The organism is Acetobacteroides hydrogenigenes (assembly GCF_004340205.1).
In the GTDB taxonomy this organism is placed as follows: Bacteria; Bacteroidota; Bacteroidia; order Bacteroidales; family ZOR0009; genus Acetobacteroides; species Acetobacteroides hydrogenigenes.
Genome location: NZ_SLWB01000001.1, coordinates 346,030 through 403,112, shown reverse-complemented (window position 1 = coordinate 403,112; position 57,083 = coordinate 346,030). Strand labels below are relative to the sequence as shown.

Annotated in this window: 61 protein-coding genes and 1 pseudogene (2 of these 62 only partly in view); 44 read left to right on the top strand and 18 right to left on the bottom strand. The window is 45.3% G+C overall.

The genetic code is table 11. The annotated features are described in order from the left end of the window. From fusA to eno, 32 genes are all read left to right on the top strand, one after another. Positions 1-415 carry the final stretch of an elongation factor G gene (gene fusA / locus CLV25_RS01550; protein ID WP_394345233.1) on the top strand. Its footprint begins 1,655 nt before the window's first position, so 415 of the gene's 2,070 nt are visible here — the last part of the coding sequence; the start codon falls outside the window, past its left edge; the stop codon is at positions 413-415. Positions 416-431: 16 nt separating this feature from the next. Further along, positions 432-737, top strand: coding sequence for a 30S ribosomal protein S10 (gene rpsJ, locus CLV25_RS01545; RefSeq protein ID WP_131837875.1), 306 nt, complete (start codon positions 432-434; stop codon positions 735-737). Between the two features lie 51 nt (positions 738-788). Then, on the top strand, positions 789-1,412 hold the full coding sequence (rplC, locus tag CLV25_RS01540) for a 50S ribosomal protein L3 (RefSeq protein WP_131837874.1): 624 nt from the start codon (positions 789-791) through the stop codon (positions 1,410-1,412). After that, a complete protein-coding gene (rplD, locus tag CLV25_RS01535; protein WP_131837873.1) occupies positions 1,412-2,044 on the top strand; it encodes a 50S ribosomal protein L4 in 633 nt (210 codons plus the stop codon). Before rplC ends, rplD begins: the two co-directional genes overlap by 1 nt. Before the next feature lie 11 nt (positions 2,045-2,055). After that, on the top strand, positions 2,056-2,346 hold the full coding sequence (gene rplW, locus CLV25_RS01530; protein WP_131837872.1) for a 50S ribosomal protein L23: 291 nt from the start codon (positions 2,056-2,058) through the stop codon (positions 2,344-2,346). 5 nt (positions 2,347-2,351) lie between these two features. Further along, positions 2,352-3,176, top strand: coding sequence for a 50S ribosomal protein L2 (gene rplB, locus CLV25_RS01525; RefSeq protein WP_131837871.1), 825 nt, complete (start codon positions 2,352-2,354; stop codon positions 3,174-3,176). 19 nt (positions 3,177-3,195) lie between these two features. Further along, positions 3,196-3,465 carry a 30S ribosomal protein S19 gene (rpsS, locus tag CLV25_RS01520; RefSeq protein WP_131837870.1) on the top strand — a complete coding sequence of 90 codons (270 nt, stop codon included), beginning with the start codon at positions 3,196-3,198 and terminating at the stop codon, positions 3,463-3,465. Between the two features lie 31 nt (positions 3,466-3,496). Continuing rightward, on the top strand, positions 3,497-3,910 hold the full coding sequence (gene rplV, locus CLV25_RS01515; protein WP_131837869.1) for a 50S ribosomal protein L22: 414 nt from the start codon (positions 3,497-3,499) through the stop codon (positions 3,908-3,910). Positions 3,911-3,915: 5 nt separating this feature from the next. Next, positions 3,916-4,644: a 30S ribosomal protein S3 gene (gene rpsC, locus CLV25_RS01510; protein ID WP_131837868.1), complete on the top strand. Its 729-nt coding sequence runs from the start codon at positions 3,916-3,918 to the stop codon at positions 4,642-4,644. Positions 4,645-4,671: 27 nt separating this feature from the next. Continuing rightward, positions 4,672-5,091: a 50S ribosomal protein L16 gene (gene rplP / locus CLV25_RS01505; RefSeq protein ID WP_131837867.1), complete on the top strand. Its 420-nt coding sequence runs from the start codon at positions 4,672-4,674 to the stop codon at positions 5,089-5,091. A 15-nt stretch (positions 5,092-5,106) separates the two neighbouring features. Next, the gene (rpmC, locus tag CLV25_RS01500; protein WP_131837866.1) at positions 5,107-5,301 is read left to right on the top strand and encodes a 50S ribosomal protein L29; all 195 of its coding nucleotides are present in this window, start codon (positions 5,107-5,109) and stop codon (positions 5,299-5,301) included. A gap of 12 nt (positions 5,302-5,313) precedes the next feature. After that, positions 5,314-5,568 (top strand): 30S ribosomal protein S17, encoded by a 255-nt coding sequence (gene rpsQ / locus CLV25_RS01495; RefSeq protein WP_131837865.1) that lies wholly within the window; start codon positions 5,314-5,316, stop codon positions 5,566-5,568. Between the two features lie 2 nt (positions 5,569-5,570). After that, the gene (rplN, locus tag CLV25_RS01490) at positions 5,571-5,936 is read left to right on the top strand and encodes a 50S ribosomal protein L14 (protein WP_131837864.1); all 366 of its coding nucleotides are present in this window, start codon (positions 5,571-5,573) and stop codon (positions 5,934-5,936) included. A 20-nt stretch (positions 5,937-5,956) separates the two neighbouring features. Next, entirely contained in the window at positions 5,957-6,277 is a 321-nt protein-coding gene (gene rplX / locus CLV25_RS01485) for a 50S ribosomal protein L24 (protein ID WP_131837863.1), read from the top strand. Next, a complete protein-coding gene (gene rplE, locus CLV25_RS01480; protein ID WP_131837862.1) occupies positions 6,277-6,834 on the top strand; it encodes a 50S ribosomal protein L5 in 558 nt (185 codons plus the stop codon). The genes rplX and rplE overlap by 1 nt, the downstream gene beginning before the upstream one ends. A 5-nt stretch (positions 6,835-6,839) precedes the next feature. Then, a complete protein-coding gene (gene rpsN / locus CLV25_RS01475) occupies positions 6,840-7,109 on the top strand; it encodes a 30S ribosomal protein S14 (protein ID WP_131837861.1) in 270 nt (89 codons plus the stop codon). Positions 7,110-7,125: 16 nt separating this feature from the next. Then, a complete protein-coding gene (rpsH, locus tag CLV25_RS01470; protein WP_131837860.1) occupies positions 7,126-7,521 on the top strand; it encodes a 30S ribosomal protein S8 in 396 nt (131 codons plus the stop codon). A 15-nt stretch (positions 7,522-7,536) separates the two neighbouring features. Beyond that, positions 7,537-8,094 carry a 50S ribosomal protein L6 gene (rplF, locus tag CLV25_RS01465; protein WP_131837859.1) on the top strand — a complete coding sequence of 186 codons (558 nt, stop codon included), beginning with the start codon at positions 7,537-7,539 and terminating at the stop codon, positions 8,092-8,094. Positions 8,095-8,112: 18 nt separating this feature from the next. After that, complete coding sequence (gene rplR, locus CLV25_RS01460) at positions 8,113-8,475, top strand: 50S ribosomal protein L18 (RefSeq protein ID WP_131837858.1); 363 nt, start codon at positions 8,113-8,115, stop codon at positions 8,473-8,475. Positions 8,476-8,483: 8 nt separating this feature from the next. Next, on the top strand, positions 8,484-9,005 hold the full coding sequence (rpsE, locus tag CLV25_RS01455; RefSeq protein ID WP_131837857.1) for a 30S ribosomal protein S5: 522 nt from the start codon (positions 8,484-8,486) through the stop codon (positions 9,003-9,005). Positions 9,006-9,018: 13 nt separating this feature from the next. Then, positions 9,019-9,201 (top strand): 50S ribosomal protein L30, encoded by a 183-nt coding sequence (gene rpmD / locus CLV25_RS01450; RefSeq protein ID WP_131837856.1) that lies wholly within the window; start codon positions 9,019-9,021, stop codon positions 9,199-9,201. A gap of 26 nt (positions 9,202-9,227) precedes the next feature. Next, complete coding sequence (gene rplO, locus CLV25_RS01445; RefSeq protein ID WP_131837855.1) at positions 9,228-9,674, top strand: 50S ribosomal protein L15; 447 nt, start codon at positions 9,228-9,230, stop codon at positions 9,672-9,674. 4 nt (positions 9,675-9,678) lie between these two features. Beyond that, positions 9,679-11,007: a preprotein translocase subunit SecY gene (gene secY, locus CLV25_RS01440; RefSeq protein WP_131837854.1), complete on the top strand. Its 1,329-nt coding sequence runs from the start codon at positions 9,679-9,681 to the stop codon at positions 11,005-11,007. Between the two features lie 31 nt (positions 11,008-11,038). Continuing rightward, a complete protein-coding gene (map, locus tag CLV25_RS01435) occupies positions 11,039-11,821 on the top strand; it encodes a type I methionyl aminopeptidase (RefSeq protein WP_131837853.1) in 783 nt (260 codons plus the stop codon). A 7-nt stretch (positions 11,822-11,828) separates the two neighbouring features. Continuing rightward, positions 11,829-12,047, top strand: a complete 219-nt coding sequence (infA, locus tag CLV25_RS01430; RefSeq protein ID WP_047448221.1) for a translation initiation factor IF-1 — start codon at positions 11,829-11,831, stop codon at positions 12,045-12,047. Positions 12,048-12,059: 12 nt separating this feature from the next. Beyond that, on the top strand, positions 12,060-12,176 hold the full coding sequence (gene rpmJ, locus CLV25_RS01425; RefSeq protein WP_081981664.1) for a 50S ribosomal protein L36: 117 nt from the start codon (positions 12,060-12,062) through the stop codon (positions 12,174-12,176). A 26-nt stretch (positions 12,177-12,202) separates the two neighbouring features. Next, the gene (rpsM, locus tag CLV25_RS01420) at positions 12,203-12,583 is read left to right on the top strand and encodes a 30S ribosomal protein S13 (protein WP_131837852.1); all 381 of its coding nucleotides are present in this window, start codon (positions 12,203-12,205) and stop codon (positions 12,581-12,583) included. A 12-nt stretch (positions 12,584-12,595) separates the two neighbouring features. After that, a complete protein-coding gene (gene rpsK, locus CLV25_RS01415) occupies positions 12,596-12,988 on the top strand; it encodes a 30S ribosomal protein S11 (protein WP_131837851.1) in 393 nt (130 codons plus the stop codon). Positions 12,989-13,040: 52 nt separating this feature from the next. Further along, entirely contained in the window at positions 13,041-13,646 is a 606-nt protein-coding gene (rpsD, locus tag CLV25_RS01410; RefSeq protein ID WP_131837850.1) for a 30S ribosomal protein S4, read from the top strand. A gap of 17 nt (positions 13,647-13,663) precedes the next feature. Next, the gene (locus CLV25_RS01405) at positions 13,664-14,656 is read left to right on the top strand and encodes a DNA-directed RNA polymerase subunit alpha (protein ID WP_131837849.1); all 993 of its coding nucleotides are present in this window, start codon (positions 13,664-13,666) and stop codon (positions 14,654-14,656) included. Between the two features lie 7 nt (positions 14,657-14,663). Then, positions 14,664-15,158 carry a 50S ribosomal protein L17 gene (rplQ, locus tag CLV25_RS01400; protein WP_131837848.1) on the top strand — a complete coding sequence of 165 codons (495 nt, stop codon included), beginning with the start codon at positions 14,664-14,666 and terminating at the stop codon, positions 15,156-15,158. A gap of 103 nt (positions 15,159-15,261) precedes the next feature. Further along, positions 15,262-16,566, top strand: a complete 1,305-nt coding sequence (gene eno / locus CLV25_RS01395) for a phosphopyruvate hydratase (protein WP_131837847.1) — start codon at positions 15,262-15,264, stop codon at positions 16,564-16,566. Between the two features lie 264 nt (positions 16,567-16,830). On the opposite strand, the gene CLV25_RS16035 is transcribed toward eno, so the two are convergent. Further along, a complete protein-coding gene (locus CLV25_RS16035) occupies positions 16,831-17,442 on the bottom strand; it encodes an NUDIX hydrolase N-terminal domain-containing protein (protein WP_243649585.1) in 612 nt (203 codons plus the stop codon). Between the two features lie 126 nt (positions 17,443-17,568). After that, positions 17,569-18,087 (bottom strand): annotated as a pseudogene (locus tag CLV25_RS16030) (HAD family hydrolase); the annotation flags it as partial. 134 nt (positions 18,088-18,221) lie between these two features. Here CLV25_RS16030 and CLV25_RS01385 point away from each other — a divergent pair. Continuing rightward, positions 18,222-20,561 carry an ATP-dependent helicase gene (locus CLV25_RS01385; RefSeq protein WP_131838106.1) on the top strand — a complete coding sequence of 780 codons (2,340 nt, stop codon included), beginning with the start codon at positions 18,222-18,224 and terminating at the stop codon, positions 20,559-20,561. Positions 20,562-20,829: 268 nt separating this feature from the next. On the opposite strand, the gene CLV25_RS01380 is transcribed toward CLV25_RS01385, so the two are convergent. Beyond that, the gene (locus CLV25_RS01380) at positions 20,830-21,567 is read right to left on the bottom strand and encodes a DUF6261 family protein (protein ID WP_131837845.1); all 738 of its coding nucleotides are present in this window, start codon (positions 21,565-21,567) and stop codon (positions 20,830-20,832) included. A gap of 655 nt (positions 21,568-22,222) precedes the next feature. On the opposite strand from CLV25_RS01380, the gene CLV25_RS01375 reads away from it, so the two are divergent. Then, a complete protein-coding gene (locus CLV25_RS01375; RefSeq protein ID WP_131837844.1) occupies positions 22,223-25,324 on the top strand; it encodes an AAA domain-containing protein in 3,102 nt (1,033 codons plus the stop codon). A gap of 294 nt (positions 25,325-25,618) precedes the next feature. Here the strand turns inward: CLV25_RS01375 and CLV25_RS01370 are convergent, their stop codons facing one another. The 6 genes from CLV25_RS01370 to CLV25_RS01345 form a co-directional block, all read right to left on the bottom strand. Then, on the bottom strand, positions 25,619-28,888 hold the full coding sequence (locus CLV25_RS01370; protein ID WP_131837843.1) for a S41 family peptidase: 3,270 nt from the start codon (positions 28,886-28,888) through the stop codon (positions 25,619-25,621). 275 nt (positions 28,889-29,163) lie between these two features. Next, the gene (locus CLV25_RS01365; RefSeq protein ID WP_165876955.1) at positions 29,164-29,925 is read right to left on the bottom strand and encodes a creatininase family protein; all 762 of its coding nucleotides are present in this window, start codon (positions 29,923-29,925) and stop codon (positions 29,164-29,166) included. Between the two features lie 48 nt (positions 29,926-29,973). Beyond that, entirely contained in the window at positions 29,974-30,621 is a 648-nt protein-coding gene (locus CLV25_RS01360; RefSeq protein ID WP_131837841.1) for a CPBP family glutamic-type intramembrane protease, read from the bottom strand. 277 nt (positions 30,622-30,898) lie between these two features. Then, a complete protein-coding gene (gene trxA, locus CLV25_RS01355) occupies positions 30,899-31,372 on the bottom strand; it encodes a thioredoxin (protein WP_131837840.1) in 474 nt (157 codons plus the stop codon). Positions 31,373-31,393: 21 nt separating this feature from the next. Next, complete coding sequence (locus CLV25_RS01350) at positions 31,394-31,606, bottom strand: hypothetical protein (protein WP_131837839.1); 213 nt, start codon at positions 31,604-31,606, stop codon at positions 31,394-31,396. Between the two features lie 79 nt (positions 31,607-31,685). Beyond that, positions 31,686-32,336: a Crp/Fnr family transcriptional regulator gene (locus CLV25_RS01345; protein WP_165876954.1), complete on the bottom strand. Its 651-nt coding sequence runs from the start codon at positions 32,334-32,336 to the stop codon at positions 31,686-31,688. Between the two features lie 329 nt (positions 32,337-32,665). Here CLV25_RS01345 and CLV25_RS01340 point away from each other — a divergent pair, with 329 nt between their 5' ends. Together CLV25_RS01340 and CLV25_RS01335 are read left to right on the top strand one after the other, a co-directional pair. Further along, positions 32,666-35,788, top strand: a complete 3,123-nt coding sequence (locus CLV25_RS01340; RefSeq protein WP_131837837.1) for a glycoside hydrolase family 2 TIM barrel-domain containing protein — start codon at positions 32,666-32,668, stop codon at positions 35,786-35,788. 107 nt (positions 35,789-35,895) lie between these two features. Next, entirely contained in the window at positions 35,896-36,111 is a 216-nt protein-coding gene (locus CLV25_RS01335; protein ID WP_131837836.1) for a VF530 family protein, read from the top strand. 104 nt (positions 36,112-36,215) lie between these two features. Here the strand turns inward: CLV25_RS01335 and CLV25_RS01330 are convergent, their stop codons facing one another. Beyond that, positions 36,216-37,334 carry a DEAD/DEAH box helicase gene (locus CLV25_RS01330; protein ID WP_131837835.1) on the bottom strand — a complete coding sequence of 373 codons (1,119 nt, stop codon included), beginning with the start codon at positions 37,332-37,334 and terminating at the stop codon, positions 36,216-36,218. A gap of 184 nt (positions 37,335-37,518) precedes the next feature. Further along, positions 37,519-39,246, bottom strand: coding sequence for a dipeptidase (locus CLV25_RS01325; protein WP_131837834.1), 1,728 nt, complete (start codon positions 39,244-39,246; stop codon positions 37,519-37,521). A gap of 212 nt (positions 39,247-39,458) precedes the next feature. Here CLV25_RS01325 and CLV25_RS01320 point away from each other — a divergent pair, with 212 nt between their 5' ends. Next, on the top strand, positions 39,459-40,310 hold the full coding sequence (locus CLV25_RS01320; protein WP_131837833.1) for a C1 family peptidase: 852 nt from the start codon (positions 39,459-39,461) through the stop codon (positions 40,308-40,310). Positions 40,311-40,534: 224 nt separating this feature from the next. After that, entirely contained in the window at positions 40,535-41,386 is an 852-nt protein-coding gene (locus CLV25_RS01315; RefSeq protein WP_131837832.1) for a C1 family peptidase, read from the top strand. A gap of 61 nt (positions 41,387-41,447) precedes the next feature. On the opposite strand, the gene CLV25_RS01310 is transcribed toward CLV25_RS01315, so the two are convergent. The 5 genes from CLV25_RS01310 to CLV25_RS01290 all read right to left on the bottom strand — a co-directional run bounded on the left by CLV25_RS01310 (position 41,448) and on the right by CLV25_RS01290 (position 46,519). Beyond that, complete coding sequence (locus CLV25_RS01310) at positions 41,448-42,188, bottom strand: DUF6261 family protein (protein WP_131837831.1); 741 nt, start codon at positions 42,186-42,188, stop codon at positions 41,448-41,450. Positions 42,189-42,755: 567 nt separating this feature from the next. After that, positions 42,756-43,148: a protease inhibitor I42 family protein gene (locus CLV25_RS01305; protein WP_131837830.1), complete on the bottom strand. Its 393-nt coding sequence runs from the start codon at positions 43,146-43,148 to the stop codon at positions 42,756-42,758. 188 nt (positions 43,149-43,336) lie between these two features. Then, complete coding sequence (locus CLV25_RS01300; RefSeq protein ID WP_131837829.1) at positions 43,337-44,740, bottom strand: NAD(P)/FAD-dependent oxidoreductase; 1,404 nt, start codon at positions 44,738-44,740, stop codon at positions 43,337-43,339. 475 nt (positions 44,741-45,215) lie between these two features. After that, positions 45,216-45,680: an IS200/IS605 family transposase gene (tnpA, locus tag CLV25_RS16150; protein ID WP_131837828.1), complete on the bottom strand. Its 465-nt coding sequence runs from the start codon at positions 45,678-45,680 to the stop codon at positions 45,216-45,218. A gap of 254 nt (positions 45,681-45,934) precedes the next feature. Beyond that, complete coding sequence (locus tag CLV25_RS01290; RefSeq protein ID WP_131837827.1) at positions 45,935-46,519, bottom strand: Yip1 family protein; 585 nt, start codon at positions 46,517-46,519, stop codon at positions 45,935-45,937. A gap of 198 nt (positions 46,520-46,717) precedes the next feature. On the opposite strand from CLV25_RS01290, the gene purL reads away from it, so the two are divergent. From purL to CLV25_RS01275, 3 genes are all read left to right on the top strand, one after another. Beyond that, positions 46,718-50,407: a phosphoribosylformylglycinamidine synthase gene (gene purL / locus CLV25_RS01285; RefSeq protein WP_131838105.1), complete on the top strand. Its 3,690-nt coding sequence runs from the start codon at positions 46,718-46,720 to the stop codon at positions 50,405-50,407. Between the two features lie 147 nt (positions 50,408-50,554). Then, positions 50,555-50,992: a MoaF-related domain-containing protein gene (locus CLV25_RS01280; protein WP_131837826.1), complete on the top strand. Its 438-nt coding sequence runs from the start codon at positions 50,555-50,557 to the stop codon at positions 50,990-50,992. 232 nt (positions 50,993-51,224) lie between these two features. Then, positions 51,225-51,851, top strand: a complete 627-nt coding sequence (locus CLV25_RS01275; protein ID WP_131837825.1) for a LysE family translocator — start codon at positions 51,225-51,227, stop codon at positions 51,849-51,851. A 78-nt stretch (positions 51,852-51,929) separates the two neighbouring features. Here the strand turns inward: CLV25_RS01275 and CLV25_RS01270 are convergent, their stop codons facing one another. Both CLV25_RS01270 and CLV25_RS01265 read right to left on the bottom strand, forming a co-directional pair. Next, on the bottom strand, positions 51,930-53,519 hold the full coding sequence (locus tag CLV25_RS01270; RefSeq protein WP_131837824.1) for an Rne/Rng family ribonuclease: 1,590 nt from the start codon (positions 53,517-53,519) through the stop codon (positions 51,930-51,932). A 211-nt stretch (positions 53,520-53,730) separates the two neighbouring features. Next, a complete protein-coding gene (locus CLV25_RS01265; protein WP_131837823.1) occupies positions 53,731-54,024 on the bottom strand; it encodes an HU family DNA-binding protein in 294 nt (97 codons plus the stop codon). Between the two features lie 136 nt (positions 54,025-54,160). Here CLV25_RS01265 and mutY point away from each other — a divergent pair, with 136 nt between their 5' ends. From mutY to gldE, 3 genes are all read left to right on the top strand, one after another. Then, the gene (gene mutY, locus CLV25_RS01260; protein ID WP_131837822.1) at positions 54,161-55,243 is read left to right on the top strand and encodes an A/G-specific adenine glycosylase; all 1,083 of its coding nucleotides are present in this window, start codon (positions 54,161-54,163) and stop codon (positions 55,241-55,243) included. A gap of 40 nt (positions 55,244-55,283) precedes the next feature. Then, entirely contained in the window at positions 55,284-55,718 is a 435-nt protein-coding gene (locus CLV25_RS01255; protein WP_131837821.1) for a single-stranded DNA-binding protein, read from the top strand. 267 nt (positions 55,719-55,985) lie between these two features. After that, on the top strand, positions 55,986-57,083 hold the 5' portion of the coding sequence (gldE, locus tag CLV25_RS01250; protein WP_243649576.1) for a gliding motility-associated protein GldE. It continues 162 nt past the right edge of the window; 1,098 of the gene's 1,260 nt are visible here — the first part of the coding sequence; the start codon lies at positions 55,986-55,988; its stop codon lies off the right edge, out of view.

Genomic DNA, 57,083 nt, shown 5'->3' with positions numbered 1-57,083 from the left:
CTTGAAGGTAACCCTTAAGGACGGTTCGTTCCACCCAGTTGACTCCGATGCCCTTTCGTTCGAAATCTGTGCACGTAACGCCTTCCGTCAGGCATCTCCAAAGGCACGTCCAGTGCTTCTAGAGCCTATCATGTCGGTTGAAGTTGTTACTCCAGAAGAGAGCATGGGTGATGTAATCGGTGACTTCAACAAGCGTCGTGGCCAAATCGTTAACATGGACTCAAGAGGTGGTGCACGTGTTGTTAAGGCTAAGGTGCCACTATCAGAGATGTTCGGTTACGTAACCGTACTTCGTACTCTAACCTCTGGTCGTGCAACTTCTACTATGGAGTTCTCGCACTACGATGAGGTTTCGCAAAACCTTGCTAAGGACATCATCGAGAAGTCTCAAGGCCGCATTAAGAGTGTAGAATAATCAACAAAAAAGTAAAATGAGCCAAAAGATAAGAATCAAATTGAAATCTTACGATCATACCTTGGTTGACAAGTCTGCTGAGAAGATCGTTAAGACCGTGAAGTCTACCGGCGCAGTTGTAAGTGGCCCAATTCCACTTCCAACTCACAAGAAGATCTTCACCGTAAACCGCTCGACCTTCGTTAACAAGAAGAGCCGCGAGCAGTTCGAATTAAGCACCTTTAAGCGTCTGCTTGACATCTACAGTTCAACTCCTAAGACCATTGATGCTCTTATGAAGTTAGAACTTCCAAGCGGTGTTGAAGTTGAGATCAAGGTGTGATAGAAACTAGAACTTTAGTTACTAAAGCTGTTATATTTTAATTTTTAAACAATGCCAGGTCTAATTGGAAAAAAAATCGGAATGACTTCCGTTTTCAGTGCCGAGGGAAAAAACATTCCATGCACTGTTATTGAGGCTGGTCCATGCGTAGTTACGCAGGTTAAGAATGCGGAAGTAGATGGCTACTCTGCTCTCCAACTTGCCTATGACGAAAAGAAGGAAAAGCAAACCAGCAACAGCCTCTTAGGACACTTCAAGAAAGCTAACACCACTCCAAAGCGCAAGCTTGCTGAGTTTGGCAACGACTTTGTGAAGGAGTACCTTCTTGGTGATGTAGTAACCGTAGGCGAACTCTTCGAAGAGGGCGACTGGGTTGACGTTACCGGAATCTCTAAAGGTAAAGGTTTTCAGGGTGTGGTAAAGCGTCACGGCTTCGGTGGTGTAGGTGGCCAAACTCACGGTCAGCACAACCGCCAGCGTCACCCCGGTTCTATGGGTGCATCATCTTACCCATCTCGCGTATTCAAGGGCAAGCGTCTTGCTGGCCGTATGGGTGGCGATCAGGTAAAGGTGCTTAACCTTAAAGTTCTTAAGGTTATCCCAGAGAACAACCTACTACTAGTAAAAGGATCTATTCCTGGAGCAAAGGGTTCATACTTAATCATTGAGGAGTAATGGAATTAGCAGTTTACAACATCGCCGGTCAGGATACCGGAAGAAAGGTAACCCTGCAAGACAGCATCTTTGGCGTTGAGCCAAACGATCACTGTATCTACCTCGACGTAAAACAGTACCTGGCTAACCAACGCCAAGGAACTGCTAAGTCGAAGCAGCGTAACGAAGTATCAGGTTCAACCCGTAAGCTTAAGCGCCAAAAGGGTACCGGTACCGCTCGTGCAGGTAGCATCAAGTCGCCAGTTTTTGTTGGTGGGGGACGTATTTTTGGTCCAGTACCACGCGACTACAGCTTTAAGTTGAATAAGAAAACGAAGCTTGTTGCTCGTCGTAGCGCCCTTGCCTACAAGGCTAAGAACGCTGCCATCAACGTAGTTGAAGGCTTCAACTTCGAAGCTCCAAAGACAAAGGAATTTGTTAGCATCATCAACAACCTAAAGGTTGCCGATCACAAGCTGCTTTTCGTAGTTTCTGACGTTAACCCAGTAGTTGCGCTATCAGCTCGTAACCTACCAAACGTAAAGGTAGTTCGCGCAGCCGATCTTAACACCTACGATGTGATGAACGCGCAAAGCCTACTCGTGACCGAAGGGTCGTTCGAGGTTATAAACAGAATGTTTGGTATTTCGTAATTCAACTAGAAATGGAGATTATTTTTAAGCCAATACTAACCGAAAAAATGACGATTCTGGGCGAGAAATTGAATCGTTACGGTTTCATAGTTGATAACAAGGCTAACAAGATCGAAATCAAAAAGGCCGTTGAGGAACTTTATGGTGTGACTGTTGCCGATGTGAACACTATGCGTTACGCAGGTAAGAGAAAATCACGCTACACCAAGGCCGGTTTGCTAGTTGGTAAAACCAACTCGTTTAAGAAGGCAATCGTGACCTTGAAGAGTGGAGATAAGATTGATTTTTATAGCAATATCTAGGAGAAATGGCGTTAAGGAAGTTTAAGCCCGTAACACCGGGTACCAGACATAAGATTATAGGTGCATTCGACGATATCACTTGCTCGACACCTGAGAAATCGTTGCTAAAGCCTCTTAAGAGAAGCGGTGGACGTAATAACAGCGGTAAGATGACCATGCGCTATATTGGTGGTGGTCATAAGAAGATGTACCGTATCATCGACTTCAAGAGAGACAAGGATGGAATGGCTGCAACCGTGAAGACGATTGAGTACGATCCAAACCGTAGTGCTCGTATTGCATTGGTAACCTACCCTGATGGGGAAAAGCGTTACATCATTGCACCAACTGGCCTTAAGGTTGGACAAAAGATCGTTTCAGGAACAGGCGTTGCTCCAGAAATTGGCAACACGCTTCCATTGGGCGAAATGCCACTCGGTACTGTAGTACACAACATCGAGTTGCATCCTGGACAAGGTGCTGTGATGGCACGTAGCGCCGGAACCTACGCCCAGCTACTAGCCCGTGAGGGTAAATATGCCGTACTTAAGTTGCCATCAGGCGAAACTCGTATGGTACTTACTACTTGCCGTGCTACTGTAGGCACAGTATCTAACCCCGACCACGCTCTTGAAGTAAGCGGTAAAGCTGGTAGAGAGAGATGGCTTGGACGTAGACCTAGGAATAGAGGTGTGTCAATGAACCCAGTAGATCACCCAATGGGTGGTGGTGAAGGACGTCAGTCGGGAGGTCACCCAAGATCGCGTAAGGGTATGCCTGCTAAGGGCTACAAGACCCGTAACAAGAAGAAGGGTTCCTCTAAGTTCATTATTGATAGAAGAAAGAAGTAATTGATTAATTGAATTCGCCATGAGTCGTTCACTGAAGAAAGGACCATACATTGAGCCTAAACTGGAGAAGCGCATCATCGAGATGAATGATAGCAACAAGAAGGTTGTTATTAAGACTTGGTCTAGAGCCAGCGTTATATCTCCAGACTTCGTAGGTCATACTGTAGCCGTACACAACGGAAACAAGTTTATTCCTGTTTACGTTACCGAGAACATGGTAGGGCATAAGCTTGGAGAGTTTGCTCCAACTCGTACCTATCGTGGACACGGCGGAAATAAGAAAAAATAGTAGCTAACACCGAAATCGATCGTAGATTACAATGGGTGCAAGAAAAAGAATAATGGCCGATAGACTAAAGGCCGAAAAGAAGCAGAAGGCAATTGCAATCCTTCGCAACTGTCCCAGCTCGCCACGAAAGATGAGGCTGGTAGCAGACCTTATCCGTGGTGTAGAAGTAAACAAAGCTTTGGGTATTCTTAAGTTTACCAAGAAGGAAGCTTCGATTAAGCTCGAAAAACTGTTGCTCTCGGCTATTGCCAACTGGCAAGCAAAGAACGAAGGTGCTCGTCTTGACGAGACCAACCTCGTTGTTGCCGAGATTTTCGTAGATGAAGGCAAAATGTTGAAGCGCGTACAACCCGCTCCACAAGGCCGTGCACATCGTATCCGTAAGAGATCTAACCATGTAACCATCGTGGTTGGCGAAAAAAAAGAAACAGAAGTTAAAAGCTAAATCGAATGGGACAAAAAGTTAATCCAATAGCAAATCGTCTAGGTATCGTCCGTGGATGGGATTCGAACTGGTTCGGTGGAGATAGCTTCGCTCAGAAACTGGTAGAAGATACCAAGATCCGCGAATACCTTAATGCACGTCTGGCAAAGGCTAGCCTTGCTAAGATCGTCATTGAAAGAACGCTTAAGCTCATCACGGTTACTATCCACACTGCTCGTCCAGGTATCATCATTGGAAAAGGTGGCCAAGAGGTAGACAAACTGAAAGAAGAGCTCAAGAAGATTACCAGCAAGGAAGTTCAAATCAACATCTTTGAGGTAAAACGCCCCGAGCTCGATGCTGCCATCGTAGCCAACAATATCGCCCGTCAAGTAGAAGGACGTATTTCGTACCGTCGTGCCATTAAAATGGCAATTGCGTCTACTATTCGTATGGGCGCCGAAGGTATCAAGATCCAAATTTCTGGCCGCGTTGGTGGTGCAGAAATGGCTCGTACTGAAACCTACAAAGAGGGTCGTATTCCATTGCACACCTTCCGTGCCGATATCGATTATGCACTCGCCGAAGCCGTTACCAAGGTTGGTGTACTAGGTATTAAGGTATGGATTTGCAAGGGCCTCGTTTACGGTAAGCGCGATCTATCTCCTAATGCAGGATACCAAGGTCAAGGCGCTCCATCGCAAGGAGGTGCTCCACGCCAAAACAAGGGCGGTGCAAAGAAGAAAAGAAAGTAATCGTTGAAAGAGAAAAGCTTTTAAGAAATGTTACAGCCTAAAAAGACAAAGTATAGAAGAGTCCAAAAGGGCAAGATGAAGGGGAACTCCCAACGAGGACATCAGCTTGCCTTTGGGTCGTTTGGCATCAAGGCTCTAGAAGAAACCTGGATCACCGGTCGCCAAATAGAAGCTGCCCGTCAAGCTGTGGTTCGTTTTATGAAGCGTGAAGGACAAATCTGGATTCGTATCTTCCCTGATAAGCCTATCACCAAAAAACCTGCCGAAGTACGTATGGGTAAGGGTAAGGGTGCTCCAGAAGCATTCGTTGCCCCCGTATCACCAGGTAGAATCATAATGGAGGCAGAGGGGGTATCTCTCGAAGTAGCAAAGGAAGCACTTCGCCTTGGTGCTCAAAAGCTTCCTATTAACACTAAATTCGTCGTAAGACGTGATTACGTTGAATAATCAGGAGGAAGCAAAATGAAAGCCAACGAAGTTAGAGAAATGTCTAGCAAGGATATCCTCGAGCGTATCGCTACCGAGAAAGGGGAGCTGGTTAAGATGAAAATCAACCATACCGTATCTCCACTTGATAACCCTATGCTTATTAAGAAGAGCCGTAGGAATGTTGCGCGTCTGCTCACCATTCTGGCACAAAAAGAACAGAACAAGTAACGCAAGCGAACCATGGAAAGAAATCTTAGAAAAGAGAGAATCGGGGTCGTTGTCAGCAATAAGATGGAGAAATCTGTAGTTGTTGCTGTAAAACGTAAAGTAAAGCACCCTATATATGGTAAATTCGTCAATAAAACTACTAAATTTGTAGCCCACGACGAAACTAACACTTGCAACGAAGGCGATACCATCAAGATTATGGAAACTCGTCCATTGAGCAAGACTAAGCGCTGGAGACTTGTTGAAATTATTGAAAGAGTTAAGTAATTATGATTCAGCAGGAAAGTAGATTATCAGTAGCAGATAATAGCGGAGCAAAGGAAGTCCTTTGCATCCGCGTCCTTGGCGGTACAGGTAAGCGATATGCCGGAATTGGCGATAAAATCGTTGTTACCGTTAAGAGTGCTATGCCCTCTGGCGACATCAAGAAGGGTACCGTATCTAAGGCTATCGTTGTAAGAACCAAGAAGGAGATTCGTCGTCAGGATGGCTCGTACATTCGTTTCGACGATAATGCTGTTGTGCTTCTTAACAACCAAGGCGAAATGCGTGGAACCCGTATCTTCGGGCCAGTAGCTAGAGAGCTGCGCGATATCAATATGAAGATCGTTTCGCTTGCTCCAGAAGTGTTATAACGCAAAAAACGAAACATAAAATGCGCAAATTACACGTAAAAAAAGGGGACCTCGTTTACGTTATCGCTGGTGACGATAAAGGTAAGCAAGGCCGCGTGCTAGAGGTTCTTGTGAAAGAAAATCGTGCCGTGGTTGAGGGCGTTAACATGGTATCTAAGCATACCAAGCCAAACGCAAAGAACCCTCAAGGTGGAATCGTTAAGCAAGAGGCGTCTATCAACCTCTCGAACTTAATGATCGTAGACCCATCTACCGGAAAACCATCTCGTATCGGTAGAAAACGCGATGAGAACAATAAATCAGTGCGTTATGCAAAAAAATCAGGGGAGGTAATTAAGTAATGAGTTACGTACCTACATTAAAGAAGAAGTATAACGAGGAAATCGTTCCTGCACTTGTGAAGGAATTCGGTTACAAGAGCGTTATGCAAGCACCCCGGTTGGAAAAAATCGTTATCAACCAAGGGTTAGGTCAGGCAGTTGCCGACAAGAAAATCATCGAAGTTGCAATCAATGAGCTTACCGCTATTGCGGGCCAAAAGGCTGTAGCTACCAATTCTCGTAAGGATATTGCGAACTTTAAACTTCGTAAGGGCATGCCTATCGGGGTTAAGGTTACTCTCCGTAACGTGAACATGTATGAGTTCCTTAACAGACTTATCTGTATTGCAATGCCACGTGTTCGCGACTTTAACGGTATTCCAGAGAAGTTCGACGGACAAGGTAACTACACTTTAGGTGTTCAAGAGCAAATCATCTTCCCAGAAATTGATATCGATAAGATTACCAAGATTCTAGGAATGGAGATTACGTTCGTTACTACAGCGAAAACTGACGAAGAAGCTTACGCACTTCTTAAAGGGTTCGGATTACCATTTAAAAACGCTAAAAAGAACTAATCGATATGGCAAAGGAATCCATGAAGGCTCGTGAAGTGAAGCGTGCAAAACTTGTAGCCAAATACGCTGAGAAACGTGCCGCTTTAAAAGAGGCTGGCGACTATGCTGGTCTTGCAAAACTTCCTAAGAATTCTAATCCAATTCGCCTGCACAACCGCTGCCAGTTAACTGGTCGTCCAAAGGGGTATATGCGCGATTTCGGTATTAGCAGAATCACTTTCCGTGAGATGGCATCAAACGGATTGATTCCTGGGGTAAAAAAAGCAAGTTGGTAATTTAATATTTTGCAAGATGACTGATCCAATAGCAGATTTCTTAACAAGAATCCGCAACGCCGTGAAGGCGAACCATAAGGTAGTTGAGATTCCAGGCTCGAAGATGAAAGAAGCGATCACCAAGATCCTTCACGAGCAAGGTTACATCCTTAGCTACAAGTTTATAAAGGAAGATTTTAAGAGCACCATTAAGATTGCTCTTAAGTATCATCCAGAATCTCACCTTCCTGCAATAAAGGGAATTAAGAGAGTTTCACGTCCAGGTCTTCGTAAGTACTCTAACGTAAGCGAGTTGCCACGTGTACTTAATGGCCTAGGTGTGGCTATCGTTTCAACCTCTAATGGTATTATGACCGATAAGGAAGCAAGAGCACAAAAAGTGGGTGGCGAAGTAATTTGCTACGTTTACTAAAAAACAATTAGCACAATGTCAAGAATAGGAAAATTACCTGTAAACTTACCACAAGGCGTAACCGTAACGGTTGGCTCAGATAACGTGGTTAGCGTAAAAGGCCCTCTTGGAGAACTTAAGCAAAAGGTTGATCCAGACATTAAGGTTGCCATAGAGGGGAATGAGGTTCTTGTAACCCGTCCTACTAATCAGCCACGTCACAGGTCTCTGCATGGTCTGTACCGCGCTCTTATCAACAATATGGTTGTAGGTGTATCTCAAGGATACACCGTACAACAGGAGTTGGTGGGTGTAGGTTATAAGGTTGAAGTAAAAGGCGATATCCTTGAGTTCAGCCTTGGATACTCGCATGATATCTTCTTGCAGCTTCCTCCAGAAATCAAGGCCGAAGCAAAGGCGGAAAAGAAGGGTAATCCAATCCTTACCCTTAAGAGCATCGATAAGCAACTCATTGGTGGTGTTGCTGCCAAAATCAGATCTCTTCGTAAGCCAGAGCCTTATAAAGGTAAAGGTATTAAGTTCGTTGGCGAACAGCTTCGTAAAAAAGCTGGAAAGTCTGCTAATGCTAAATAATTTTAAAGGAGAAAAGTTATGGCTTTATCAACATTAGAAAGAAGAATACGCATTAAGCAACGCATCCGCAAAAGAGTAAGCGGAACAGCTGATCGTCCTCGTATGACGGTTTTTAGAAGCAACAAGCAGATCTACGTTCAAATTATCGATGATCTACAGGGGGTTACTTTGGTTTCAGCCTCTTCAATGGATAAAGAAGTAGCCGAAAAGGCAACCGGACTTCAAAAGAGCGAGGTGTCTAAGCTTGTTGGAAAGCTTGCAGCAGAAAGAGCCATCGCAAAGGGCATTAGCGCTGTGGTTTTCGACAGAAACGGTTATCTTTACCACGGAAGAGTACAAGTGTTAGCAGATGCCGCCCGTGAAGGTGGCCTTAATTTCTAATAAAGCGTATGTCAGCAAATACTAACATAAGAAAAGTAAAGTCGAGCGATATCGAGCTTAAGGATCGCTTGGTGAGCATACAGCGCGTTACCAAAGTAACCAAGGGTGGTAGAACCTTTAGTTTTTCTGCAATTGTTGTTGTAGGAAACGAGAACGGAATCGTTGGTTATGGACTAGGTAAAGCCAGCGAGGTAACCGCTGCTATTGCAAAGGGCATCGAAGATGCTAAGAAAAACCTTGTTAAGGTTCCAATTCTAAACAAGACCATTCCTCACGAGCAAGTGGCTAAGTTTGGTGGTTCTCGCGTGTTCATGAAGCCTGCAGCTTCGGGTACCGGTGTAAAGGCCGGTGGTGCTATGCGTGCCGTACTCGAAAGCGTTGGTGTACATGACGTGCTTTGCAAGTGTAAGGGGTCTTCTAACCCACATAACCTTGTAAAGGCTACCGTACAAGCCCTTACCGAAATGCGCGATGCTTATAGCGTTGCTGAGGTTCGTGGTATATCGCTAAAGAAAGTATTTAACGGTTAATTTTGTAGAGATTATGGCAATGTTGAAGATTACTCAAGTTCGTAGCCGTATCGGTTCGAACAAGCGTCAAAAAGCAACTCTTGATACACTAGGTCTCCGTAAAATGAACCAAAGCGTAGAGCGCGAAGGAACGCCTTCCGTTCTAGGCTTAATACAAGCGGTTAGCCACCTTGTTAAAGTAGAAGAGGTAAAGTAGTAGGTTTAAAATAAAAAAGAACTTCTATGAATTTAAGTCAGCTAAAACCTGCTAAGGGTTCAACTCATAGCGAAAAGCGTATTGGTCGCGGACAAGGTTCTGGTCACGGTGGTACATCTACACGTGGTCACAAAGGAGCTCAATCGCGCTCAGGCTACTCGCATAAGATTGGATTCGAGGGAGGACAGATGCCTTTGCAGCGTCGTTTGCCAAAGTTTGGCTTCAAAAATATCAACCGTGTAGAATATAAGGCTATCAATATCGATACCCTTCAGTCGCTACATGAAAAAAATGGCTGTACTGTCATTGATATTCAAACAATTATTGATGCTGGTCTAGCGTCTAAGAATGACCTAGTAAAGATTCTTGGACGCGGTGAACTTAAGGCAGCTCTTGAAGTGCATGCTCACGCTTTCTCGAAGTCGGCTGAAGCCGCTATCGAGGCACAACAAGGAAAAGCCGTAAAACTGTAATCGAATGAAAGCTCTACTACAGACACTAAGGAACATCTTTAAGATAGAAGATCTTAAGAAAAGGATTCTATACACATTGGGAATAATTGTGATTTACAGGTTGGGTAGTTTTGTGGTGATTCCCGGTATTGATCCAAATGAGCTCGCTGCGCTTCAAAATCAAGCTTCAGGTGGGCTTATGGGATTGCTTAATATGTTCTCAGGCGGTGCTTTTGGCAACGCTTCCATTTTTGCACTAGGGATTATGCCCTACATTTCGGCATCAATCGTAGTTCAGCTATTAGCTATTGCTGTGCCTTACTTCCAAAAGTTACAGCGTGAAGGTGAAAGCGGACGTCGAAAGATGAATCAGATCACCCGTTATCTCACTGTAGCGATCCTTCTAGTTCAGGGTCCTGCATACATAGCAAACCTGCATGCACAACTTCCTGTAGATGCGTTTGTTCTGAAAGGAGCTTTCTTCACCATAGAAGCCACACTTATACTTATCGCTGGTACGATGTTTGTAATGTGGCTAGGCGAGAAGATTACTGAAAAAGGTATCGGAAACGGTATCTCTCTAATCATCATGATCGGTATTATTGCCCGTTTACCATTTGCATTCTGGTCTGAGGTTCAATCTCGATTGGGCGCAAATGCTGTTGGGGGTATCATAATGCTGGTTGTAGAACTAGTATTTTTATTCTTAGTGTTTTGTGCTACCATTGCACTTGTACAAGCAACTCGCAAAGTACCAGTGCAATATGCGAAAAGAATTGTTGGAAATAAACAGTATGGTGGTGTTCGTCAGTATATCCCGCTGAAAATCAATGCAGCAGGTGTAATGCCGATCATTTTTGCTCAGGCCATCATGTTTATTCCAATGATGTTCACTCGCTTTAACTCTGATATTGCAAGCAGCATTGGTATTGCATTCTCGAACTATACCGGTTTCTGGTATAACTTCACTTTCGGCATCCTTGTTGTTGCATTTACGTATTTTTACACAGCCATTACAGTTAACCCGCTAATGATGGCTGAAGATATGAAGAAGAACGGAGGTTTTATTCCAGGTGTGAAACCGGGTAAGAAGACCGTAGAGTATCTAGACACTATCATGTCGAGGATTACGCTACCCGGTTCAATTTTCTTGGCGCTCATTGCAATTCTACCAGCATTTGCAATGAAAATAGGAATAAGTAACCAATTCGCTCACTTCTTCGGAGGCACCTCACTACTCATTCTAGTGGGGGTTATCCTTGACACTCTTCAGCAGATCGAAAGCCATCTACTTCTACGTCACTATGACGGTTTGATGAAAACCGGACGTTTGAAGGGTAGATCTGGAATGTAGTAGCGAAAGCATAATGGTTTCTTTAAAACAAATGATCAACTTAAAAACAGAAGAAGAAATCGAGATCATCAGGGAAAATAACCTGCTTGTGTCGAAAACTCTTGCTGAAGTTGCAAAGCATATAAGGCCAGGGGTAACTACCCTGGCCCTTGATGCGATTGCAGAGCAGTATATTCGAGATAACGGTGCTGTTCCCGGATTTCTTGGTTACCAAGGTTACCCAAATTCGCTCTGCGTATCGGTTAACGATACTGTAGTACACGGTATTCCTTCGAAGTATGAACTACGGGAAGGTGATATCGTGTCTATTGATTGTGGAACCTACTATAAAGGATTTTATGGCGATAGCGCATACACCTTTGAGGTTGGCGAGGTAAATCCTGAAGTGAAAAAACTTCTCGAAGTTACCAAGGAATCCTTATTAAAGGGGATTGCCTATGCTATAGAGGGTAATAGAGTAGGTGACATATCGGCAGCAGTACAACATCATGCTGAAGCTAATGGGTTCTCAGTAGTGAGAGAGATGGTTGGACATGGGCTGGGCAAATCGATGCACGAGGAACCTGAAGTACCGAACTATGGTTCACGTGGTAGAGGGCCTAAGCTTCAAACCGGGATGGTTTTATGTATTGAGCCAATGATCAATCTAGGCAAAAAGCAAATCTACATGGAGCGCGATGGTTGGACTATTCGCACTTCGGACAGAAAGCCTTCTGCGCACTTTGAGTTAGCAGTGGCAATTAGAAAAGGGGAGGCTGATATTCTTTCGACCTTTAAGTTTATCGAAGAAGTTTTAGAAGAAAAAAGAAGGTAAGACCAGTATGGCAAAGCAAGCTGCAATCGAAAAAGATGGCGTAATCATTGAAGCATTGTCTAATGCAATGTTTCGTGTCGAGTTGGATAACGGACACGTTATTACTGCTCACATTTCCGGAAAGATGAGAATGCACTACATTCGCATCCTCCCTGGAGATAAAGTGCGTGTTGAAATGTCTCCCTACGACCTGAGTAAGGGGAGAATATCTTTTAGGTACAAATAAAAAAGACAGACGATGAAAGTTAGAGCTTCGGTCAAAAAACGCAGTGAGGATTGCGTTATCGTTAAAAGAAAAGGTCGCGTATACGTGATCTGCAAAAAGAACCCTAAGTTCAAAATGCGCCAAGGATAATTATTAAAATTAATTAACAGACGTTTATGGCACGTATTGTTGGGGTAGACTTACCCAAAAACAAAAGAGGCGTTATCGGTCTTACATACATCTACGGTATTGGAAGAAGCACCGCCGAAAAAATTCTTGATAAAGCCGGAATCAGCCACGATACAAAGGTCAATGCTTGGACCGATGAGCAAGTTGGGGCAATCCGTTCTATTATCAGCGAAGAAGATATCAAGGTTGAAGGAGAACTTCGCTCAATAGTTCAACTTAACATCAAGCGATTGATGGATATTGGATGCTACAGAGGTATCAGACACCGTCTTGGCCTTCCACTACGTGGACAAAGCACCAAGAATAACGCACGTACTCGTAAGGGTAAGCGTAAAACTGTGGCAAACAAGAAAAAAGCAACTAAATAATCTTAGCAAACAATGGCAAAGAAAAATACTGCTTCGGTTAAGAAAAGAGTTGTTAAGGTTGAAGCTCTTGGGCAACTTCACGTTCACTCTTCCTTCAACAACATTATTGTATCGTTGACCAACAACAACGGACAAGTGATCAGCTGGTCGTCTGCAGGTAAGATGGGTTTCAGAGGGTCAAAGAAGAACACTCCATATGCAGCTCAAACTGCTGCTGCTGATTGTGCAAAGGTTGCTTTCGATCTTGGCCTTCGCAAGGTTAAAGCATACGTAAAGGGACCAGGTTCAGGACGTGAATCTGCTATTCGTACTATCCACGCAGCTGGTATTGAAGTAACCGAGATTGTTGACGTTACTCCACTTCCACACAACGGATGTCGTCCTCCTAAAAGAAGAAGGGTGTAATTTCCTATTGCGTAGATAAAAATTTTAACTTAACTTTAAAATTCGTACAGAAATGGCAAGATATACTGGACCACGCGCAAAAATTGCTCGTAAGTTTGGAGAGCCTATTTTTGGGCCAGATAGGGCATTCGAAAAGAAAAACTACCCTCCTGGACAACATGGCTTAGCACGTAAGAGAAAAAAATTATCAGAGTATGGTGCTCAGCTTCGTGAGAAGCAAAAGGTAAAATACACCTACGGATTGTTGGAAAAGCAATTCCGTAACCTGTTCGAAAGAGCTGCTCGCATGAAGGGTGTAAAGGGTGAAAACCTTCTACAACTTCTTGAAAGCCGTTTGGACAACGTGGTTTACCGCATGGGTGTTGCGCCTACTCGCGCTGCTGCACGTCAGCTTGTTGGCCACCGTCATATTACCGTTAACGGTAACGTGGTAAATATTCCTTCGTACATCCTTCGTCCTGGGGACGTTGTTGGTGTTCGTGAGAAGTCAAAGTCTCTGGAGGTTATTGTCAACTCAGTAGAATCACGTAGAAACAAGTATTCTTGGTTAGAGTGGGATGCAACTTCGATGACTGGTAAGTTTATGAACCGTCCAGAAAGAAGTGAAATTCCTGAAAACATCAAGGAACAATTCATTGTTGAACTTTACTCTAAGTAGTAACTAACGCAACGACTATGGCAATACTAGCATTCCAAAAGCCCGACAAGGTAATAATGCTCGAGGCAACCGACACGTTCGGACGCTTTGAATTTCGTCCACTCGAACCAGGCTACGGGATTACCGTAGGTAACGCCCTTCGCCGCATTTTACTTTCGTCTCTAGAGGGCTATGCGATTACTACTGTTAAGATTGCCGGTGTGGATCATGAATTCTCTGCAATCCCTGGGGTTATTGAGGATGTTGTAAAAATCATCCTTAACCTAAAGCAGCTTCGTTTTAAGAAGATTGCTGAGGGTGTAGACTCAGAAAAGGTTACGGTTACCATCTCTGGACAAAATGAGTTCAGGGCTGGTTTCCTTTCAAACTTCCTCACCTCGTTTAAGGTGCTTAATCCAGATCTTCTCATCTGCCGTATGGAACCAGATGTGAAGCTTCAAATTGAGCTAACCATTAATAAGGGTAGAGGTTATGTACCTTCTGAAGAAAACAAACCTGTTGATGCGGAGTTTGGGCTGATACCTATTGACTCCATCCATACTCCAATCAAGAACGTAAAGTTTGCAGTTGAAAACTACCGTGTAGAGCAGAAGACTGACTACGAGAAACTATTATTAGAGATAACCACCGATGGTTCAATCCAACCAAAGGAGGCTCTTAAGGAAGCGGCTAAAATATTGATTTACCACTTTATGCTATTCTCTGATGAGAAGATTACCCTCGATTCTGATGAAAAATTCACTAACGAGGAGTTTGATGAAGAGGTTCTTCATATGCGCCAAATGCTTAAGACTAAATTGGTTGACATGGATCTGTCTGTTCGTGCCCTTAACTGCTTAAAGGCAGCAGAGGTTGAGACACTAGGTGATCTGGTTAAATTCCACCGCAACGACCTACTGAAGTTCCGTAACTTCGGCAAGAAGTCGCTCACCGAGCTTGACGAACTACTTGATTCCATGAATATATCATTCGGAATGGACGTTTCTAAGTACAAACTTGACAAGGAATAGCTAAACAATGAGACATAACAAAAAAATCAACCATTTAGGTAGAAAGAGCGGACACCGCAAGGCGCTTCTATCTAACTTGGCGTGCTCGCTAATTCTTCATAAGAGAATTACGACTACCGTGGCTAAGGCGAAGGCTTTGAAGATGTACGTTGAACCTCTTATGACCAAATCGAAAGAAGATTCAACTCACAATCGCCGTGTGGTATTCAGCTACCTAAAGAATAAGTATGCAGTTTCTGAACTTTTCCGTGAAGTATCTCAGAAGGTTGCAAACCGTCCTGGTGGTTATACCCGTATCTTGAAGGTTGGATTCCGTCCTGGTGATGCTGCAGAAATGTGCATCATTGAGCTAGTTGACTACAACGAAACCTACACCAAGGCTCCATCTCAAGATAAGAAGGCTGCTGCTAAGACTACTCGTCGTGGCCGTACCAAGAAATCAGAAACAGCTCCTGCTGCTGCCGACACTGTTAAGGAAGTAAAAACCGAAGGTGAAGAGTAGTAGCTGTAAGGCTAGTACGATATTTTTTGAGTATCTTTGAGGGGAAAGGGGAAACCTTTTTCCCTCTTTTTTATAACAACTATCATCACTAATTACAAATACTATGGGTCAAATTGTTAGCGTTCACGCTCGTGAAATTTTGGATTCTCGTGGTAATCCAACTATCGAAGTAGAAGTTACAACCGCTAGCGGTGCTTTTGGTCGTGCAGCAGTTCCATCTGGTGCATCAACCGGCGAAAACGAAGCGCTTGAACTTCGCGATGGTGATAAAGGTCGCTACCTAGGTAAAGGTGTACTAAAGGCAGTTCATAACGTTAACGAGGTTATTGCTCCAGAAATTCTAGGCATGTTCGTTGGCGAGCAGGTTGCTATCGATAAGAAAATGATTGCCCTTGATGGTACTACTACTAAGAGCAATCTTGGTGCTAATGCTATTCTCGGTGTATCACTTGCTGTTGCTAAGGCTGCTGCAAACTTCTATGGTCTTCCTCTTTACCGCTATATTGGAGGAACTAACGCTAAGACTCTTCCTGTTCCAATGATGAACATCATCAACGGAGGTTCTCACTCTGATGCTCCTATCGCATTCCAAGAGTTTATGATTCGTCCTGTTGGAGCTACTTCATTCCGCGAAGGTCTTCGTATGGGTGCTGAAGTATTCCACGCTCTTAAGAAGGTTCTTCACGACCGTGGTCTTTCTACTGCAGTAGGCGACGAGGGAGGTTTCGCTCCAACCCTTAACGGTACTGAAGATGCTCTTGAGTCGATTATCAAGGCTATTGAAATTGCAGGTTACAAGCCAGGACGTAAGAGCGAAGGTGGCCAAGTTTCAATTGGACTTGACTGTGCATCATCTGAGTTCTTTAAGGATGGAAAGTATAACTATGCTAAGTTCGAAGGAGCAAACGGTAAAGTTCTCTCATCAGAAGAGCAAGCTGCTTACTTAGAGGAACTAGTTAACAAGTACCCAATCGACTCTATCGAAGATGGTATGGGTGAAAATGACTGGGCAGGTTGGAAGATTCTTACCGACAAGATTGGTGGTCGCTGCCAACTTGTAGGTGATGACCTATTTGTAACCAACGTAGACTTCCTGAAGAGAGGTATCGAAGAGGGTTGTGCTAACTCAATCCTTATCAAGGTAAACCAAATCGGTTCGCTAACCGAAACCCTTGATGCTATCGAAATGGCTCACCGTGCAGGTTACACTTCAGTTACTTCTCACCGTTCGGGTGAAACTGAGGATTCTACCATTGCAGATATTGCTGTTGCTACCAACTCTGGTCAAATTAAGACTGGTTCGATGAGCCGTTCTGACCGTATGGCTAAGTACAACCAGCTGCTTCGTATTGAAGAGGAACTTGGCGAAGAGGCTATTTACGGTTACGAAAAGATTTACCGTAAGTAATTTCTTTTCAGATAATATTAAAAGGCTGGAGCATGATGCTCTGGCCTTTTTTGTGCGTTGTTGTAAAAAGAAACCGACCTGCACTTCACAGCAAAGGTCGGCAAAAGTGATGTTATATAATTAAAATCGTTGATTTAATCATAATAGTGTGTATAACCAATATTCTCATCACTTATGCTCATAAGACGTATAAACTAGACGTATGTAACGATAATAAAAGTTAATAAATAATAATATATTATTATGTCATCCGTGTTGTGGGTATCAGTCGAAAACAACCTGCCAGCTGGAGCCGGAGTGGTAGGCTTCGAAGCAGAGCTTAATTTGCTCCTCGTTGTTCTTTTCCAGCGCAAGGGGAGGTAGTTCGTCTAAGGCAAAGTAGCCGCTATGGGTGGTTTCACAGTTGGTGGTGAAGGTACCGCCTACCACCTCGCAGAGGACAAAGGCCTTGCATATCCCATAGGCGTACAGCGGTACGTTATGCATATTGCGGTCCTGAACGGCAATCAACCTAACGGGAACAACATCGAGACCAGCCTCTTCCTTTACCTCCTTAACCGTGTTCGTCTTTATGGTTTGGTTGACATCGACCCAGCCGCCAGGGAGCGACCAGGTGCCGTTGGTTTCGCGCACAAGCAGAATCTTGCTATTCTGAAAGATGGCGGCACGGGTATCGAGCTTAGGAGTTTGAAAACCTTCCTCGTTGCAAAAGATGCTCTTTACATGCTCCATCGTTATGCCCGATTTGTGGCTCATGATCTCGGCCGCAATCTCACGCATCCGTTCGAAGCGTTCGATATCAAAGCTGTCTTTTGAGTAGGTTAGCCCTGCTTGCGCAATAAACTGTAGCTCCATAGCCCAACTCAACCAAGGCATCTCGGAATAGGCATCGGTATTCTTGCTTAAAAGGTAGGAGACATCTTTGGGCGTGCTAAAGTAGTGAGTGGCATAGATGTGCCTTACAGAATGGCATCCCCACCGAGCTAGACCAAAGTCGACATCAGCATCGAGGGCGCACTGCATATCGTAGGTGCTATCGCCAATGTAAAGAACCTCCTCCTTTTTTGCACCTGTTAACTCTAAGTACTTAAGGATAGGATCGGGAGATGGCTTAGGGCGTGGGGTATCTTCTACCGTGATTACCGTATCGAAGTAGTCGCCTAAGGCAAAAGGAAGAAAGTCGTTCTCATACTCCGTTCTAGTTTTTGAGGTGATAATGCCCAAACGGTAGTGCTGCGACTTTAGCTCCTTAACGAGAGTTTCAATACCATCGAATACGCTGATGGTACGAAAGTACTTCTTCATATTATCATTCCATGTCCTACAGCCAGCCTGTATATCCCCGACACCTAGCTCACGCAAGGTAACCTCGCTTGGAATTCCGAAGGTATATCTCAGATCTTCGATTTCTATCTTTCGATGCTGCAATTCAAAAATAGTATCCTGAAGAGAGGTCAAGGCTGCGGTTTCGGTATCAATTAGCGTTCCGTCAATATCGAATATGATATGGGTGTACTTCATTCTAGATTTGATTTGTACTTAAACTTAAGTTCGCAAATTACTCAATTCACCTGCTTTGATTGTGAAATGAGAAGATTTTTTCGACCAGTAAGATGCAACAAGGATAATTTTACTAAATGATTTGGTATAACCTTATGGGGTGGATACCTTTGTGGACTAATGTAAACGAACGTAACGTGTCGAAGGAATTTTTAGAAGGATTAAGCGAGGTACAGCTTCAGGCTGTCGTAAACTATAACGGTCCAACGCTGGTAATTGCGGGGGCTGGCTCGGGGAAAACAAGGGTGCTCACCTACCGTATTGCCAACATGTTGGCCGATGGGGTGAATCCGCACAGCGTACTATCGCTCACCTTTACCAACAAGGCGGCTGCCGAAATGAAGGAGCGTATCAAAACGGTAGTTGGCGAAAAGGCCAAGTACCTTTGGATGGGAACCTTTCACTCCATCTTTGCGCGCATCCTAAGGGCCGAGGCCGATAAGCTGGGCTACCCATCGACCTTTACCATCTACGACACGGCCGACTCGCGCAGCGTGCTCAAGTCCATCATCAAGGAGATGAACCTCGACGAGCAGGTGTACAAGGTGAACGAGGTGCACAGCCGCATATCGCTTGCAAAAAACAACCTGGTAACGCCTGCCGTTTACGCCAACACATCGAGCCTGGTTACGATAGATGCGGCCAACCGCCGTCCGCGCATTGCCGACATCTACAAGAAGTACATGCAGAAGTGCTACCTGTCGGGGGCCATGGACTTCGACGACCTGCTGCTGAATACCAACGTGCTCTTCCGCGACCATCCCGACGTGCTGAACAAGTACCAGAATATCTTTAAGTATATCCTAGTGGACGAGTATCAGGATACCAACATGGCGCAGTACCTGATCGTGAAGAAGCTCTCGGAGCAGCACGGCAACCTGTGCGTGGTGGGAGACGATGCGCAGAGTATCTACTCGTTCCGTGGTGCGAAGATTGAAAACATCCTCAACTTCCGAAACGACTACCCCAACTACCAGCTCTTTAAGCTGGAGCAGAACTACCGCTCGACGCAAACCATCGTGAATGCGGCCAACAGCATCATCGCCAAGAACAGCAAGCAGATTAAGAAGAAGTCGTTCTCGGCGAAGGATCCAGGCGAAAGAATTAAGGTGCTAAAGGCTTACACCGATCAGGAAGAAGGTTTTTTGGTGGCCGGATCGATATCCGACATTATATACAGGGAGCACCGCGAGTATCTGGATTTCGCCATCCTCTATAGAACCAACGCGCAGTCGCGTATCTTCGAGGATGCGCTCCGCAAGAAGAACATTCCCTACAAGATCTACGGGGGACTATCGTTCTACCAGCGTAAGGAGATTAAGGATATGGTAGCCTACCTCCGCCTTATCATCAACCATAACGACGACGAGGCGTTTAAGCGCATCGTTAACTACCCTGCACGTGGTATTGGCGATACCACCCTCACCCACTTGGAGCAGGCTGCTGTCGCCAACGCCACCAACCTTTGGACCATTACAACACAGGCTCCACTCGACAAGGTTGGACTCAAAGGTGGAGCCATAAAAAAGATGGGCGAGTTTGCCCAACTTATACAAAGCTTCCAATCGGCCATCTACACCGAGAGTGCCTACGACTTTGCGCTGATGGTGGCCACTCAGGCGGGCATCATTAAGGACCTGAAGGAGGATAAGACCAACGAGGGCGTTTCGCGATTTGAGAACCTTGAGCAGCTGTTCAACGGTATCAAGGAGTTTGAGGAGAACGCCAAGGAGAGCGGTGAGCCGCTGCCCATCACCATCGACCGATTCCTAGAGAACGTAGCCCTGCTTACTGATGCCGATAGCGAGAAGCCTGAGGATAAGAACAAGGTTTCGCTGATGACCGTACACTCGGCAAAGGGGCTGGAGTTTAAGCATATCTTTTTGGTGGGCTTGGAGGAGAACCTCTTCCCTGGACAGATGTCGAGCCAATCGCAGGACGACTTGGAAGAAGAACGTCGCCTATTCTACGTAGCCGTTACCCGTGCAGAGATTACTGCCACCATATCGTACGCCCAATCGCGATACAAGTGGGGGAACATTACCAGCTGCGTTCCCAGCCGCTTCATCAAGGAGATTGATAGCAGCTACATCGATTGGAACGAGGATAGCATGTTTGGCGGTTCGTCGTCATCGGCATCGAGCGGAGGCAACAGCTACAGCACGCAGCACTTTAAGCCTAAGGCCAACACCATATCGGCGCAGCGTACCGTTGCACCAACACCTCAACACCACCCGGTAAGCGCCATCACCGAGCCCGCCGACATGAGCGAGCTGGAGGTTGGCATGGAGGTGGAGCACGAGCGCTTCGGCTTCGGAAAGATAGAGGCGCTGGAAGGCTCGGCCCCCGAGATCAAGGCTACCGTTGCCTTCACCGTGGCAGGCACCAAAACGCTGCTGCTGAAGTTTGCCAAGCTGAGAATTGTAAAACGATAGATAGAATAGCGCATCAATAGTAAAGCCCCGAGAATTTGACATTCTTCGGGGCTTTATCATTTAAACTCTCAACGAGAAGACCTGACAGGTTTTTGAAACCTGTCAGGTCCTTTCAAAGAAGATGCTGCCGGCTGTTTTTTTTGTTTCTACGTGTTGTAAGATGGGCCTGCTGGTGTTGCCAAAAGCAACAGGGGCTTTACAGCCCCTGTGAAGTACAACAAATAAAAATTTTAAAACATGATCTTATCTGCACTCTCTGCAGTATGCCTTATTTTTTGTCAGTATTCTCTTTCTTGGCTTTTTCGCGTAGCGTAGCTCGGAGGCTAACGTTCTTGCGGTATCGGGCAATAACCTTGTTGAGCTCGAACGAGAGCGCCTTAAGCTCAGGGGTAGGTTCGAATTCAATCTTCATATTGATGTAGCGGAAAAGCTTATCGATATTCGCCCCCAGCTCCCTGGCGATGTCGAAGGCGGCAGCTTCGTCTGACTTCTTGCTGGCGTCGCGCTTGGCGATACCGCTTTTTACCTTCTGCTGGCCATCTCTAACATCCTGCAGCCAGATGTCGCCCTGAATGGTGGTTATATCCTTTTTTAGCTCGGGGTTGCTGTCGATGGCGCCAAGGAAGTTGTCAATTGCCGTAGTCTCCTTGGCAAGCGAAAGGTCGGCCATGTTGTTGCCAAAGTCGCGGAAGAGGTTTAGAACGCGCTGCCCTGCCGTAGACCAAGCAGGGTCGGTACGGTTAACGCTATGATCGGCGGTACTCTTTAGCGATCGGATTCCGCCATCGCGAAGGTCGTCGCCTTCGTTAATCTCGGAGGTTAGCTCCGGATGGCTTATCGCTTGTGCCGCCTGCTTAAGGCGGGTGTATACCGAGCCTATAGGGTCTATGTAAGGTTTAAAAGTAGGGTTTTCGCCTAAGGAGGTTTTTACCATTGGATATACCTCGTCGGTAAAGTTTTGCTTCTCTTCTAGGCTTAGCTTACGGAAGCTGATTGGGTCAATCATAGTCTTTAGTTTTTTTTGAGTTTTACAATACAAATGCTAAAATAATGAAAATAACATTAAAGTAATCCAAATGATATGCATCTTTTTTTGAAAAAAAATAAATGTATGGTTGTTACAGGGGTGTAATTGCTCCACCAGACTCCGGCGAACCGCTTACAGGGGTGTAATTGCTCCACCAGACTCCGGCGAACCACTTACAGGGGTGTAATTGCTCCGCCGAACTCCGGCGAACCGCTTACAGGGGTGTAATTGCTTCACCAGACTTCGGCGAACCGCTTACAGGGGTGTAATTGCTCCACCGAACTTCGGCGAACCACTTACAGGGGTGTAATTGCTCCACCGAACTTCGGCGAACCACTTACAGGGGTGTAATTGCTCCGCCAGACTTCGGCGAACCACTTACAGGGGTGCAACGGCTTCGATAGACTTCTTAAGTAGCGGTTTTCGACCGGCGATAAATACAAAAGCAAAAGAACCATACATAAGCGCAGCCAACCTTGGCTGCGCTTTGTTTTTTGCTACTTTTGATTGCGGTTTGTAGACTGCTTATTAGTAAAGTTGAAGTTGCAGGTTTCGATTAGCCTAGAACTTGTGTTTAAAAATTGGCAAGCAGAGAATTATGTTGGGTAAAATCAGATTTAAATAAAATCTAGTAATGAAAGAATACAAAAAGATATTGTCGTGTTGGCACAAACTGGAATATTTCATTCCTGCTTCTTTGCCTAAAGAGAGTGGAGAACTCAATGCTAAAGTACCATGGACTACGCCAATTAGTGCTAAGGATAAGCAGAAAACAATTGAATATACAATATATCTAGGCGTTTTTGACTCTTTTCATGTTACTGATTTTGTGAAGGATTTTTTTGACGATAAGGATAGGGACGAAAATGAAAAGAATAGTAGGATTTGTTTTGCAGCACTAAAACTTGATAGCAACGGATTTTATAAAAATGATTCTCTAGGCATTTCAACATTACCTTGGGCTTTATCCCAGTTAGAGAAAGGAAATATAGATTCAAATAGTTGGTCAAATCCATTTGAGCGTATAAAAGAGATACTTTTTGCTGAGTTTGAGTATGTCTTTAATACTGTTAATATTAATGAAGAGGGAGAACTATTAAACGAACTGCAGCCAATACAATATGGCACACTCAAAGAAATAGAAAATCGGATTGAATCTCTATGTGGATGGTCCATTAAGCCCGATAAAAAGATATTTTTCAAGTGCGAAGAGGTATACATTTCAGCAAAGGAAAATTCAAATGCGGAGATTCTTAACAGCTTTTATACTGAAGATCTTGAGAACGTCATTTCAAACATAGATAATGGTATTCTACCAAAAGCCTTTACAGACTACTTGAATGGCAGTTTAAATAAAAAGGGGGGAAGGCACGATGTTATTAAGGACGTAAGTGAAGTAAAGAAATCTCTTTCACCATTAAATATCCCCGATGGATGTTGGCCTTCAAAGTATACTCTCAGTTTAATGCAGCAATTTGCAGTCAACAGTATCTTTAATAATCTTGCCAATCCTAATCAAACGGGACTTTTTTCTGTAAACGGTCCTCCTGGAACCGGGAAAACAACCCTGTTAAGGGATCTTATTGCACCAATAATTGTAAAAAGAGCAAAAGCGCTTTCGAAATATGAAAACCCAGTGGATGCGTTTAAGAAACTTCGTCAAGTGAAGGTCAGTGATAGTTTTACTGCATGGGTATACATTCCCGACGAAACTATCATTGATGCGGGAATCGTAGTAACGTCCTCAAACAATGGTGCTGTTGAAAATATCTCAAAGGAGTTACCACTCAAAGGAGAAGTTGCGCCATATTCTCAGCAAGTTGCCTACTTCCGAAAAGTGGCCGAAAGATGTATTAGTAATGAGAATTGGGGCTTGATTTCTGCTGTGTTGGGAAATAAGCTAAATAGAACTGAATTAGTCTCCAAATTGTGGTTCAATAAAGATACCATTGATTTGCAAGAGACATTAAAGGCAAGTAAGGGAATTGATGGTTTAAGTTGGGATAGGGTTGTCAAGGAATTTAATCAAAAGCTAGAAGAGGTTACTTGTGAAAAGCAAAAACTTGAAACTTACAGATGCGAGTACCGCGAGTTTGTTCGTGTATCCATTGCTAAAGATGAATTGGAAGGTAGGCTTGCTGAAAAGGAGCGTGAATTGGTAGATATTCGGCATAAGGCTGAAAAGCAAAAAGAGATTGTTTCGACGTTTGATGAGCGAAAAAGAGATGCTTTGAGCGAACTTTCAATTATTCAACAGAACAGACCGAACTTCTTTGTCTATTGGTTTAATCGAACATTACGAAACGAGTACAAACAATCTCTTCAAGTCGCTTTCAAACAATACACCACCGTTACCGAAGAATGTAAGCGTGCTTTGGCTGAATTGCAGAAAAAAGAGGCGCTATTAGGCGAAGTAAAATTGCAGCATCAGGCTGTTCTTTCAGAACTCGCCTTGATTATTCCAAGATTCAACTCTCTAAAAGAGTTAACAAGTAAAGCGAGAGAAGAATTGGGTCAAAATTATGCTGATGATAACTTTTGGGATAACATAGAGTCCAAAGAATCACAACAGGCGTGTCCTTGGTATTCAAGTAAGCTAAAGGAATTACAGTCAGAGTTATTTATACTTTCTCTGAATTTGAATGAGCAGTTTATTTTACATGCAAACTCTGAATCGAATAGAATATTTACAACATTAGCAGCCTTCTTTGAATATTTAAAAGGGGAAATAAATCTTTCTCAGAATGTTGTCAAGGCTATGTGGGATACATTTTTCTTAGTAATCCCAGTTGTGTCATCTACATTCGCTTCGGTGCAAAGAATGTTTAGAGATTTGGGAAAGGAAGATTTACCTTGGCTATTTATTGATGAAGCAGGACAAGCAGTACCACAAGCAGCTATCGGAGCAATATGGCGATCAAAACGTGTGGTCATTGTAGGAGATCCTTTCCAAATAGAACCCGTCGTTACTATCCCAAAAAGTTTGATAAATAATATAAGTAGCTACTTTGAGTTAGATAGTACCAATGTAAATTCAGAGTTGTCCGTTCAAACAATGGCGGATAGAGTTAATCCATGGGGTACTTATCTAAGTTCAAATTCTGATAATATTTGGGTTGGAATGCCTTTAAGGGTTCATAGGAGGTGTTTAAGTCCCATGTTCGATATTGCAAATTCTATTGCCTATGGTAATACAATGTATTCTGCAACATTTAAGCCTAATGTAATTAATGTAAAACTTGAAAATTCGTTTATTCATTGCGAGGGTATAGTCGAAGGTCGGCATTTTGTCAAGGAACAAGCTGAGATTATAAAAAAAATGCTGATTGATGAGATTAATGTTTGTAAAGGATTTCCTGATGTTTTTGTTATTACTCCGTTTAGCGAGATAAGTTATAAGATGAGTAAATTCTTATTTTATCCGCTTCTCAATACAATAAAGAAATATATTCCTGATATAGATAACGGTTTAATGAAAGAAATGGGAGTTTGGCTAAAATCACACGTTGGTACCGTTCATACATTTCAAGGTAAACAAGCGGATGGTGTAATTATGTGCTTAGGACTTGATGGAAATACCAAAGGAGCCGCACGTTGGGCTTCAAGTAAGCCAAATCTGTTGAATGTTGCATTAACACGAGCAAAATTTCGGTTTACAGCAGTTGGAGATAAACATATTTGGTTAAATCAGCAATATTTTAAAGAGTTGAATAAATTAAATATGAATTTAGTGTAAATGTTTGTTAAGTGGTAATTACAATAAAAGCACATTTATCGGGCTTCTCCCCGTTTACCATACAATAAACGTACGAGGCTCTGTGCATTTTGCAAATGAATCAAACATAAGTAGCGGGCGGGCTCCTAACTTAGTTTTAGCACAGCCTCTAGCCGCACTAAAAGGCCAGTGGTTGCAGGTCCTACAGCTTTGGGTAGATGCTCTCCGACATTACCCGCTTTACGATTAATTCAAACGAAAAGGCCTGACCGGTTTCGAAAACCTGTCAGGCCTATATTCTCAGAAAGAAATTTCCTACTTGATCTCCTTTTCAATCCACTTGCTTCTATCGGGAGCGGCAGGAGGCGTTACCTTCTTTACCGGATTAGCGCTAAGCTCCTTTAGCAGCTCCTCTACGGCACGTTCGATGCAAGGGTCTTCGCCCTTGGCCAGCTTTTCGGGACGATCAACCACCTCGATGTCGGGCGATACGCCTTCGCCTTCAACAATCCACTGACCATTTTCGTCGTAGATGCCGAAGCGAGGAACGGAGAGCGAGCCACCATCAAGCAGCCTAGCGTTACCGCTGATGCCTACCAAACCGCCCCATGTGCGGGTTCCGATAAGCTTACCCTGGCCCGTCTTGCGGAAGAAGTAAGGTAGCGCATCGCCACCCGACGATGAGTAGCCGTTGATGAGCATTACCTTAGGCCCATTGTGCGCAACCCCGGGTGTTTTCATTGGCTTTAGGCCGTTGCGGTACCAGTACACCAGGTTACGACGTCCGATCATCTCGATCATACGGTCGGGAATAAACCCACCGCCGTTGTAGCGGTCGTCGATAACAAGCGCCTCCTTATCGTTGTAGGCGTACATGCCGCGGTGCAGCTCGCGGTTACCCTCGATGGCGGTATTGGGCAGGTAGATATAGCCAATGCGACCCCCCGAAAGCTTATCCACCATTGCCCTGCGCTGGTTTACCCAGTCGAGGTGCATCAGCTCGAGCTCGCTTTCGATAGGCTTTATGGTTGAGGTGCGCACGCCCGAGAGGTTTCCGGTAGCGCTAACGGCGATTTCGACATTAACGTTGGCAAGATTCTCCAGGTATTCGTATGGGTTAACCTTGGTGGTAATATCCTTTCCGTTGATGCTGATGAGGTAGTCGTCCTCCTTAACGTCTACGCCCTGCTCGGTAAGCGGCGAGCGGCGTTCGGGGTTCCAGTTCTCGCCCTGGTAGATCTTAGCGATCTTGTAGCGTCCGGTAGCGTCATCGGCAACCAGCTGCGCACCAAGTAGGCCAGTTTCAACCCGCTTTACGCGCTTGATATCGCCCCAATCCACGTAGGCATGCCCGGCGTTAGCTTCCGATACCACCTCGTTTAAGATGTAGTCGAGGTCGAAACGGCTAGGCGCGTATGGAACCAGCGCTCCATATCTCTCCTTAACGGCATTCCAGTCTACCCCATGTAGGTTCGATACGTAGAAGTAGTCGCGGAAGATGCGCCAAGCATCGGTGTATATCTGATTCCACTCCTGACGAGGGAAAATCTTTAGCTCCAGCTTCTCGAGGTTGAGCTTTCCGGCACCAGCCTTTTGACCAGGGGTAACCTTCGCAATGCCAAAGTCGCCCTTAGAGCGGTATAGGAACATTTTACCATCGGCAGTTGAGATAGCCGATCCGGCTCCATCCATGATCTCTTCGGACTTTTCGTCGGCTATGCTGTAGCGCATCAGCTTATTCTTTGCGGTGTATAGAAGCCCACCATCAACGCTTCCGACGATGTTGTAATCGGCGGCATCCATAGGCAAGGCCATCACGCGGTTGTCAATGCCGTCAAAGTCGATGGATACCGATACGCCATCCTCCTTTTTTGGAGCATCGGTCTTAGCCTTGCCAGCCTTCTTGGGCTCTTCGGCCTTCTTGTCCTCGGCTACTGCCTCTACGTCGTTCTTGACGTTAACCAGCTTCGATCCATCGTTCCTGAGGGCAACGGCATAGATTTTTGAAGCATTGTTGTAAAGGTAGTTGAACTCGAAGCTCGAGAAGGCAAGGTTAAAGTCGCGGTTCGATACGAAGAAGATGAACTTACCGCAGCGGCTAAATACGGGCTGCACGTTGCTAAAGGTTGCGCTAAGCAGCTGGGTGGCCTTGGCGTTAGCTACGTTGTATACCCAAACGGTTGGTTGCCCGTTCCCGCCTTCCTTGGTATAGGTTATCCACTGCGAGTCGGGCGAAAAAGCGTAAGTGGTAATCTCATCGGTTTCGGCGTGGTCGATTACCGACTGCTTTCCTGTTTGAGTGTCGATGAGCAAAAGGTTCAGCGTGCGGTCGCTGTACACCAGGTATCGGCTATTGGGCGACCACTCGGCGCCGTACTTCCAAGCCTTAGAGCCCGATGTTATCTGGCGAGGTGTTGCGCCCTTCTTGTTTTCGAGCAGGTAAACCTCGTACTCTCCGGTTGCATCGGAGTGGTAGGCAATGTACTTGCCGTTGGGCGACCATGTTGGGTAAATCTCGCGGGCATCGGGGGTTTGGGTAAGGTTCTCGATCACCCCATTCTCAGCAGGAACCGAGAAGATATCGCCGCGAGCATCAAAGAGCGCCCGTTTGCCTGTTGGCGATACGGTGTAGCTGTGAATATCTTCTTTTACATTTTTGTAGTAGGGTAGCAGGTTGGTGTTGTCGAAGTTGATGTTCACCGTAACCTTTTCGCTTTTGCCGGTAGCTGTATTCAACTTATAAAGATATCCACCGTTTTCGTAGGCGATCTGGCCGTTACGCCCCGATGGCCACATCACGTCGAACTCCTTGTGGAAGGTAAACTGATCGTTTTGCTTGGTCTTGGTGTTGTAGCGGTAGATGTTGAGCTTAAGATCGCGATCGGAGGCGTAGTAGATGTTGTCGCCAAACCAGGTTGGCCACTGGTCGGTGCCAACAAAGTGGGTGATCTGCTCGGAGGTGTTATCCTTCAGGTTGTAGGTCCACAGCTCGGTGGCGCGTCCTCCCTTATAGCGCTTCCAGGTGCGGAACTCGCGATCTACCGGGGTGAAGCATACCTGCTGGCCATCGGACGATAGTGCCGCAAAGCCACCGTTGATGATAGGAAGCGGTTTCTCGAGGCCACCATCGAGGCTAACGAGGAAGTACTTACCATTACGTTCGCCAAAAGGGGTTCGGTTAGCCCGAATCATGATCTGCTTGCTGTCGGGTGTCCAATCGAGCACTACATTGTCGTATCCACCACGGGGAGGCATAACACCATACGAATTGTAGTAGGTAAGCTGACGAGCAGTACCACCTTCTGATGGCATCACCCAAATCTGCCGGCTGCCGGAGTACTCGGCCGAGAAGGCAATCCATTTTCCATCTGGCGAAATTTTAGGAAAAAGTTCAAGCCCATCGTGCGAGGTAAGGCGCTTGGCGTCTCCTCCGTTGGCATTTACCGACCAGATATCGCCGGCGTAAACGAATACGATTTTGTCTCCATTAATGTCGGGATAGCGTAGCAGACGGGCATCATCGATGGCCATTACAGCCGATGCAAGCCCCACAAACGCTACTATTCCCAGTAATCTCTTTAGCATAACGATTAACTTAGGTTAGTTGATAATAAACGTTAAATGTAATGGTTTATTCGGAAAGATACGCTTGAAGAGAAGAAAAATAGGGCAATGGCCAAAATATTTAATATGCAGAAAACTCTTTTAGTAAGTGACATCATTGAAGTCGTGGCAGATATTTTCTCCGCTTGAGAAAGGTTTCGTTGCAATTGCAATAGTTGAGTGTTTTGTTGAGGTAGGCAGCGAGTTTTCCTATTAAAGAAAAATAGCCGCAACAACGTGCGGCTATTTTTGTAGGCTTATAGTTTCTGGTAAATATTTTCCTCTTTAACCAGCTTTACGATTAATTCAGCAATTTCGGCTACAACCCTGTCTACGACAATCTTCCCGGTTTCAGGGGTAGTTCCGCGAGGGTCTCCAATGCCCGTATCTTCGGATACCGCTGCCCAATTGCGGGGTGTCCATGCCCATCCTTCGTTTAGAGCCTTAATGCTAAAGCCTACGCTGCGTCCTGTTCCTGTTTCTGGGCTTACCAGTTCGGGCTTAAGATGCATCATTACGCAGGTTTCTAGTGCGCCTGCATGATCGCCAGGATTATCAACCAAGGTGCGGATTATAGGATGTCTCCACCAGTCAACAGCAACCATCAGTAGATTTGGGTGCTTTAGCTGGAGTTCGCGGATGGCAAAACGGAAGTCGTTTCCACCATGGCTGTTTAGTATTATTAGTCTTTGTATTCCTTGTCGTATTAGCGAAGCCGCGATGTCGTCTAAAATGGTAAGCAGGGTGGTTGGTCTAAGGTTGATGCATCCTGTCAGCTCTCGTTGTCCCTCATTCTGAACTCCGAAAGGGAGGACGGGGAGCACCAGAGGGTTTACACCCTTTTCTGCTGCAAGTTCGGCGGATAATGCCGCTACCTCTTCCGATTGGTAGGAGTCGGTTCCGTAAGGTAAGTGATATCCGTGAGGCTCGGTTGCTCCCCAAGGTAGAATGGCAATATCAACAACCTCCGATTTAAGATCTCTGAAATTTTTCTGAACTAAGCGGTAACTTTTTCTCATGGATGGATTTTTTTCAAAGGTAGCCTCTTGCTGTAAAAAAATATTCATCTAGGTGAAAAATATACCAAGTCCAACAACGAAAAGAATAATGCCAACGATGGAATGCTCTACTGAAATTGCAAGAAGCGATCGGTGTCGTAGGTAGGCAAAACTCCAAAGCAACCCGATGGTAAATGAGCATAGAACTGCAATCCAGTTGTTGAATACAATATGCAGAAAGGCAAAAAATGCCGCACTTGCTACCGCCATTACTTTTTCGTTGCGGAAAAGCACCTTGTAGCGGTTAAAGAAGAATGATCGGTAAATGAGTTCCTGGGGAACAACCGACCAAAGCGGGTAAAGCAAGAAGATGGCAAGCCAGTACATCGGCTTGTTGTAGGGTAGCACAAAAAGATAGTTGGGAATTATAAAATAGGTAAGGGCTAGTATTATTAGTGTTGCAATGGATACCCTAAGTAACAATGATATCCATCCTCTAAACCCAACAAGGCTAAAGCTGCTCCACTTGAAATTTCGGTTTATAAGAAGAACCGTTAGGCAGTATCCAAATACGAGAAATAGCGTTAAGAGTCGATGGAGGGGAATGTATTTTAAGTAGAAGAGCAATGGAACGGCAACGTATATGACAAGAAGTTCAAGTAACCTCAACAATTTCGTCTTTTGTGTCTGTGCTTTAGTGCTGCATCCTCTTTTCATTACCCTACTTTTTAGATGTTTCTGTTGTTTTTCGGTGAAGAGTAGCAATTGAAAAGGACGAATTTTTATGATAGCGAAGCGCAGTAAGGGGCTACGCCTACTGGCAAAAGAAAATGTTTTGGAAGGAAGAAAGGGGGGCTACTTTACATCGAATCTACTATACTAACAGTGCTTTTTTAGGGTAGGTTCATGTATGTCGGTAGATTCTCGGCAGTGTAAAAGCTAAAAAAGGATGGAGCGAATCCATCCTTTTTACATCTAAAAACTAGCACTATACTTACTTCGATAGGAGCACCTGCTGAATTGCTTGCTCTAACTGTTCTTCGCCCAGTGCCCCCTGTACAACTTGAGGTTGACCTGTTTTAGGGTAAAAGTACATGGTCGGAATACTTTGGATTCCATGTGATGCTGCAAGATCGCGCTCTGCATCAACATCGACCTTGTAGATGTTGATTTTACCGGCGTATTTTTTAGACAGTTTTTCGAGAATCGGAGCTACTCGTTTGCAGGGGCCGCACCATGTCGCATAAAAGTCAACAATCACGGGGAGTTTACCCTCGAATACAAATGTGCTGGGGTTTTTCTCGTAGTTCCACACCAGCGTCAGGTACTCGGCCTTAGTGATATGCTTTATTCCTTCTGCAGCCACTGCTTTAGGAGCGTTTGCATTTTTAGTTTTTGGCTTCTTTTCGCCGCTGCAGCTGCTGGCAAACAGCAAGCCGACAACGGCCACCAGTAGAATCTTCTTCATGTCGCTATTTTCTAGTATTAATTATTCTTGCCTGTTAACACGTTTTGCCCCCTTCTTGTTCGACGGAACTAGGAGAAAGCCGATTAGACCAAACCAAAACATGGACATGTACGGGTTTGATGAAATTGGGCATGATCCTGAATTGCAGCCGATAAATCGCCAGTAGAGTAGACCTGCTAACGCTCCTGCTGCTATTCCTAAAACCCACTTAAAGTATTTTTTAAAGATGCTCATCTTTCTCCAAATTTAAATGCGCTTTTTAAGCTATTTGGACAAAGGTACCTTAACGCATTCTTCCCATCAGTGATTTTTGTCACTTTGCTTGTATGCTTTTGGTAATTGATGGAAGAATACGTACAAACGATCGGTTTACCTCCACAAATCCTGAATCCTCTAACTTTTTTAGTAGGCGAGATATCACTTCTCTCGAGGAGTTCAGCTCATCGGCAATTTGCTGATGAGAGAGGTAGAGCCGTTCGCCACCTGTGTTGTAGTGCTGGAGCAGATAGTAAAGCAGCCTCTCGTCGAGATGTCGGAATATAACGCTATCGAAGGTGTCTAGCAGTTCCGACATTCGGAGGTTGAAACTCTGTAGTAGATAGCGGTTCCATTCTGGATATTCCTGCATCCACACTTCAGGATAGGGAGATGGGATAAACATCACCTCGCAATCGGTATAAGCAACCGCTCTCATGTCTGCTTTTCGCATTCTCATACAGCAAAGTGCGGATAGTACGCAAAGTTCGCCCGAAGAGAGGAAGTAAAGGAAGTGTGAACTGCCATCTTCGTCGACCCTGAATATTTTAACAACTCCTTCTGCTACAATTGCCGCCGATCCAATGTAGCTACCCTCACGGAAAAGCGCATCGCCTGCGCTAAAATGCTTGCGGATGGACTGAGCATCAACAGCCATGCGTAGCTCCTCCGAAAGTATTTGGAAAAGGTTTGCCGATTTTGCATCCATCGTAAAAAAATTGATGGTGTCCAATGTACTCAGAATCGTTGAAATTCGCGAAGCAAATCTGAAATATGCAAAAAAATGAAAGAGGTAAGCATTCCTACCAGTAGGTATTCTATGCTTTGACATAAGCTATATGGTATCCCTCTTCATTATTCTTGTTTACAATTACGCCTTTCATTTGCTATATTTCGCATTCGTAGAAGAAATGGTAATGAATAGATTTCTTAGCCTAATGTAAAGGAAAAGATGGTTGTCTAAGCAATAGTTTGCAAAAGAACAGGGTGTCGTCCTTTTTGAATTTGGGCAAGGAATAACCTAATAATTAACAACAAATGAAAAGAATGCTTCGCTCGTGTTTGCAACTCGTTTTGCTGCTTTACGGCACAACTGCATTTGCACAAAAAGAAGAATGGCTAAATCCTAATGTAAATGAAGTTAACCGCTACCCAATGCATGCTAACTTTTTTGCTTACGAGTCAAAGGGGAAGGCGATTCAAGGAGATATGAAGTCATCGGAAAGGTTCGTAAGCCTTAATGGTAACTGGCGTTTCTACTGGGTTAAAGATGCCGATGCTCGTCCAACCGATTTCTTTAGCGAGGACTACAACGATCGTTCCTGGAGCACTATGCCTGTTCCTGGAATTTGGGAACTAAACGGGTATGGCAAGCTTCAGTACGTAAATGTGGGTTACCCTTGGCGCAACCAGTTCAAAAACAATCCACCACAGGTCCCCATCGAGAATAATCACGTTGGATCGTACCGTAGGACAATCGAGATACCTGCTAGCTGGAGTAGCAAGCAGGTTATTGCCCATTTTGGAGCTGTATCGTCGAACATGTACCTTTGGGTGAATGGCAAATATGTTGGCTACAGCGAGGACAGCAAGCTGGAGGCGGAATTCGATATCTCAAAGTATCTTAAACCAGGCAAAAATCTAATAGCTTTTCAGGTGTTTCGTTGGTGCGATGGATCTTACCTCGAAGATCAGGATTTTCTTCGTGCCTGTGGTGTAAGCCGCGACTGCTACCTCTACACCCGCGAGGCTAAACGTGTGGACGACATCAACGTTGAAGCCGACCTTGACAAGAACTACACCAATGGCGAATTGCGCATTAAGATGAACATGACCCCACAATCAAAGGGTGTCGCGATCAACGTGATGCTTACGAGCCCAAATGGTCAACCGGTGGCAACAAGCACACTTACATCAACGGGTAAAATAGTAAACTCTACCATCAAGGTTCCTAATGTTGCCAAGTGGAGCGCGGAAACACCAAACCTATACCAGCTAATAGTAACAGTTGCTCAAGGCGATAAGGTTATTGAGGTTATTCCTTTAAAGGTAGGTTTTCGCAAAATTGAACTCCGAAATGCTCAGCTGCTAGTTAACGGACAACCTGTTCTATTTAAGGGTGCAAATCGTCACGAGATGGATCCCAAAACAGGTTACTACGTATCGGAGGAGCGCATGCTGCAGGATATCCGCATTATGAAGGAGAACAACATCAACGCTGTTCGTACTTGCCACTATCCCAACAACAACCGATGGTATGATCTGTGCGACCAGTTCGGCATCTACATGGTTGCTGAAGCAAATGTAGAGTCGCATGGTATGGGGTATGGAGAAAAAACGCTTGCTAAGAATCCTCTTTTCGAAAAGGCCCATTTGGAGCGCAATCAACGCCACGTACAGCGCAGCCGCAACCATGCTTCAATAATAACATGGTCGCTGGGTAACGAAGCTGGCTCTGGTCCTAATTTCCTAAAGAGCTATCAGTGGATTAAGAAGGCAGATACAACCCGTTTCGTGCAGTACGAACAAATGCTAAACGATGGAGCTTCGGATATTTACTGCCCCATGTATGACGATTACAAAACCTGTGAAAGGTATCTCAACAGCAACCCTACTCGGCCCCTTATTCAGTGCGAGTACGCTCATGCCATGGGTAACTCTCAGGGTGGATTTAGGGAATACTGGGATTTAGTACGCAAGTATCCCAGCTATCAAGGTGGGTATATTTGGGACTTCGTCGACCAGGCGATCCGCTTCCCCAATAAGGAAGGTAAGCTAATCCTGACCTATGGTGGCGACTGGGATCGCTATGATGCCTCGGACAACAACTTCTTTAATAATGGCCTTATCAACCCAGATCGTCGTCCTAATCCGCACATGGATGAAGTAAAATACCAGTATCAATCAATTTGGGTTAAGCCTATCGACCTTGCTAAGGGGAGAATATCCGTTTACAACGAAAACTTCTTTGTCGACCTATCTAGTTATCGTATGGTTTGGGAGCTGGTGGCCGATGGCATCACCATTCAACGCAGCAGCATCGAGGACTTGAATGTTGCCCCTCATCAAATCCAGGAGATGACATTGCCCTACGATACTTCATCGTTCGAAAGGTACAAGGAGGTGCTGCTTAACGTTTACTTCGAGCAAAAGGTGATCAATCCGCTAATGGCAATTGGACATCTGGTTGCAAAAAATCAACTCGTCGTAAAGGAGTATAAGTCAGCAAACGCTCAGCTTACAGCCGTTTCAACCTGCATTAACTGTTCTGTCGTTACGCCAAAAGTTGCTACCAATGACTATAACTATCTCCGTATTAAAGGTGATAACTTTAGCATGGATTTCAACAAGCATACCGGATGGATGAGCCAGTATGTGGTGAACAACCAACCCATGTTTACCGATGAAGCGGAGTTGAAACCTAGTTTCTGGCGTGCTCCTACCGATAATGATTTCGGTGCTGGTCTTCAGAAAGAATTCGCGGTTTGGAAGAACCCAACCTATGAGCTTAAGTCGCTTAACCACGAAGAGGGAGAAGGTCTGGTAAAAATTACAGCTACTTACACCATTAAAGAAGTAAACGCTACCCTTACCCTTACCTACAGCATCAACAACCGAGGAGAAGTGCAGGTTAATCAAAAAATGGTTGCCGACAAAGGTTCTAAGGCTCCCTACATATTCCGTTTTGGAATGGAGGTGCAGATTCCTGCTAATATGGATCAAATAGAGTACTACGGTCGTGGTCCAATAGAAAACTATGCCGATCGTAATACCTCTACCTTTATAGGGCGCTACCATCAAACCGTTGCAGAGCAGTTCTACCCTTACATTCGCCCACAGGAAAATGGAAACAAAACAGACATCCGCTGGTGGATTCAGCGTAACCTCAACGGCGATGGCTTGCAATTTGTAGCCGCTGAGCCTTTTTCAGCCTCTGCGCTTAACTTTAGCACCGAACAGCTAGACGATGGCATACGTAAGGATCAGCGTCACTCCTTGGAGTTGATTCCTTCCAACTTTGTGAACCTTCACATCGACAAAGCGCAAATGGGCTTAGGTTGTGTTACCAGTTGGGGCGCAAGACCTCTTCCTCAGTACATGCTTCCCTATGCCGACTACGACTTCACCTTTACCATTACTCCTGTAAAGAACTCTTACTAGTAGATTTTTTGGAGTGTGATTATATGAAAAGAGGGACCATTTGGTCCCTCTTTTCTATGTTAGTGCTTCGATTTAATATTTCTACCTTTGCCGATATCCTACGAGCAATGGAGCAAAAGAACAATCCGCTACACGGCAAAACCCTAGAGGCTATCCTTACTGAACTGCAAACCCGCTACGGATGGGAAGGACTTGCAATTCGCATCAACATAAACTGCTTTAAGGAAAACCCCAGTATCAAGTCGAGCCTGAAGTTTCTGCGTCGTACTCCTTGGGCGCGGGAGAAGGTGGAGGCGCTATACCTGCATTCGATGAAGAGGTGACGTTAGCCGAGCGTAGTCGAGGCTAACACTACAATAGAGATACTCGCTATTTGGTGAAAGCCCTTCCTTTAACCTCTGAAATAACTACGTCTAACTTTTGGAAGTTACAGTTCCACCTTTTTAATGCTTATGTCTAGCTTCTTTTCGATGGTCTGCAGCTTATGAACCTCATTACTTCCTACCAATGAAATCGACAGTCCCTTGCGTCCGGCTCGGGCGGTACGTCCGCTGCGGTGAGTGTAGTAGTCTACCTGCTCGGGAAGGTCGTAGTGTACCACGTAGGCTAGGTTCTCGACGTCTATGCCGCGTGCTGCAACATCGGTGGCTACCAGAATCTGCACGCGCTTTTTCTTGAAGGCGCGCATGGCTTTGTCGCGCTCCTTCTGCATCAAATCGCCATGGATGGCATCGGCCGAAATACCGCGTTCGACGAGTTGCTGCGTCAGATCCTGAACATCCTGTCGGGTGCGGCAGAAGATAACTCCACGATTCTCTCCCTGCCCGTCTAGGAAGCGGCGAAGCATGGTTAGCTTATCCCTCATGGTGGTGATGACGTAATGGTGCGAGATGCCGCGGTTGATAACCTCCACCTTAGAGGCTTGAATGCGGAAGGCATCCTCTCTCATATGCGCATCGATGATGGCCTGAATACCATCAGGAAGAGTTGCTGAAAAGAGCCAGGTGGCGCGCTCCTGCGGGATGTGGTTGAGGATGGCCTCGAGCTCGTCCTTAAAGCCCATGCTCAGCATCTCGTCGGCCTCGTCGAGGATGGCGGTACGCACCTGCGAAAGGTCTACGGCCTTACGTGTGAGCAGATCGACAAGACGACCCGGCGTGGCAACCAGTATATGAGTAGGACGTGTTAGGTTGGCAACCTGCTGGTCGATCTTAGCACCACCGTAAATGGCCTCAACAAAAATCTTTTTATCTAAGTACTTGGTGAAACGGAATAGCCCTTTAGCAATCTGCTGGCATAGCTCGCGGGTTGGTGCTAGGATCAATCCCTGTATCCGACCATTTTCCGCATCGACCTTGGAAAGGAGCGGGAGCCCGAAAGCGGCCGTCTTGCCCGTTCCAGTTTGTGCCTGACCGACAAAGTCGGTTCCCTGTTCGATTAAAAACGGTATTGCTTTAACCTGAATGTCGGTTGGGGTAGCAATTCCCATATCGGCTAACGCTAGTAGGTAGGGCTCTTCAATGCCCAAATCGGCAAAATTACTCAACTTGCTCTGTTTAAATGAGCCGCAAAGATAGCGCTAAAATTGAGTTGGAAGGATGTATTTAAGAGCAACTGCAATGTTATAGTCTTTTTGTTAATGTCGTATTCGTATTTCTACCATAAAAGAACAGGGGCAACCAAATGAATTTTTGGTTGCCCCTGTTCTTTTTTATAAATGTTGCTTTTTGCTACTTCAACACCTCAAACTTACTTCCAGTTTGGTCGATGATGGTTTTCTTCCAGTAGTCGGGTAGCTCAGGTTGGATTGGAGATGCAGGAAATCCGTAGGGATTACGCAAGAACTTGCCGTCCTTCTCCTTTTTGATATTACCATCAATATACTTTACAAGTAGGTAGTTCGAGAAGTCAACCCAGCGCTTTACGGTGTTATTCCCTAAATCAACAGAGAAGTTGGTAATGTATTCGCGAGCTTCGTCGGGACTGCTTTTGTAAAGTTCGGCTGCTGCTGCATCGGTAGCCTTTACAAACAATTCGTTGCGATCTTCCATTTCTTTCTGCAACTTTTTTATGTCCTTGCTGATGACATCATAGCGAAGGTAGGCAAAGTTGGATACACGGTTGAAGGCCCAAAAGGCTGCGGTGGGAGAGTAGGTTAACATGTCGCCATTACCTTCGGCCCAGCATTCGGGCACACGGGTCATGCCACAGTAGAATGGTACATATACGCACGATGCGGCATCGTCTACCCCAAACCAGCTAATGCCCCCAATGGCGTTGGGTAGCCACGAGCGCATTTGAGCGATGAACGAGAATCCGGTTTGCTGGGTTGCGGTGGTTCGCTCGTGGAAGTACTCTTTCCCGTTATACTTCCAGGTCATAGGGCGCCAGCGGTAGGGTAGTGCATGCGGTCCTGCACCAACATCTTGGCTCATGTCGAATTCTGTTCCTTCGAGGTGGTTGCGCTTGAAGCTCATAAGGTCGCGAGGCGATAGCTTGCGGTTTGGCTTTACGTAAAGGGGCATGCGGTGGCTAAGGTTTTTGCCTGTAACGTAGTCGAGATACTGGTCCATTCCGTCGCATGCCGAGTTGAACATTGCCCAAACTCGGAATTCGCTAAAGCGGGCTGCTCCAAAATCCAAAGGCGCATAGGTGTCTGAGAAGCTAAACTCGGCATCGGTGCCGGAGAACCACTTCTTTTCGCGAGCGAAGCTAATGACGTCGTTGGCGTAAACCACCTCAACCTCTGGTTCGAAAATTTTGTCAATATTCTTGAAGCTGATGGAGGTTTTTCCATTCTCTAATGGGAAAGTTGTGATGCGGGCTTGGTTGGCGTGTGCGCTGATGTATCCGTCGGGAATGCGAATAGCTACCCACAGTGCTCCTTTGTTCTTGTTATACCTTGCCTTTGTTTTCTTATCGGTAGCCCAGCTGGTTCCTTTCCCTGTCATCTCCAGAATCCAAACCTCGTTAGGGTCGCCTATAGAGAACGATTCGCCAGCACCAAAGTATCCATACCTATCTACAAGTTCGGTCATAACCTTGATTGCTTCGCGAGCCGTTTTTGAGCGCTGCAAGGCTAGGAACATTAAGCTGCCATAGTCGATGGTTCCTGTTGAATCGTCGAGTTCGGAGCGGCCTCCAAAGGTGCTTTCGCCAATGGCAACTTGGTATTCGTTCATCATCCCGACTACAGAATAGGTGTGCGCTACTTGAGGAATTTGTCCTAGAGGCTTGCTTGAGCCACGATCGAAGAGCGAAACCATTGTTCCGGCTGGGTAATCCTTGGCGGGACGGAAGTAGAGCTCGCCGTAGCGAACGTGTGAGTCGGCCGCATAGGATATCATAGCAGAGCCATCCTTAGATGCTCCTTTGGTTACAAGGTAGCTGGTACAGGCGTTGGATTGCTGCGCTTGCAGCAGCAATAGCGTAGCCAGAGACAGTACTATTTTTTTCATGTTGCTGAATTTTGTTCAAGTGAAGGCAAAAGTAGAATATTTTGATTCGCTTGCAATTGTTGGTGAGTGCTTGTTGGGCTAAAGGCGGTTATTTAGCTCCAATTGCTAGCTCGAATTTTAGTTTTAGCTTTATTTTTTAACCATCTATTGTAGTTAAAAAAATATTTCATACATTTCGCAGTCTTAACCAATGTTTATTAAGCTAAAAAACTATGAAAAAGATCGGATTTATTTTAAGCACATCTTTGGCTGTTCTCTGTATTGTAGCCTTGGCTTTTGTTTCTTGTCAGAAAGAAAACGATGCAAATGTTGAAACAAAAGCTCAACCTGTGACCCACCAGCTTGGCTGTTTGATGCTTCCTACTGAAAAGTATATGGGCATTGAACTTAAGGATGCTCCAACTTCGTTGCTAAAAGCTGCTCCAACTGTGCTTACCCTAAATACGCCTCCTGTTGGCGATCAAGGTAGCGAGGGTAGCTGTGTAGCTTGGGGAACAACCTATGCTGGTCGTAGTATCAGCTGGCAAGCTGCTAATCCTGCAACTTGGAGCTATTCTGTAAATATTTTTAGCCCCGAATACACGTACAACCAAATTAAGGCTAGCGATTGCGCTAGTGGTTCGTACGTTACTAGAGGTTTGGATTTGTTGGTTTCTCAAGGTGCTGTACCTTGGAGTATCATGCCTTACAGCGATGTGAATGGCTGTAGCCTTATGCCAACTGCCGACCAAAAGGCAATTGCTGCCAACTATAAGATTGCAAGCTACAACCGTATCAGCATTACTTCTGCTGCTATTAAAGCGGCTCTAGTTTCTGGTAAGCCAGTTGTTGTTGGCGGACCTGTAAATAGGGCATTTATGTACCTGTCTGGAGCAACCGTACTTACTAAGTTCTCTGGCTCTTCTATGGGAGGTCACTGCTACTGTGTTGTTGGGTACGACGATAGCAAGCAAGCATTCAAGGTTCAAAACTCTTGGGGCACCACTTGGGGTACCAATGGCTTTGGCTATATTGGCTATAACTATGTTGCCAAATGGTTCCAAGAAGCTTACGTTCTAAACTAACCGAAAATCGTTAACCGAAGTAAAAAAGAGTATATTGGTTAAGGCAGTAGAGCCGATGCAGCGCATCGGCTCTACTTTGTCTTATCTCCATTCGTGTCTTGCCTTTTTCATTGTTAAATACTCTTGATGGGAGGTGTACTAGCTGGGCTCATGCTGGAATTCTAGTGCTGATATTCATAATTTGCCTCTGTCTTAATCATTCATCCAAAAAAATTAGAGCAACTATGAAAAAGACAAGAATCGTTGTAATGAGCGTGGCAGCTGCTGCTTTCCTAGTAGCCGCTATCGTTGTTTCCTGCCAAAAGGAGGATGGAACAAATGCCGATGGTAATCTACAACCTGTAACCCATCAGCTGGGCTGCTTAATGCTTCCTACCGAAATGTACATGGGCATTACCTTAACGGATGCTCCTGTTTCGCTGCTTAAGGCTGCTCCTACTGTTTTAAACCTAAACGTTCCTCCTGTTGGCGATCAGGGTGGAGAGGGTAGCTGCGTTGCATGGGGAACAACCTATGCCGGACGTAGCATCAACTGGCAAGCCTCGCATCCCGATAGCTGGAGCAAGTCGGTTAACATCTTTAGCCCCGAGTACGTTTACAATCAGATTAAGGCAACCAGCAGCTGCGCCTCCGGAGCCTACGTTACCGATGGCCTCAAGCTTCTGGTAAACGAGGGCGTTGTTCCTTGGAACGTTATGCCGTATACCGATGTTAGCTGCAGCCTTATGCCAACTGCCGATCAGGAAGCTACTGCGGCTACCTATAAGGTGGCCAGCTACGGCCGTGTTAGCATTACTGCCGATGCCATTAAGGCTGCGCTAGTTTCTGGCAAGCCTGTTATTGTGGGTGGTCCTGTAAATAGCGCGTTCATGTACCTCCGCAGCGGGGCTGTACTCGGTAAGTTTACCGGCAGATCGCTAGGCGGCCACTGCTACTGCGTGGTTGGCTACGACGATAGCAAGCAAGCCTTCAAGTTTATGAACTCGTGGGGGCCATCTTGGGCTACAAGTGGATTTGGATACATCAGCTACAAGTATGTTAAGAGCTGGTTCCAGGAAGCCTACGTGCTTAACTAGCCGTTGACGAGGATTGGTGCATATCAGGATACCGGAGCCGCTGCGTACACAGCGGCTCTTTTTATGCGTTACCTTCTTCGGTAGGTTTTGCCTTTTTCTTCTCGCGGAACGTCTTTTGGTGCTTCATCTTGGCCCGGTACTCGCTGTTCTTGGCTTCGATGCTCGCCAGGGCACGTGTCCACGCCTCGCTGGGGGCAATGACCGACATCCCCTCAACAAACAGCCAGATTTCTCGGATGGCTGCCTCGTACTCTTTTTTTATGGATGAGGGCGGGGGCGTTTGCTGCAGCTCGTTCTTTTGGTAGATTTTTCGTTTGGACGCTTCGTAGAATAGCGATTGTGCGCTTTCGAGCCCGGTAACAGCCTCCTTTAGTCCCAGACCCTCGATGGCGCTGGAGGCGCTTTCGGTGCCTAGGCGCAGGAGCAGCAGCTGGATGTCCATCGTTTCCTTTAGGTCGCGCTTGGCGTTGAGCCGGTTGCCGCAGCTTTTGATGATGCCCATCAGCAGCTTGGCTCTACGTACATCATCCTCATTGGAGGAGTAGAGCGCCGCAACGATAAGGTAGCGCAGGCGTAGAAACGCCCGGTCGCGGTTGCGGTCGAACTTCCGAATAGGCTCATTTGATCTTCGCATCACCGTAAACGAGCTGGTGTACTGGGCATGCTTCTGCAAAAAAATGGCGATGTGCTCGTTGGTTCTATAGCTCTCCAACGAGGGGCTGGTTAGGATGTGCACCAGCTCGCTACCGTAGGCGGCGAGCATGGACGTGTTAAGCCTGAACAGCGAAAGCGATTTTTCCATACGCTTAGGTTTATCTTCGAATGGCAATCGACGTCTTTACCCTTTTGGCCGATCATCCCGGCATCGCAAACGACCTTCGGATGTGTCGGGCAGGGCATCTACCTTCTAGTTTCGACAGCTTTTGCCTGCAATATTTATTTCTACCGGGAATATACAAATATTGCAGCGCAATAATGAAAATCTACCAGCTAAAAGTGAATATAGCAGGCTAAATATTAAAATATCACCTGAATATTTAAATATTGCATTGCAATATTAATATCAACCAGTCGAATTTGAATATTGCGCTGCAATATTAGCTTATTCCGGTGGTAGTTGAATATTGCAGTAAATGTCGAACCTAATCGGTTAAGAGATGGCCTACCGGACTGCTGCGGAGGTTGTTCTTTGATGGCTTTTAACCATCCTTTCTGCTAGGGTTGCTGTTTTTGTTGCGGGGATGGATTCCCGATGGGGTGCAATGGGGCAATGGGGGATGAGGATGAATAAAAGAAACGGTTCGTAGAGACGGGTCACAACCCCGTTTTTATGGTGATGATAAAAAAGAGACGGGTCTCAGACCCGTCTCTACCTTACCCGTACCGCAATTTCTTTTATGGTAATGGTGCTGTTGCGCTGGAATACGCGCAGCTCCTCAAATCGGAGGGTGTCTACTCCTGGCCTTACGGCCTTAAACGTCCAGATGATGTAGGATGGGCCTCCGTACTTGCGCTTTTCCGCTTTAGGAATCCACCGTGTTGCCTTCAGGCTATCTACAACGGTGGTTTGGGATCTGTTCATCCAGCGCCAAACGTAGCCGCCCCCGATGTGCTCCAGCATCTTAAACGTTATGGTTTCGTTAATGCGAATTTCGTAGTACGGCTTCGGGTCGGGGATTTTTGCTTTTTGGGGCTTGTCCTTACTCCATCCATCCGACAGGATGAATGCCATAAGGGCTGCCAGTATAATCTTTTTCGTCATGATGCCTAGGTGCTTTGGGTGTGCGAAATGTACGAAATTGTGCAATGAAAAGGCAACGGTAATGGGGTTTTTGTGGGCTTTTGCCTTGATGTGCTGATGGCTAAAAGGTCAAGGGCTCCTTCAAAAAAAGAGGAGCCCTTGTTGGTTTATGCTTGATTGCGCGTAAGCGTTATGGGGTAGGTGCGTAGCTAGCGGCTATCGGCCTGAGTTCGCTTTAGGATCTCGCGTCCAATCAGCACCCCGTTTACCGATGCCTGCATTAGCCCTCGGGTGATGCCTGCGCCATCGCCGCCGAGGTAGAGGTTGCGGATGGAGGCCGACTGGAAGTCCGTTCCCACCTTTATGATGTTGGAGTAGAACTTTACCTCCACGCCGTAGAGCAGCGTCTCGTCCGATGCCAAGCCGGGCGTAACCTTGTCGAGCGCCTGTATCATCTCCATAATATCAATAAGAATACGGTGGGGCAGCACCAAACTGAGGTCGCCGGGTACGGCATCCTTAAGCGTTGGGATGATGTTGTTGCGGTAGAGGCGCTCGCGGGTGGTGCGGCGGCCGCGAATCAGGTCGCCAAAGCGCTGTACCAGCACGCGGTTTTGGGTGAGCATGTTGGCCAGCCGGGCGATGTGCTTGCCGTACTCGATGGGCTGGTTGAAGGGTTCGGTAAACTTCTGCGAAACCAGCAGCGCGAAGTTGGTGTTGTCGCTTTTCAGATCCTTGTAGCTATGGCCGTTTACCACCGCCAGCTTCTCGTCGTAGTACTCCGACGACACGAAACCTCCGGGGTTGGAGCAGAAGGTGCGCACCTTGTCGTCGAACGTTTTGGTGTAGTGGATGAGCTTTGCCTCGTAGAAGCTGTCGTTAATCTCCTGCATGATCTCGTTGCGGCACTCCACCCGCACGCCGATGTCCACAATGCCCACTTCGGTGGTGATGCTCTCCTTTGCGCACTGCTTAAAGAGCCAGTCCGACCCTTCGCGCCCAACGGCTACCACTACGTACGATGCTTCGTAGTCGCCCTTGCTGCAGCGCACCCCCTTTATCTCGCTATTCTCTATTATAAGATCGGTAACCGGTGAGTTAAACTTTACCTCTACGCCGTGCGCTACCACGTAGTCGTACAGCTTGTGGTATAGCTCCTGCGTTTTTTCGGTGCCTAGGTGACGAACCGGACAGTGCACCAGCTTCAGGTTGGCGTCGATGGCGCGGCGCTGGATGTCGCGCATCTGCGGGGTGAGGTTTTGACCGTGAACGAGGGTGTCCGCCCCAAATTCGAGGTAAATTTTATCGGTGTACTCGATCAGCTCCATTGTTCGCTCTATGCCCAGGTAGTCGGGCAGCGTGCCACCCACCTCGTGCGATAGCGACAGCTTGCCATCGGAGTATGCGCCAGCACCAGCCCAGCCCGTAGTGATGCTACAGGGTTTGCAGTGAACGCAAATTCCACCGTTGGTATGCTTGGGGCAGCTGCGCTTGGCCATGCTGCGCCCCTTTTCGAGGATAAGGATTTGCAGGTTGGCATTCTCCTTTACCAGCTGGTAGGCAGTAAAAATGCCGGCTGGGCCGGCACCTACAATTATAACGTCGTATTTCATTGTAAGAACATTGTATTGTATATCCGCTACGCGGAAAATCATCTGAAAATACGCAATTTTCTACAAATCTTTATCTGCTACTCGGAATTTGTTGTGCGTCATTTCACCTATTGCCTATGGTTATTCTTCTCTTTACGAAAAGGTAATTGCCCGTAGGACATAACGACTTGTAGCCTTTCACAGTTCGTTCTTTCAATTTGCCCGTAGGGCATAAACTATATTATTCAAGGAGCCTGAATATGTGCATCTCGTTAAAATCGATGCTGTATGGTATATCCGCTACGTGGAAAAACATTCGAGATCGCACAATGGTTTCTACAAATCCTTATCCGCTACGCGGAATTTGTTGTGCGTCATTTCACCTATTGCCTATGGTTATTCTTCTATTTACGAAAAGGTAATTGCCCGTAGGGCATAACGACTTGTAGCCTTTCACAGTTCGTTCTTTCAATTTGCCCGTAGGGCATAAACTATATTATTCAAAGAACTTGAACATGTACAATTCATTAAATTCGATGCTGTTTTTATTGAGGATATCTAGATATTCTTGCCTGAATGTCCTCTTTTTATGATGATTCTCTTGCCCTTCGATATATCGAATTACTGCATCAATTTGCGACCTGCTGTACGAAAAGGCTCCGTATCCTTCTTGCCACTCGAAATGCCCAAGGCAGAGATTATTCTTGTTTATGAATAAGGAGGAACTTCGTTTGATTTCATAAACAGTTTCCGATATCGATTTTGTTGGGTTAAATCCAATCAACAAATGGATATGATCTATATAACCATTGATTTTAATTGATTTGTGATTCATCCCATTTATAATAGCACCAATGTACTCGAATAATCGTGGTCGAATGGAGGGTGTTAATATTCTATCGCGATGCTTTACTGCAAAGACGAGATGGATGTAGACTTGAGTGAAAGATTGAGGCTTCATTGTTAGAATGTTGGTTTCTTTTTATAAAAATAGGGAAAAACAACAATTCTATTGGTCTATATATGTAGATGTAAAATCAACACATTGGATATCCGCTACGCGGAACAATATTTATAATCGCGATGTTTTCTACAAATCTTTATCCGCTACGCGGAATTTGACATCGTGATGACACTTTTTTTATCTGCGTTGCTCTTTTTAGTGTTTTAAATATAAGCAGTTGCCCGTAGGACATAAACTGTATTGGTATTCATTTACATTACATACTTAGTTACAAAAATTGCTGCGAAAATCGCCGATATTGCAATGGAAACCATGATTATCACCAGCAAGCTAATAAGGAAGTAGATGGGCTGCTTGTCTTCTGGGGTTTTCATCATAGGCTTAAGGCCAAGATAGAGGATGTAAAGCCCGTAAATACCCGCAACCATTTGTATAAATGCCAATGCCGGAAAGATGAGCACCACACCGGCAACTAGCGATGGGGTGTAGGAGTATACCACCAGCGTAAAGGCGCGTCCAAAGTTTTTCTCAGATCCAAATGATGGGGCAAGGAATCCTATCACCCAAGAGGCAAGGTACACCGCAAATATGGTAGATGCATATGATATTATGCCTTGGCGAATACCAAAGCTTATTGATCCTTCAATTTGGATTATCTTTCCGTACGAAGTTCCCATAATGCCGTAGCCGATAAAGGTGGCAGCTGCCGGTATTAGCGCCAGTACGAGGAGGTACTTAAAGAGCAGTTCCTGTGCAGGGGTGTCTTCGCTATCGATGGTTTGCCATTCCGTTTTTGGGGAGATGATGATTTGCTTAACACGTTCGAAGAGGTTCATGGTTTTGTGATTTTTGGTTGAACCTGCACAAGTTACGCCATCGGAATGACGAATGCATAGCTTTGTATTGGTTGAGCGTCGAATGATAATGCCCAAAAAGAGCTAACAAAGCCAATTGCGACACTAGAAAGATAAATTAGCATTGAGCCCTTGCCACAAATTGTTAACTTTGTGGGCATAATTCCAATCTACGGATCAATGATACTTTTCTTTAAGGGTACTTCTCCCGTTTTCTACGCAGTAGATGTAAAGCATCCTCTTTCGGATGAGGATATCGCAAAGCTTTGTTGGCTATTTGGTGATGCCACGGCAATAAAAGAGAGCGCGCTGAGCGGTTTCTACGTTGGGCCGCGCCGCGAGATGATCACTCCTTGGAGTACGAATGCCGTCGAAATTACTCAAAACATGGGAATTGGCGGCATTTTTCGTATCGAAGAACTTTTTGAAGTTGCCAGCGCCGATGCTCAGTACGACCACATGCTGCAGCGCCTTTACACCAATCCCGGACAGGAAATTTTTACCATTAACAAGCAGCCTGAGCCAATCTTGTACATCGAGAATATCGATGAGTACAACAAGATCGAAGGTCTTGCGCTTAGCCAAGAGGAGGTAGAATACCTTAACGACGTAAGCCGCCAAATCGGTCGCAAGCTTACCGACTCGGAGGTGTTCGGCTTCTCGCAGGTAAACTCGGAGCACTGCCGCCATAAAATCTTCAACGGTACATTTGTGATCGATGGAGAGGAGCAGGAAAAATCGTTGTTCCAATGGATCAAGCGTACTTCGCAGGAGCATCCTGGTCGACTAGTTTCGGCCTATAAGGATAACGTAGCCTTTATTGAAGGTCCAAAAGCCGAGCAGTTCGCTCCGGCAACGCACGATAAACCCGACTACTTTCAGGTAAAAGATATTGAAACGGTGATCTCGCTTAAGGCCGAGACCCACAACTTCCCAACCACTGTTGAACCATTCAACGGTGCTGCTACCGGAACAGGTGGCGAGATTCGCGATCGTCTTGCAGGGGGTAAGGGATCTCTTCCAATTGCCGGTACTGCTGTTTACATGACATCATACCCACGTTGCGAAGAAAATCGCGAGTGGGAGCAGGCTACACAGCCTCGCGAGTGGTTATACCAAACTCCAGAAGAGATTCTTGTAAAAGCATCGAACGGTGCCAGCGACTTCGGTAACAAGTTCGGACAACCGCTAATCTGCGGTAGCGTACTTACCTTCGAGCACTTCGAGAATGCCAAGAAGTTTGGCTTCGACAAGGTGATTATGCTTGCCGGTGGTGTTGGCTGGGGCAAGAAGGCCGATAGCCTAAAAGGTCACGCCGAAGTTGGCGATAAGGTTGTAGTAATGGGTGGCGATAACTACCGCATCGGTATGGGCGGTGGAGCTGTTTCGTCGGTTGCCACAGGCGAGTACGCCAATAGCATCGAGCTAAATGCCGTACAGCGCTCTAACCCCGAAATGCAGAAGCGCGCAGCCAACGCCATTCGCGCCATTGTAGAAAGAGATGAAAATCCAATAGTATCCATCCACGACCATGGTGCTGGTGGTCACCTTAATGCGCTCTCGGAGTTGGTTGAGGAAAAAGGTGGAAAGATTGATATAACTAAGCTGCCTGTTGGCGATCCAACGCTATCGGCAAAAGAAATTGTAGGTAACGAGAGCCAGGAGCGTATGGGACTTCTTATTAAGGAGAAGGATGCCGAGTGGCTTAAAAATGTTGCCGATCGCGAGCGTGCTCCAATGTATGTTGTAGGTGAAATCACCGGCGATATGCGATTCTCATTCGAGAATCCGCAAACTGGCGAAAAGCCAATTGACTTAAAGCTGGAGCACTTCTTCGGAAAGCCACCTCGTACCTTTATGCGCGATAACGCTAAGGTCGAGAAGTTCGCCGAGGTTGCTTACGATAAGGTAAAAATCCAGAGCTATATCGAGCAGGTTCTTCAGCTAGAGGCTGTGGCTTGTAAGGATTGGCTTACCAATAAGGTAGACCGTTCGGTGACAGGTCGTATTGCCCATCAGCAGTGCACAGGTTCGCTTCAGCTGCCGCTAAACAACCTTGGTGTTGTAACAATGGACTATCAGGGAGAGCGTGGTATTGCCACCTCAATTGGTCATGCGCCAGTAAGTGCCATGGTTGATCCTGAAAATGGCTCTATCCTATCGATTGCCGAAGCGCTTACCAACCTTGTTTGGGCTCCAATCGAGCAAAAGCTCGAGGGTGTATCGCTCAGCGCAAACTGGATGTGGCCATGTAAGAACGAAGGCGAAGATGCTCGACTATACAAAGCTGTAAAGGCCGTTAGCGACTTTTCTGTAGCTCTTGGAGTAAACATCCCAACGGGTAAAGACTCGTTATCGATGACCCAAAAGTATAAGGATGGAGAAGTAGTTTACTCACCCGGAACCGTTATTATCTCTACTGTTGGCGAGGTAACCAACATCCGCAAGGTGGTAAGTCCAGCACTCGAAAACGATACGAAGACTTCTTTAATATACGTTGACTTCTCGAAGAGCGCATTCAGTCTAGGTGGTAGTTCTTTCGCACAGGTGGTAAATCGCCTTGGAGAGGATACGCCAACCGTTGCAGATGCTGCATACTTCAAGACTGCATTCAACACATTGCAGAACTTGGTTGAAGAGGGTAAGATTCTTGCTGGACATGATATCTCTGCAGGCGGACTTCTAACTGCTCTTCTCGAGATGACCTTCTCGCACAACGGACTAGGATTAAAGGTTGATCTTTCTTCGCTAGGCGAGGCTGATGCAGTTAAGGTTCTCTTTAGCGAAAAGCCATCGGTGCTTATTCAGGTTGCCGATGTCGATGGTGTTACCGCAACGCTGAAGGCTGCAGGGTTGAGCTACGCAGTAGTTGGTGCGCCTGTTGCTGGTAGTGCTGTTGAGGTTGCCGTTAATGGAACTAACTTCTCGTTCGATATTCCATCGCTTCGCGATAAGTGGTTTAAGACTTCATACTTGCTTGATCGTAAGCAAAGCGGCGAGCAAAAGGCCAAAGAGCGTTTCGAGAACTACAAGAAGCAGGAGCGCCAGTATAAGTTTAACCCAAACTTTACAGGAACGTTTGCTCAGTTTGGTATCGATCCTAAGCGTAGAACACCAAGTGGCGTAAAGGCTGCCATTATCCGCGAAAAGGGCTCAAATGGCGATCGCGAAATGGCCTACTCGCTTTACCTAGCAGGTTTCGACGTTAAGGACGTTCATATGACCGATCTTATCACCGGACGTGAGACGCTCGAAGATGTGAATTTCATCGTATTCGTAGGAGGATTCTCTAACTCCGACGTTCTTGGTTCGGCAAAGGGTTGGGCAGGTGCATTCCTTTACAATCCTAAGGCAAAAGAAGCGTTAGATAAGTTCTATGCCCGTAAGGATACGCTTAGTTTGGGTGTCTGCAACGGTTGTCAGCTAATGGCCGAATTAGGTCTGGTTTACCCCGAGCATGAGCAGAAGCATAAGATGCTCCACAACGATACCCATAAGTACGAGTCATCCTTCTTAACCATAGATGTGCCAAAGAACAACTCTGTTCTGTTTAGCTCGATGGAAGGGCAGACTTTAGGTATTTGGGTTGCGCATGGCGAGGGTAAGTTCAACTTCCCATATGAGGAAGGTCGTTACAACATTGTTGCCAAGTATAGCTACGAACAGTTCCCTGGTAATCCAAACGGTTCTATGTACAATGCTGCAGGCGTAGCATCGGCAGATGGTCGCCATTTAGCCATAATGCCACACTTCGAGCGTGCAATCTTCCCTTGGCAGTGGGCACACTACCCATCGGCTCGCAAAAACGAAGAGGTATCACCTTGGATAGAGCCTTTTGTTAATGCACTTAATTGGATTAAGAAACACTAGATTTAGTATTCTTCCGAATATAAAAGCCCCGGCGAATTGCTGGGGCTTTTTTGTTGTATGTAAATGCTTTCGTTTAGCTTTTTTGATACTTCTGTTTTCAACATTGTTAGGTTAACGAGTGTTATTCATATAAAATAAACTAAACCAATGAAGGTTTTGCACCTACTTATAGGAGTCGTTCTTGTAGGAACCATCTCCTGTCAACAACAAAAAAAAGGAGAGGATAGAATTGTGGTAACCTCCGAAGAGTCCTCTGATTCTACAAGGGTAATTGGAAAACGCTTGCGGTTAACATATCCTGAGTACACCGTTTTTGAATCGTTTAAGTCCGATTCGACAATTACATGGACTAGTGTGAATATTGATGGTGAGCGGGAAGAGGGTAGTGAAAGTATAAGCTACTTTCTTGTTGAAGATAATATCCATTTTGTAGGATGGATTACTGCAAATGGGGATGTTGTGAGCCAGGTGCTTGATACAAAGGGTATGAAAGTTTATACAGTTGTTAGTAAACCTAGTGGCGTCAATAAATCAGTAAAGCGCAAAGGTGAAGTTCTAAGCGGTACAATTAAATTCTTGAAATAGTTTTCTTTCTATCCTAAAGGCTTGGTTTAATTCCAAGCCTTTTTTCTGAATATTGAACCTCTATTTTGAAACAATTTTAGACAAGAGAACATCGATATTCGTTCTTTATGGCGCATATGCTATACAAATTATAACATTCTAAATCTTAAAAACTATTGATGCGGTTTGTTAATTTGGCTCTATTTATAGATATTTGTCCGCTATGAAAAACACGTTACAACTGGCATAGAGCATGGAATTGATGCTACTCTTAAAAGGTATAATTGTAGGGTTGTTAGCGTCCATTCCGCTTGGTCCTATTGGCGTGTTGTGTGTGCAGCGGACAATAAATAAAGGTCGGTTATCCGGTTTTTTTTCAGGCATGGGTGCTGCTTTTGCAGACACTGTATTTGCGACAATCGCAGGGTTTAGCCTTACCTTTATAATGGATTTTGTAGAGGAATGGAAGATTGAGTTTCAAATTGGCGGGGGAATATTGATTTTTCTACTCGGTTTGAAAATATTTATGACCAATCCGATATCCCAAATGCGCAAGAATAGAAGGCAAAAGAATCGGTTGTTTGAGGACTTCGTTTCTGTATTTTTGCTAACTGTTTCGAATCCAATGGCAATTTTTCTTTTTGTTGCACTTTTCGCCTATGTGAATGTGGTTGCTGATGGCGAAAACTTTATGAGCGCAGGTGCTATTTTGGGAGGTGTGCTTTTTGGAGCTTCGTTGTGGTGGTTTACGCTTACCTCTTTTGTAAATATGTACCGAAAAAGGTTCCGCATACGACAGTTGTGGTGGATTAATAAGATCGCTGGAGCAGTAGTGATGCTGATTGGGATAGCAACTATTGTAGAACTTCTTTTTAAGTAGCTTTTTCTTTTTTTTTATTAATATTTTTTCTTTCATTCAAACAAAAAACGCCTCTTGCGAGGCGTTTTTTGTTATAGGTTATTCTTCTTCATCCGGTTTTTGTAGCATTGCTATGCTTTCCTGGGTAATTTGATCGCCATACTTGTCGTACAGCTTAAACTCCATATACGAGAATGATTGCGATTCGGCAATTTTAATGAAGCATTTGTACTTCCACATCCACTCGAATCGTTTAGAGAAAAATCCTTGTTTCAGGTATGCTGCAATGTATGGATGAACGATTAGTTTTATCCACCGAAGCTTACGCTCCTCTAAAAAGTAGGCCATCTGGTTTTCGATTTGCGTATCGAAAATAATGGCAGGGCTAATTTGACCGGTTCCTTGGCAGCTTGGACACTGTTCCGTTGTGTTGATGTGCATTTCTGGGCGAACCCGTTGACGGGTAATTTGCATTAGCCCAAATTTGGTTAGAGGAAGAATGTTGTGCTTAGCTCTATCGGTGGCCATTGCCTCACGCATCTTGTCGAAAATTTTCTGCTTATTCTCGTTTCCATGCATGTCGATAAAGTCAATAACAATAATTCCTCCCATATCGCGCAGCCTTAGCTGGCGGGCGATTTCCTGCACAGCAGTAGAGTTTACCTCAAGGGCATTGGCCTCCTGGTTGTCGAGCATCTTGCTGCGGTTGCCGCTGTTGACGTCGATAACGTGAAGCGCTTCGGTATGCTCAATGATGAGGTAAGCGCCGCTTTTAAACGAAACTGTCTTACCAAAGGATGCCTTTATCTGCTTGGATACCCCATACTGGTCGAAAATGGGAACGTTGCCCTTGTACAGCTTTACAATTTTTTCTTTATCAGGAGCAATGCTGCTGATGTATTCTTTTATGTCTTCGTAAACCGAATCGTCGTTTACGTAGATATTTGTGAAAGAACCGTTGAGCACATCTCGGAGGATGGCGGTTGTTCGGTTCATTTCGCTGAGTACTAAGCTGGGTACCGGGGTTGTTCGTAGCTTTTCGTAAACCATTTCCCACCTTCGGACAAGTTCCTTGAGCTCGGCATCAAGAACGGCTACCTTTTTCCCTTCGGCAGCGGTACGGACTATTACTCCGTAGTGTTGCGGTTTGATGCTTTCGAGAAGCTTTTTAAGGCGTTTTTTTTCCTCGTTCGAACTGATTTTTTGAGATACTGATATCTTCTCGGAAAATGGCATCAGAACCATGTTGCGTCCAGCAATCGAGATTTCTGATGTTAAACGAGGGCCTTTGGTGGAAATGGGTTCCTTCGCTATTTGTACTAAAATGTTTTGTCCAGGGGTAAGCTGCGAGGATATCTTCCCGTTCTTGTCGATGTCGTGCTCCATTTTCATGGAGTAGAAAGGGTTAGATTTGGGCTTGCGTGCTGTCGCCTGAATCAAAAATTTAGACAGAGAGCTGAATTGAGGTCCAAGATCAAGATAGTGGAGAAAGGCATCCTTTTCGTAACCAACGTCAACAAAAGCCGCATTTAGGCCTGGCATCAGCTTGCGAACCCTTCCGATGTAGATGTCTCCAACCGAAAAGCCTTCTTCGCGGCGTTCGTTATGGAGCTCAACGAGCTTTTTGTCTTCGAGTTGCGCTATGCTAATCTCAGCCTTGCTAACGTCAATAATAAGTTCGTTACTCACTTTTCTCCTTTTCTTACCTGTTTAATGAAACAAACCTAAAGAATCAAAAAGACTCTTTAGGTTTGATGTTCTTTTTAGGTTAATGGCTAGTCACCTATTTTTTCTTTTTGTGCCTGTTCTTTCTTAAGCGTTTTTTGCGCTTGTGAGTAGCCATTTTATGTCTCTTCCTTTTTTTACCGCTTGGCATGATTCTGATTATTTAAAAGGTTAACTATTTGCTCGATTTTACCGAAGTTTTCACCTTGCCAGTGAAGCTCTTAGCAGGCTTGAACGAAGGAATGTTGTGCTCAGGAATGATGATGGTAGTGTTCTTCGAAATGTTGCGAGCTGTTTTTTGAGCTCTCTTCTTAACGATGAACGAACCAAATCCTCTTAAGTAAACGTTCTTGTCCTTCACTAAAGAGTCCTTAATTGCCTCCATAAATGCTTCAACTGTCTTCTGCACAGTTACTTTCTCAATTCCGGTATTTTTCGAAATCTCGTTTACGATATCTGCCTTTGTCATGGTTAAAAGCTTTAATTATCAATCGTTTGAATTGTTATGCTTTATTCAGAATGCAAATATATATGATTTATATCTATAAATGAAACACATTTGGATTATTTTTGGTTGCTTTTTTTGCTTTTTCTAGTTGATACTTATGATATTCTCACAGGTTTTGGTTAAGTGGTATGCTGCTAACAAGCGAATACTACCTTGGAGAGAGACGGGGAATCCATACTATATATGGGTTTCGGAGGTGATTTTGCAGCAAACTCGCGTTGCTCAAGGGATTGACTACTATATTCGCTTTATAAATACCTTCCCAACGGTTTACGATTTGGCCCATGCCGACATCGATCGCGTACTGAAGGTATGGCAAGGTTTGGGCTACTATACTAGGGCTCGAAATATGCATGCAACCGCAAAGGAGATTGTGGACAATCATAAAGGTGCTTTTCCTCGAACATACCAAGAGTTAATCAAGCTAAAGGGGATTGGGGACTATACTGCATCGGCCATTGCTGCTTTTGCCTTTGGAGAGGCGGTAGCGGCTGTAGACGGCAATGTGTACCGTATTTTTGCTCGACTATTCGGCATTGATACTCCTATAGACACACAAAAAGGCAAGTTAGAGCTAAAGGTTATTGCGAATAGTATGCTTGACAGGGAGAATCCGGGGGTGTACAATCAGGCGATAATGGATTTTGGAGGAACGGTTTGTACTCCTAAGAGGCCAAACTGCTTTTCTTGCCCGGTAATGGAGATTTGCAGCGCTTTCCGAAACCGAAAGGTCGATCAATATCCTGTTAAATCGAAAACTATAAAAAAAACGGAGCGATACCTTACCTATATTATACCACAGAAGGGAAGTCAGACCTACATAGCAAAGCGCGTTAACGACGATATCTGGAAGTCGCTTTATGAGTTCCCTCTCATAGAGACGGATCGGCAGATGGAGGTTGACGAAATTGTCGAAACCGATAACTGGGCAAAGCTATTCGAGGGGAAAGCGGTTGATGTGCTCTACTTTTCGTCGCCAAAGAAGTATTTGCTGAGCCATCAACGCATTTTTGCCCGTTTTGTGGTTGTTCGAATGGATGAGGAATCGCAACTTTTGAAAGAAAAATTTTCGGCAATAAATTTGTCCGAAATCCACAACTACTCTACATCACGGCTTATCGAAGGCTTTCTTGCGGCGGAGCCTGTTGAAAAATATTTTAAAAAAAGCACGAAAGATTGAGTAATTATTTGTAGCTTAAGCGTGTAATTAATATTTAACCATGATTAATAAAGTAATTCTTGTAGGAAATGTCGGTGCCGATCCAGAGGTGAGGCGCTTTGACTCTAACACTCCGGTGGCTAATTTTCGTATGGCAACTAGTGAGACCTACACCGACAAGCAAGGGGTACGTCAAACTAATACGGAATGGCATAATATTGTAGCCTGGAGAGGATTGGCCGAGATCGTTGAAAAGTATGTGAAGAAGGGTTCTCAACTTTACGTTGAGGGTCGTTTGCGTACGCGCAGCTACGACGATGCCAATGGCGTTAAGAAGTACGTTACAGAAATTGTAGCGGATACCATGAAGCTCTTAGGTAGGCGCGAAGGCGAGAACCAGAACGATAGCTATTCGTATGGTCAGGCGAATTCTGCTGCAATTACTAGTCAGGTTGACGCGATTGAAGCAGAAGGCAGCGACGATCTTCCTTTCTAAGGCAGCGCTAAAAATGGAGCGTAGAGGGTGTCTCGTGCTAGCGATACCCTCTTTTTATTTTAAGGTGTAGAAGAAGCTTGCCTGTTATTCTACTGCTGGCTGGCTATTCCCCTGTTTTGCATTGGGGGCATTTTACACTATATTTGCTATGTGCGACATTCGTGGCTAGTTTAACTTAATATGAACGTTTTGGCTGATAGTTTCCCGGATAGTATGTCTTTGGGGTTCGTTGTAACCTATAATTCCTTTACAATTGAATTGGCTTTTTTGCTTGTAGCAATAATCCTTTTGCTCATTGTCTCTGGACTAATCTCTGGCTCCGAAATTGCCTATTTCTCCCTTACGCTTTCCGATAAAAACAAGCTTAACAAGAAAAATACGAAGTCGGGAGTAGAGGCCGTAAGGCTACTTTCCAAGTCAGATTACTTGTTGAGCACCATTTTATTTGCTAGGGGGATTTTAAATGTTGCTGTGGTTATTCTATCGGCGTACATAATTAATTCTATAGTAGATTTTGGGCAAACTCCGATATTGGGCTTCGTGTGCCAGATTGTGGTAATAGCCTTATTTCTTCTGCTGTTTGGGCAGATAATACCAAGGATATTGGCTGCGCATTATCCGGTTAAGTTTGTGCTTTTTATGGCTATACCGCTTTCGCTACTGGTGAAGGTGTTTAGGCCATTGTCGTATTTGCTGATTCGATCATCGAGGTTGTTTGGTAAGCGTATTCTGAGGAGATCAATTCATAATATTTCGATGAACGATCTTTCGGATGCCATAGACATTGCGGAACCAAAATCGCAGGAGAATAGGAGCATCTTGAAGGGAATCGTTGAGTTTGTAAATACGGAGGCTAGCGAGATTATGACTCCCCGACTAGACGTGGTGGGGGTTGATATATCGGCAAACTACGATGCGCTTAAAAAGGTTGTTTTAGAATCGGGGTATTCCAGAATCTTAGCCTACGACGACTCGCTCGACAACGTGAAGGGCATTTTATACATCAAGGATCTATTGCCTTACCTCGATGAAAAAAGCAGCTTTCGATGGGCATCCTTGATAAGGACTCCTTACTTTGTGCCCGAGAATAAGAAGATAAACGACCTGCTGGAGGAGTTTCAAACAAAGAAGATTCACCTTGCAGTGGTTGTGGATGAGTATGGGGGAACCTGCGGAATTGTTTCGTTGGAGGACATCCTTGAGGAGATTGTCGGTGAGATATCGGACGAGTCGGACTACGACGAGGAGAAGGACTACGTGAAGCTGGATGAGAATACCTACCTCTTTGAGGGGAAGACCCTGCTCAACGACTTCGTGAAGGTTTTTGAGGAGGCCGAAGATGTTTTTGCAGAGGTAAAGGGCGAG

Coding starts and splice junctions, on each gene's coding strand:
- rpsJ (WP_131837875.1), top strand. CDS start 432: ATGAGCCAAAAGATAAGAATCAAATTGAAATCTTACGATCATACCTTG.
- rplC (WP_131837874.1), top strand. CDS start 789: ATGCCAGGTCTAATTGGAAAAAAAATCGGAATGACTTCCGTTTTCAGT.
- rplD (WP_131837873.1), top strand. CDS start 1,412: ATGGAATTAGCAGTTTACAACATCGCCGGTCAGGATACCGGAAGAAAG.
- rplW (WP_131837872.1), top strand. CDS start 2,056: ATGGAGATTATTTTTAAGCCAATACTAACCGAAAAAATGACGATTCTG.
- rplB (WP_131837871.1), top strand. CDS start 2,352: ATGGCGTTAAGGAAGTTTAAGCCCGTAACACCGGGTACCAGACATAAG.
- rpsS (WP_131837870.1), top strand. CDS start 3,196: ATGAGTCGTTCACTGAAGAAAGGACCATACATTGAGCCTAAACTGGAG.
- rplV (WP_131837869.1), top strand. CDS start 3,497: ATGGGTGCAAGAAAAAGAATAATGGCCGATAGACTAAAGGCCGAAAAG.
- rpsC (WP_131837868.1), top strand. CDS start 3,916: ATGGGACAAAAAGTTAATCCAATAGCAAATCGTCTAGGTATCGTCCGT.
- rplP (WP_131837867.1), top strand. CDS start 4,672: ATGTTACAGCCTAAAAAGACAAAGTATAGAAGAGTCCAAAAGGGCAAG.
- rpmC (WP_131837866.1), top strand. CDS start 5,107: ATGAAAGCCAACGAAGTTAGAGAAATGTCTAGCAAGGATATCCTCGAG.
- rpsQ (WP_131837865.1), top strand. CDS start 5,314: ATGGAAAGAAATCTTAGAAAAGAGAGAATCGGGGTCGTTGTCAGCAAT.
- rplN (WP_131837864.1), top strand. CDS start 5,571: ATGATTCAGCAGGAAAGTAGATTATCAGTAGCAGATAATAGCGGAGCA.
- rplX (WP_131837863.1), top strand. CDS start 5,957: ATGCGCAAATTACACGTAAAAAAAGGGGACCTCGTTTACGTTATCGCT.
- rplE (WP_131837862.1), top strand. CDS start 6,277: ATGAGTTACGTACCTACATTAAAGAAGAAGTATAACGAGGAAATCGTT.
- rpsN (WP_131837861.1), top strand. CDS start 6,840: ATGGCAAAGGAATCCATGAAGGCTCGTGAAGTGAAGCGTGCAAAACTT.
- rpsH (WP_131837860.1), top strand. CDS start 7,126: ATGACTGATCCAATAGCAGATTTCTTAACAAGAATCCGCAACGCCGTG.
- rplF (WP_131837859.1), top strand. CDS start 7,537: ATGTCAAGAATAGGAAAATTACCTGTAAACTTACCACAAGGCGTAACC.
- rplR (WP_131837858.1), top strand. CDS start 8,113: ATGGCTTTATCAACATTAGAAAGAAGAATACGCATTAAGCAACGCATC.
- rpsE (WP_131837857.1), top strand. CDS start 8,484: ATGTCAGCAAATACTAACATAAGAAAAGTAAAGTCGAGCGATATCGAG.
- rpmD (WP_131837856.1), top strand. CDS start 9,019: ATGGCAATGTTGAAGATTACTCAAGTTCGTAGCCGTATCGGTTCGAAC.
- rplO (WP_131837855.1), top strand. CDS start 9,228: ATGAATTTAAGTCAGCTAAAACCTGCTAAGGGTTCAACTCATAGCGAA.
- secY (WP_131837854.1), top strand. CDS start 9,679: ATGAAAGCTCTACTACAGACACTAAGGAACATCTTTAAGATAGAAGAT.
- map (WP_131837853.1), top strand. CDS start 11,039: ATGATCAACTTAAAAACAGAAGAAGAAATCGAGATCATCAGGGAAAAT.
- infA (WP_047448221.1), top strand. CDS start 11,829: ATGGCAAAGCAAGCTGCAATCGAAAAAGATGGCGTAATCATTGAAGCA.
- rpmJ (WP_081981664.1), top strand. CDS start 12,060: ATGAAAGTTAGAGCTTCGGTCAAAAAACGCAGTGAGGATTGCGTTATC.
- rpsM (WP_131837852.1), top strand. CDS start 12,203: ATGGCACGTATTGTTGGGGTAGACTTACCCAAAAACAAAAGAGGCGTT.
- rpsK (WP_131837851.1), top strand. CDS start 12,596: ATGGCAAAGAAAAATACTGCTTCGGTTAAGAAAAGAGTTGTTAAGGTT.
- rpsD (WP_131837850.1), top strand. CDS start 13,041: ATGGCAAGATATACTGGACCACGCGCAAAAATTGCTCGTAAGTTTGGA.
- CLV25_RS01405 (WP_131837849.1), top strand. CDS start 13,664: ATGGCAATACTAGCATTCCAAAAGCCCGACAAGGTAATAATGCTCGAG.
- rplQ (WP_131837848.1), top strand. CDS start 14,664: ATGAGACATAACAAAAAAATCAACCATTTAGGTAGAAAGAGCGGACAC.
- eno (WP_131837847.1), top strand. CDS start 15,262: ATGGGTCAAATTGTTAGCGTTCACGCTCGTGAAATTTTGGATTCTCGT.
- CLV25_RS16035 (WP_243649585.1), bottom strand. CDS start 17,442: ATGCCTTGGTTGAGTTGGGCTATGGAGCTACAGTTTATTGCGCAAGCA.
- CLV25_RS01385 (WP_131838106.1), top strand. CDS start 18,222: ATGGGGTGGATACCTTTGTGGACTAATGTAAACGAACGTAACGTGTCG.
- CLV25_RS01380 (WP_131837845.1), bottom strand. CDS start 21,567: ATGATTGACCCAATCAGCTTCCGTAAGCTAAGCCTAGAAGAGAAGCAA.
- CLV25_RS01375 (WP_131837844.1), top strand. CDS start 22,223: ATGAAAGAATACAAAAAGATATTGTCGTGTTGGCACAAACTGGAATAT.
- CLV25_RS01370 (WP_131837843.1), bottom strand. CDS start 28,888: ATGCTAAAGAGATTACTGGGAATAGTAGCGTTTGTGGGGCTTGCATCG.
- CLV25_RS01365 (WP_165876955.1), bottom strand. CDS start 29,925: ATGAGAAAAAGTTACCGCTTAGTTCAGAAAAATTTCAGAGATCTTAAA.
- CLV25_RS01360 (WP_131837841.1), bottom strand. CDS start 30,621: ATGAAAAGAGGATGCAGCACTAAAGCACAGACACAAAAGACGAAATTG.
- trxA (WP_131837840.1), bottom strand. CDS start 31,372: ATGAAGAAGATTCTACTGGTGGCCGTTGTCGGCTTGCTGTTTGCCAGC.
- CLV25_RS01350 (WP_131837839.1), bottom strand. CDS start 31,606: ATGAGCATCTTTAAAAAATACTTTAAGTGGGTTTTAGGAATAGCAGCA.
- CLV25_RS01345 (WP_165876954.1), bottom strand. CDS start 32,336: ATGGATGCAAAATCGGCAAACCTTTTCCAAATACTTTCGGAGGAGCTA.
- CLV25_RS01340 (WP_131837837.1), top strand. CDS start 32,666: ATGAAAAGAATGCTTCGCTCGTGTTTGCAACTCGTTTTGCTGCTTTAC.
- CLV25_RS01335 (WP_131837836.1), top strand. CDS start 35,896: ATGGAGCAAAAGAACAATCCGCTACACGGCAAAACCCTAGAGGCTATC.
- CLV25_RS01325 (WP_131837834.1), bottom strand. CDS start 39,246: ATGAAAAAAATAGTACTGTCTCTGGCTACGCTATTGCTGCTGCAAGCG.
- CLV25_RS01320 (WP_131837833.1), top strand. CDS start 39,459: ATGAAAAAGATCGGATTTATTTTAAGCACATCTTTGGCTGTTCTCTGT.
- CLV25_RS01315 (WP_131837832.1), top strand. CDS start 40,535: ATGAAAAAGACAAGAATCGTTGTAATGAGCGTGGCAGCTGCTGCTTTC.
- CLV25_RS01310 (WP_131837831.1), bottom strand. CDS start 42,188: ATGGAAAAATCGCTTTCGCTGTTCAGGCTTAACACGTCCATGCTCGCC.
- CLV25_RS01305 (WP_131837830.1), bottom strand. CDS start 43,148: ATGACGAAAAAGATTATACTGGCAGCCCTTATGGCATTCATCCTGTCG.
- CLV25_RS01300 (WP_131837829.1), bottom strand. CDS start 44,740: ATGAAATACGACGTTATAATTGTAGGTGCCGGCCCAGCCGGCATTTTT.
- tnpA (WP_131837828.1), bottom strand. CDS start 45,680: ATGAAGCCTCAATCTTTCACTCAAGTCTACATCCATCTCGTCTTTGCA.
- CLV25_RS01290 (WP_131837827.1), bottom strand. CDS start 46,519: ATGAACCTCTTCGAACGTGTTAAGCAAATCATCATCTCCCCAAAAACG.
- purL (WP_131838105.1), top strand. CDS start 46,718: ATGATACTTTTCTTTAAGGGTACTTCTCCCGTTTTCTACGCAGTAGAT.
- CLV25_RS01280 (WP_131837826.1), top strand. CDS start 50,555: ATGAAGGTTTTGCACCTACTTATAGGAGTCGTTCTTGTAGGAACCATC.
- CLV25_RS01275 (WP_131837825.1), top strand. CDS start 51,225: ATGGAATTGATGCTACTCTTAAAAGGTATAATTGTAGGGTTGTTAGCG.
- CLV25_RS01265 (WP_131837823.1), bottom strand. CDS start 54,024: ATGACAAAGGCAGATATCGTAAACGAGATTTCGAAAAATACCGGAATT.
- mutY (WP_131837822.1), top strand. CDS start 54,161: ATGATATTCTCACAGGTTTTGGTTAAGTGGTATGCTGCTAACAAGCGA.
- CLV25_RS01255 (WP_131837821.1), top strand. CDS start 55,284: ATGATTAATAAAGTAATTCTTGTAGGAAATGTCGGTGCCGATCCAGAG.